The 50,254-nt window shown below is 68.9% G+C and carries 46 protein-coding genes and 1 pseudogene; 24 read left to right on the top strand and 23 right to left on the bottom strand.

Annotated elements, in window-relative coordinates; genetic code table 11:
- Positions 1-33: 33 nt before the first annotated feature.
- Both ACXC9Q_RS20935 and ACXC9Q_RS20930 read right to left on the bottom strand, forming a co-directional pair.
- Entirely contained in the window at positions 34-1,716 is a 1,683-nt protein-coding gene (locus tag ACXC9Q_RS20935) for an ABC transporter substrate-binding protein (RefSeq protein WP_457058290.1), read from the bottom strand.
- A gap of 209 nt (positions 1,717-1,925) precedes the next feature.
- Complete coding sequence (locus ACXC9Q_RS20930) at positions 1,926-2,957, bottom strand: LacI family DNA-binding transcriptional regulator (RefSeq protein WP_457058289.1); 1,032 nt, start codon at positions 2,955-2,957, stop codon at positions 1,926-1,928.
- 229 nt (positions 2,958-3,186) lie between these two features.
- On the opposite strand from ACXC9Q_RS20930, the gene ACXC9Q_RS20925 reads away from it, so the two are divergent.
- A complete protein-coding gene (locus ACXC9Q_RS20925; protein ID WP_457058288.1) occupies positions 3,187-4,386 on the top strand; it encodes an ROK family transcriptional regulator in 1,200 nt (399 codons plus the stop codon).
- Positions 4,387-4,441: 55 nt separating this feature from the next.
- On the opposite strand, the gene ACXC9Q_RS20920 is transcribed toward ACXC9Q_RS20925, so the two are convergent.
- Complete coding sequence (locus tag ACXC9Q_RS20920) at positions 4,442-5,665, bottom strand: ricin-type beta-trefoil lectin domain protein (RefSeq protein WP_457058287.1); 1,224 nt, start codon at positions 5,663-5,665, stop codon at positions 4,442-4,444.
- A gap of 234 nt (positions 5,666-5,899) precedes the next feature.
- Here ACXC9Q_RS20920 and ACXC9Q_RS20915 point away from each other — a divergent pair, with 234 nt between their 5' ends.
- The 5 genes from ACXC9Q_RS20915 (at position 5,900) to ACXC9Q_RS20895 (ending at position 10,830) form a co-directional block, all read left to right on the top strand.
- Positions 5,900-7,765: a ricin-type beta-trefoil lectin domain protein gene (locus tag ACXC9Q_RS20915; protein ID WP_457058286.1), complete on the top strand. Its 1,866-nt coding sequence runs from the start codon at positions 5,900-5,902 to the stop codon at positions 7,763-7,765.
- Complete coding sequence (locus ACXC9Q_RS20910; RefSeq protein WP_457058285.1) at positions 7,765-8,835, top strand: ricin-type beta-trefoil lectin domain protein; 1,071 nt, start codon at positions 7,765-7,767, stop codon at positions 8,833-8,835. Before ACXC9Q_RS20915 ends, ACXC9Q_RS20910 begins: the two co-directional genes overlap by 1 nt.
- 112 nt (positions 8,836-8,947) lie before the next feature.
- Entirely contained in the window at positions 8,948-9,763 is an 816-nt protein-coding gene (locus ACXC9Q_RS20905) for a MerR family transcriptional regulator (protein WP_457058284.1), read from the top strand.
- A 3-nt stretch (positions 9,764-9,766) separates the two neighbouring features.
- Positions 9,767-10,117, top strand: a complete 351-nt coding sequence (locus ACXC9Q_RS20900; protein ID WP_457058283.1) for a VOC family protein — start codon at positions 9,767-9,769, stop codon at positions 10,115-10,117.
- A gap of 92 nt (positions 10,118-10,209) precedes the next feature.
- Positions 10,210-10,830 (top strand): hypothetical protein, encoded by a 621-nt coding sequence (locus ACXC9Q_RS20895; RefSeq protein WP_457058282.1) that lies wholly within the window; start codon positions 10,210-10,212, stop codon positions 10,828-10,830.
- A gap of 93 nt (positions 10,831-10,923) precedes the next feature.
- Here ACXC9Q_RS20895 and ACXC9Q_RS20890 read toward each other — a convergent pair whose 3' ends face one another.
- Together ACXC9Q_RS20890 and ACXC9Q_RS20885 are read right to left on the bottom strand one after the other, a co-directional pair.
- A complete protein-coding gene (locus ACXC9Q_RS20890; protein WP_457058281.1) occupies positions 10,924-11,229 on the bottom strand; it encodes an ArsR/SmtB family transcription factor in 306 nt (101 codons plus the stop codon).
- Positions 11,230-11,266: 37 nt separating this feature from the next.
- Positions 11,267-11,842: a TetR/AcrR family transcriptional regulator gene (locus tag ACXC9Q_RS20885; protein ID WP_457058280.1), complete on the bottom strand. Its 576-nt coding sequence runs from the start codon at positions 11,840-11,842 to the stop codon at positions 11,267-11,269.
- Between the two features lie 33 nt (positions 11,843-11,875).
- Between ACXC9Q_RS20885 and ACXC9Q_RS20880 the strand changes: the two genes are divergently transcribed.
- The 3 genes from ACXC9Q_RS20880 (at position 11,876) to ACXC9Q_RS20870 (ending at position 14,078) form a co-directional block, all read left to right on the top strand.
- Complete coding sequence (locus ACXC9Q_RS20880; protein ID WP_457058279.1) at positions 11,876-12,625, top strand: SDR family oxidoreductase; 750 nt, start codon at positions 11,876-11,878, stop codon at positions 12,623-12,625.
- Between the two features lie 189 nt (positions 12,626-12,814).
- Positions 12,815-13,405 (top strand): DedA family protein, encoded by a 591-nt coding sequence (locus ACXC9Q_RS20875; RefSeq protein ID WP_457058278.1) that lies wholly within the window; start codon positions 12,815-12,817, stop codon positions 13,403-13,405.
- A gap of 58 nt (positions 13,406-13,463) precedes the next feature.
- On the top strand, positions 13,464-14,078 hold the full coding sequence (locus ACXC9Q_RS20870) for an NADPH-dependent FMN reductase (RefSeq protein WP_457058277.1): 615 nt from the start codon (positions 13,464-13,466) through the stop codon (positions 14,076-14,078).
- Between the two features lie 154 nt (positions 14,079-14,232).
- Here the strand turns inward: ACXC9Q_RS20870 and ACXC9Q_RS20865 are convergent, their stop codons facing one another.
- The 3 genes from ACXC9Q_RS20865 to ACXC9Q_RS20855 form a co-directional block, all read right to left on the bottom strand.
- Positions 14,233-16,698, bottom strand: coding sequence for an FtsX-like permease family protein (locus ACXC9Q_RS20865; RefSeq protein ID WP_457058276.1), 2,466 nt, complete (start codon positions 16,696-16,698; stop codon positions 14,233-14,235).
- Positions 16,695-17,492 carry an ABC transporter ATP-binding protein gene (locus ACXC9Q_RS20860; RefSeq protein WP_457058275.1) on the bottom strand — a complete coding sequence of 266 codons (798 nt, stop codon included), beginning with the start codon at positions 17,490-17,492 and terminating at the stop codon, positions 16,695-16,697. Before ACXC9Q_RS20860 ends, ACXC9Q_RS20865 begins: the two co-directional genes overlap by 4 nt.
- A gap of 74 nt (positions 17,493-17,566) precedes the next feature.
- Positions 17,567-18,163 (bottom strand): TetR/AcrR family transcriptional regulator, encoded by a 597-nt coding sequence (locus tag ACXC9Q_RS20855; protein ID WP_457058274.1) that lies wholly within the window; start codon positions 18,161-18,163, stop codon positions 17,567-17,569.
- Positions 18,164-18,266: 103 nt separating this feature from the next.
- Here ACXC9Q_RS20855 and ACXC9Q_RS20850 point away from each other — a divergent pair, with 103 nt between their 5' ends.
- From ACXC9Q_RS20850 to ACXC9Q_RS20835, 4 genes are all read left to right on the top strand, one after another.
- Positions 18,267-19,265, top strand: coding sequence for a hypothetical protein (locus ACXC9Q_RS20850; protein ID WP_457058273.1), 999 nt, complete (start codon positions 18,267-18,269; stop codon positions 19,263-19,265).
- 182 nt (positions 19,266-19,447) lie between these two features.
- Positions 19,448-20,833, top strand: a complete 1,386-nt coding sequence (locus tag ACXC9Q_RS20845; protein WP_457058272.1) for an extracellular solute-binding protein — start codon at positions 19,448-19,450, stop codon at positions 20,831-20,833.
- Between the two features lie 28 nt (positions 20,834-20,861).
- Positions 20,862-21,803 carry a carbohydrate ABC transporter permease gene (locus ACXC9Q_RS20840; protein ID WP_457058271.1) on the top strand — a complete coding sequence of 314 codons (942 nt, stop codon included), beginning with the start codon at positions 20,862-20,864 and terminating at the stop codon, positions 21,801-21,803.
- Positions 21,800-22,627 (top strand): carbohydrate ABC transporter permease, encoded by an 828-nt coding sequence (locus tag ACXC9Q_RS20835; RefSeq protein ID WP_329480783.1) that lies wholly within the window; start codon positions 21,800-21,802, stop codon positions 22,625-22,627. Before ACXC9Q_RS20840 ends, ACXC9Q_RS20835 begins: the two co-directional genes overlap by 4 nt.
- Before the next feature lie 365 nt (positions 22,628-22,992).
- On the opposite strand, the gene ACXC9Q_RS20830 is transcribed toward ACXC9Q_RS20835, so the two are convergent.
- The 3 genes from ACXC9Q_RS20830 to ACXC9Q_RS20820 form a co-directional block, all read right to left on the bottom strand.
- Positions 22,993-23,970 carry a hypothetical protein gene (locus ACXC9Q_RS20830; RefSeq protein WP_457058270.1) on the bottom strand — a complete coding sequence of 326 codons (978 nt, stop codon included), beginning with the start codon at positions 23,968-23,970 and terminating at the stop codon, positions 22,993-22,995.
- Positions 23,971-23,987: 17 nt separating this feature from the next.
- Positions 23,988-25,196, bottom strand: a complete 1,209-nt coding sequence (locus tag ACXC9Q_RS20825) for an MFS transporter (protein ID WP_457058269.1) — start codon at positions 25,194-25,196, stop codon at positions 23,988-23,990.
- 104 nt (positions 25,197-25,300) lie between these two features.
- On the bottom strand, positions 25,301-25,813 hold the full coding sequence (locus tag ACXC9Q_RS20820) for a GyrI-like domain-containing protein (protein WP_457058268.1): 513 nt from the start codon (positions 25,811-25,813) through the stop codon (positions 25,301-25,303).
- Between the two features lie 135 nt (positions 25,814-25,948).
- On the opposite strand from ACXC9Q_RS20820, the gene ACXC9Q_RS20815 reads away from it, so the two are divergent.
- Positions 25,949-26,674 (top strand): class I SAM-dependent methyltransferase, encoded by a 726-nt coding sequence (locus ACXC9Q_RS20815; RefSeq protein ID WP_457058267.1) that lies wholly within the window; start codon positions 25,949-25,951, stop codon positions 26,672-26,674.
- Positions 26,675-26,850: 176 nt separating this feature from the next.
- Complete coding sequence (locus tag ACXC9Q_RS20810; protein ID WP_457058266.1) at positions 26,851-27,276, top strand: CBS domain-containing protein; 426 nt, start codon at positions 26,851-26,853, stop codon at positions 27,274-27,276.
- A 10-nt stretch (positions 27,277-27,286) separates the two neighbouring features.
- Here the strand turns inward: ACXC9Q_RS20810 and ACXC9Q_RS20805 are convergent, their stop codons facing one another.
- From ACXC9Q_RS20805 to ACXC9Q_RS20795, 3 genes are read right to left on the bottom strand one after another with little or no spacing between them, the layout of a single operon-like run.
- On the bottom strand, positions 27,287-27,637 hold the full coding sequence (locus tag ACXC9Q_RS20805) for a DUF4190 domain-containing protein (protein WP_457058265.1): 351 nt from the start codon (positions 27,635-27,637) through the stop codon (positions 27,287-27,289).
- A 9-nt stretch (positions 27,638-27,646) separates the two neighbouring features.
- Positions 27,647-29,008 carry a M16 family metallopeptidase gene (locus ACXC9Q_RS20800; protein WP_457058264.1) on the bottom strand — a complete coding sequence of 454 codons (1,362 nt, stop codon included), beginning with the start codon at positions 29,006-29,008 and terminating at the stop codon, positions 27,647-27,649.
- Positions 29,005-30,327, bottom strand: coding sequence for a M16 family metallopeptidase (locus ACXC9Q_RS20795; RefSeq protein ID WP_457058263.1), 1,323 nt, complete (start codon positions 30,325-30,327; stop codon positions 29,005-29,007). Before ACXC9Q_RS20795 ends, ACXC9Q_RS20800 begins: the two co-directional genes overlap by 4 nt.
- 116 nt (positions 30,328-30,443) lie before the next feature.
- Here ACXC9Q_RS20795 and ACXC9Q_RS20790 point away from each other — a divergent pair, with 116 nt between their 5' ends.
- Both ACXC9Q_RS20790 and ACXC9Q_RS20785 read left to right on the top strand, forming a co-directional pair.
- Positions 30,444-30,800: a YciI family protein gene (locus ACXC9Q_RS20790; RefSeq protein WP_457058262.1), complete on the top strand. Its 357-nt coding sequence runs from the start codon at positions 30,444-30,446 to the stop codon at positions 30,798-30,800.
- Positions 30,793-32,040, top strand: a complete 1,248-nt coding sequence (locus tag ACXC9Q_RS20785; protein ID WP_457058261.1) for an RNA polymerase sigma factor — start codon at positions 30,793-30,795, stop codon at positions 32,038-32,040. The genes ACXC9Q_RS20790 and ACXC9Q_RS20785 overlap by 8 nt, the downstream gene beginning before the upstream one ends.
- Here ACXC9Q_RS20785 and hisN read toward each other — a convergent pair.
- Positions 32,024-32,803 (bottom strand): histidinol-phosphatase, encoded by a 780-nt coding sequence (hisN, locus tag ACXC9Q_RS20780; RefSeq protein WP_457058260.1) that lies wholly within the window; start codon positions 32,801-32,803, stop codon positions 32,024-32,026. The genes ACXC9Q_RS20785 and hisN overlap by 17 nt on opposite strands.
- Positions 32,804-32,948: 145 nt before the next feature.
- Between hisN and ACXC9Q_RS20775 the strand changes: the two genes are divergently transcribed.
- The gene (locus tag ACXC9Q_RS20775; RefSeq protein ID WP_457058259.1) at positions 32,949-33,440 is read left to right on the top strand and encodes a DUF2231 domain-containing protein; all 492 of its coding nucleotides are present in this window, start codon (positions 32,949-32,951) and stop codon (positions 33,438-33,440) included.
- Between the two features lie 4 nt (positions 33,441-33,444).
- On the opposite strand, the gene rsgA is transcribed toward ACXC9Q_RS20775, so the two are convergent.
- The 4 genes and pseudogenes from rsgA to ACXC9Q_RS20755 form a co-directional block, all read right to left on the bottom strand.
- A complete protein-coding gene (gene rsgA / locus ACXC9Q_RS20770; RefSeq protein WP_457058258.1) occupies positions 33,445-34,455 on the bottom strand; it encodes a ribosome small subunit-dependent GTPase A in 1,011 nt (336 codons plus the stop codon).
- Entirely contained in the window at positions 34,455-35,726 is a 1,272-nt protein-coding gene (gene aroA, locus ACXC9Q_RS20765; RefSeq protein WP_457058257.1) for a 3-phosphoshikimate 1-carboxyvinyltransferase, read from the bottom strand. Before aroA ends, rsgA begins: the two co-directional genes overlap by 1 nt.
- Before the next feature lie 67 nt (positions 35,727-35,793).
- The gene (locus tag ACXC9Q_RS20760; protein ID WP_457058256.1) at positions 35,794-36,405 is read right to left on the bottom strand and encodes a DoxX family protein; all 612 of its coding nucleotides are present in this window, start codon (positions 36,403-36,405) and stop codon (positions 35,794-35,796) included.
- Positions 36,406-36,465: 60 nt separating this feature from the next.
- Positions 36,466-37,191: pseudogene (locus ACXC9Q_RS20755) on the bottom strand (DsbA family oxidoreductase).
- Between the two features lie 97 nt (positions 37,192-37,288).
- On the opposite strand from ACXC9Q_RS20755, the gene ACXC9Q_RS20750 reads away from it, so the two are divergent.
- The 5 genes from ACXC9Q_RS20750 to ACXC9Q_RS20730 all read left to right on the top strand — a co-directional run bounded on the left by ACXC9Q_RS20750 (position 37,289) and on the right by ACXC9Q_RS20730 (position 43,166).
- Positions 37,289-38,104 (top strand): aminoglycoside phosphotransferase family protein, encoded by an 816-nt coding sequence (locus ACXC9Q_RS20750; RefSeq protein WP_457058255.1) that lies wholly within the window; start codon positions 37,289-37,291, stop codon positions 38,102-38,104.
- Positions 38,105-38,169: 65 nt separating this feature from the next.
- Positions 38,170-40,491: an ATP-binding protein gene (locus ACXC9Q_RS20745; RefSeq protein WP_457058253.1), complete on the top strand. Its 2,322-nt coding sequence runs from the start codon at positions 38,170-38,172 to the stop codon at positions 40,489-40,491.
- A 95-nt stretch (positions 40,492-40,586) separates the two neighbouring features.
- The gene (locus tag ACXC9Q_RS20740) at positions 40,587-41,066 is read left to right on the top strand and encodes a hypothetical protein (RefSeq protein WP_457058252.1); all 480 of its coding nucleotides are present in this window, start codon (positions 40,587-40,589) and stop codon (positions 41,064-41,066) included.
- 124 nt (positions 41,067-41,190) lie between these two features.
- On the top strand, positions 41,191-41,859 hold the full coding sequence (locus tag ACXC9Q_RS20735; RefSeq protein ID WP_457058251.1) for a DUF4097 family beta strand repeat-containing protein: 669 nt from the start codon (positions 41,191-41,193) through the stop codon (positions 41,857-41,859).
- Between the two features lie 74 nt (positions 41,860-41,933).
- Positions 41,934-43,166: a serine hydrolase domain-containing protein gene (locus ACXC9Q_RS20730; RefSeq protein ID WP_457058250.1), complete on the top strand. Its 1,233-nt coding sequence runs from the start codon at positions 41,934-41,936 to the stop codon at positions 43,164-43,166.
- Here the strand turns inward: ACXC9Q_RS20730 and ACXC9Q_RS20725 are convergent.
- The 4 genes from ACXC9Q_RS20725 to ACXC9Q_RS20710 all read right to left on the bottom strand — a co-directional run bounded on the left by ACXC9Q_RS20725 (position 43,152) and on the right by ACXC9Q_RS20710 (position 49,087).
- Positions 43,152-44,393 (bottom strand): M20/M25/M40 family metallo-hydrolase, encoded by a 1,242-nt coding sequence (locus ACXC9Q_RS20725; RefSeq protein WP_457058249.1) that lies wholly within the window; start codon positions 44,391-44,393, stop codon positions 43,152-43,154. The two genes, ACXC9Q_RS20730 and ACXC9Q_RS20725, sit on opposite strands and share 15 nt — an antisense overlap.
- 23 nt (positions 44,394-44,416) lie before the next feature.
- Positions 44,417-45,286, bottom strand: coding sequence for a phosphotransferase family protein (locus ACXC9Q_RS20720; RefSeq protein ID WP_457058248.1), 870 nt, complete (start codon positions 45,284-45,286; stop codon positions 44,417-44,419).
- Complete coding sequence (gene aspS / locus ACXC9Q_RS20715) at positions 45,286-46,575, bottom strand: aspartate--tRNA(Asn) ligase (RefSeq protein WP_457058247.1); 1,290 nt, start codon at positions 46,573-46,575, stop codon at positions 45,286-45,288. The genes ACXC9Q_RS20720 and aspS overlap by 1 nt, the downstream gene beginning before the upstream one ends.
- Before the next feature lie 256 nt (positions 46,576-46,831).
- Positions 46,832-49,087 (bottom strand): sigma-70 family RNA polymerase sigma factor, encoded by a 2,256-nt coding sequence (locus tag ACXC9Q_RS20710; RefSeq protein ID WP_457058246.1) that lies wholly within the window; start codon positions 49,085-49,087, stop codon positions 46,832-46,834.
- Positions 49,088-49,358: 271 nt separating this feature from the next.
- On the opposite strand from ACXC9Q_RS20710, the gene ACXC9Q_RS20705 reads away from it, so the two are divergent.
- On the top strand, positions 49,359-50,174 hold the full coding sequence (locus ACXC9Q_RS20705; protein ID WP_457058244.1) for a hypothetical protein: 816 nt from the start codon (positions 49,359-49,361) through the stop codon (positions 50,172-50,174).
- The last annotated feature ends 80 nt before the right edge of the window (positions 50,175-50,254 follow it).

Below are 50,254 nucleotides of genomic sequence, written 5' to 3'. Positions count from 1 at the left end.
GGGAGCGTGAACTCCCGGCGCCGCGGTCCGGCCTCACTGGCTGCCGGCGGGCTTCAGGTTCAGGACGATCTGCAGCGCGTTCTGCTGGGTCGGCTGGGCCGGCCCGTACTGGTTCTGCTCGTCCGGCCAGCCGACCCAGTTCTTGGTGCTGTAGAGACCGCCGACGTTGGACGCCGAGGTGGGGATCATCGGCATCTGCTCGACCATGATCTTCTGCAGGGTGTTCAGCGCCGTGCTCCGGGTCGCGTCGTCGGCGGCGTTGGCGTACTCGTCCAGCGCCTTGGTCGCCTCCGGGCTGTTGAACCGGCCGTAGTTGCCGCTCACGCCACCCTTGCCGACCGGCTTCAGGATCTTGCCGTCCATGATGTTCTGGTAGATGTCGAACGGCGTCGCGCCGCCGTTGGTCCAGTGCATCGCGGCGTCGAAGTTGCCCTCGTCGACGTTCTTGAACCACGCGTCCTGGTTGGCCTTGTCGACGGTGGCCTTGATCCCGATCGTGGACAGGTTGTCCTTGATGATCTCCAGGTCGGTGATGTAGTCGGACCAGCCGGCCGGGTCGGTCAGCGTGATCGTCACCGGCTTGCCGGTCGGGTCCTTCAGCACGTTGCCCTCGAGCTTGAAGCCGGCGTCGGTCAGGTCCTTCTTCGCGCCGTCGACGTCGACCGCGTGCGACTTGTCCTTGTAGTCCGGCGCGATGAACGACTCACCGGCCGGGGTCGGGATGCCCGTGACGGACTCGACCTTCGGGTAGAAGTAGCCGGCCTCACCCTGCTGGAAGATGTCGTCGCGGTTGATCACCTTGTCCATCGCCCGCCGCAGCGCCGGGTTGTCGAAGGGCTTGCGGGTGGTGTTGATCCACAGACCGTGGATGCCGAGGTTCGCCGGGAACCAGAGCTTGTGGTTCTTCGGGTCCTTGTCCTGGTAGACGGCCTTCACGTTCGGGACGAAGACGAAGCTCCACTCCGAGGCGCCGTTGGCCAGCGCGGTGGTCTGCGCGTTGTTGTCGTTGTACGACGTGTACCGCAGCTCCTTCACCTTCGGCAGGTCCTGCCAGTACGAGTCCCGAAGCGTCAGCGTGGTGGTCTGCGGGGTGAACGACTTCACTGTGTACGGACCGGTGCCGATCGGGTTCTTCAGCGTGTCCTGGGTCGGGTCCTTCAGGGTCGACCACTGGTGCTTCGGGACCACGAACACGGTCAGGATCTTGTTCTGGTTGGTGAACTGGGACCGGGTGAAGGTCAGGTCGACCTTGTTGCCGGACGCGGTGATGGTGCCGTACGGGATCGCGTCCTGGTTCAGGCCCTCGTGGTCCTTGCGGAGCTGGAACGAGTAGGCGACGTCGTCGGCCGTCATCGGCTGGCCGTCGGACCACTTCACCCCGTCGCGGATCGTGAACGACAGCTTGGTGAAGTTCGCGTCCCACTTCCACTCGGTGGCCAGCCACGGCTTGCCCGGCTCGGTCGGCTTGATGCCGTTGATCATCACCAGCGGCTCGAAGATCATCCAGCGGTAGCCCAGCGAGGCGCCCGAGGAGGAGCCGAGGAACGGGTTGTGGTTCTCGGTCTGCGGGCCGTTCGGCATGCCGACGTTCAGCACGGTGGCCGCGCTGCTCGACGTGTTGGCGGCATTGTTCCCGTCCCCGTTACTGCAGGCAGCCAGTGCGGCTGCCGCGAGCAAGCCCGTCAGGGCCAGCGCGACAGTACGTCGTGCTCGCATCGGTTCCTCCTGTGTATCTGTTGGCGGATGCTCACGCCTGAGCCGCGTGAGCAGGTGCATCGTGGCGTGAGAACGCTCTCATGGGAAGAGCGGACGCCTTAACGGATCGATCTCGAAGGGGTTCTCGCCGGCGGCGGGACAGGGGCAGCTGCCCCGCCGCCGGAGTCTTCAGTCGACCGTTGCGTCCGAAGATCTGTGGGTCATGGCCCTCACTTCTTCGGACGTAAGCGGTGCGGGGCGGGTTTTGGGGCGGTGGAGCTGCGGACGATGAGGGTCGTGGGCAGCACTTGGGGTTGCTCCGGCAGCGGGGTGCCGCCGAAGTAGCCCATCAGCATCCGGGCGGCGGCCTGACCCATCTGACGCATCGGCTGATGCACCGTGGTCAGGGGCGGCTCGGTGTGTTCGGCGTACGGAATGTCGTCGAAGCCGACCACCGACACGTCGTTCGGCACGTTCCGCCCGGTCTCCCGGACGGCCTGGATGGCGCCGCCGGCCGACAGATCGTTGTGGGCGAAGATCGCGTCGAACTCGAGTCGCTGGTCGAGTGCGTACTGGACGCCGCGGCGTCCGCTCGCATGGGTGAAATCGCCTTCGAACACGAGTCTCGGGTCGAGCTCGAAGCCGGCCTCGGCGTAGGTGTCGCGGAAGCCGTCCAGGCGTTCGTGGGTGCAGCCGAACCGTTCGACGCCGGTGATCACCAGTGGCCGGCGGCGGCCGAGTTCGAGCAGGTGCCGGGCGGCGCACTCGCCCCCGGCCCGGTTGGTGGTGGCGACGGACGGGAACTGTGGGCGCCGGGCCCGGTCGTCGATCAGGACGACCGGAAGGCCGCGCGCGTGGAGTTGCTCGATGTAGGTGAGCGTGCCTTCCGGCTCGATCACCAGCAGGCCGTCGAACGACTGGGCCGAGACCTGCGAGGCGAACTGGTGCATCGACTCCTCACCCCGGTTGAAGGTGAACAGCAGCAGTCCGTAGCCCTCGCTCTCGACCACGTCGACGGCGCCCTGCAGCACCTCGCCCATCCAGGGCCAGGTGAGCGACGGGACCAGCATGCCGACGATCCGGGTCCGGCCGCGGGCCAGGCCGACCGCACGGGCGCTCGGTACGTAGCCGAGCTCGTCGATCACCTGACGGACCCGCTCGGCGGTGCGCAGGTCGAGCTCACCCTTGCCGTTGAGCACGCGCGACACGGTCGTCTTGCTGACACCGGCACGCGCCGCGACATCGGCGATGGTGATCGACACTGCTCTGCTCCCCTCGGGCGGGTGCGGTTCCGGCTGGCGCCGGAACCGGTTTCGGAAGCGGTTCCGTAGAGTGAAGCCGAGTAAGCAAGGGGTCGTCAATCACGGGGTGGTAACGAATCGCGGCTTAATTCATGATCTGGACGAAGGTGCCCCTTCCGGCTTGTCGGTACGACGTGATGGACTCTGGGCGAGCGGCCTGCCGGGGGCCGGACAGGCAGGGGCAGAGGGCATGGACGTTCGGCGGACCACTGTGCGCGACATGCGGCGGTCCAACCGGTCCGTGCTCCTCACCGGCATCTACCGCGACGGTCCGCTCAGTCGCCAGGAGCTGAGTGTCCGGACGTCGCTGAGCGCCGCGAGCGTCAGCAACCTGGTCGGCGAACTGATCGCCGAAGGCGTGGTCGAGGAGGCCGGCTCGGTCGAGTCCGAGGGCGGCCGGCCGCGCGTCCTGCTCCGGGTGTCACCGACCTTCCGGTACGTCGTCGGCGCCGAGGTCGGCGAGACCCGGATCCGCGTCGAACTGTTCGACCTGGCCATGACCGTGCTCGCCACCTGGGATCACCCGATCAACGAGCCGCAGCCCGCGGCGGTCGTGCGACATGTGCTGGCCGGCCTGGCGACGGTGATCGCGTCGGCCGGAGTGCGGTCCGACCTGATCCTCGGCCTGGGCGTCGCCGTCTCCGGAGTGGTCGAGGGGAACGCCGTCGTGGACGCGCAGACGCTCGGTTGGGACGCGGTGCCGCTGGGGGAGATGCTTGCTGAGGGCATCGATATCCCGATCCACGTGGACAACGGCGCGAACATGCTCGGCCAGGCGGAGATGTGGTTCGGCGCCGGTCGCGGCGCGACGGACGCGGTCGTCGCGCTGGTGGGCTCCGGCGTCGGGTCCGCACTGGTTGCCGGTGGCTCCAGCTACCGCGGGACCCGCAGCAGCGCAGGCGAATGGGGTCACATGACGATCGCGTACGGCGGCCGCCGGTGCCGGTGCGGCGCGGACGGATGCCTTGAGGCGTACGTCGGCGCGGAGGGCGTGCTCGAGCGCTACCGCGAGGCCGGTGGGACATTGGTCGCAGTCGACGAAGAGGCGGCGTTCGTCGAGTTACTCGACTCCGCGCGTACGTCGGAGCTCGCGGCAACGATCGTGGACGAGACGATCGGCTACCTGGCCGCCGGTTTCGCCAACCTGGTCAACCTGGTGAATCCGGAGCGCATCGTGCTCGGCGGATGGGCCGGACTGATGCTGGGCGAGCGCTACCTGCCGCAGTTGCGCGAGGTGGCCGGCCGGCACGCGTTGCGGCTTCCGTACTCCCAGGTCTCCATCGAACTCTGCGAGCTCGGCCGAGACGCCGTGGCGTTGGGTGCCGCGACCCTCCCGGTCCTGCGGTTGCTCCGCGACGGTGGCGTCGTACCGCTGCGGAGCAACCGCTAGAGCGGTGGGGAAAGAAACGTGCGCTGGGTGACGAGAAGTTTCCCCGCCGGGCCGGTCAGACGGTCCACTTCTGGTTGGCGGCGCCGGTGCAGGTCCAGGTCTGGACCGGGGTCGCGTTGGCGGAGTTGTTGCCGGTGACATCGAGGCACTTGTTGGCCTGTGGATTCACCAGGTCATGGCCGGCCGAGTACGTCCATTGCTGAGCGCCGGACCCGTTGCAGGTCCAGAGCTGGACTTTCGCACCGTCGGCAAGGGATCCCGCGTTCACGTCGAGGCACTTGCCCAGGGCACGGATCGTGCCGTCGCCAGGGCGGGTCCACTGCTGGGCGCCGGTGCCGTTGCAGTCGTAGAGCTGAACCGGCGTACCGTCCGCGGAGTTGGCGGCGGCGACATCCAGGCACTTGCCGGCCAGGCCGGTGATCTGGGTTCCGCCGGAGCTGCTGCCGAGGCTGGAGACGCGGACGTAGTCGACCGTCATCGTCTGCGGCATCACCGTCGAGCCGTCGGGGTAGCCCGGCCAGTAGCCGCCGACCGCGACGTTCATGATCAGGAAGAACGGGTGGTTGTAGACCCAGGTGTTGCCGTTCAGGTCGGCCGGCGTACGGCGCTGGTACTGGACGCCGTCGACGAACCAGGTGATCGCGTTCGGCTCCCAGTCGACCCGGTACGTGTGGAACCCGTTGCGGAACGGCTGTCCGTCCGGAGAGTTGTACGCCGCGCCGATGCCGCCGGCGCCGGAGTAGCCGGGACCGTGGATCGTGCCGTGCACGGTGTTCGGCTCGCGGCCGATGTTCTCCATGATGTCGATCTCGCCGTCGTTCGGCCAGTTGCCGCCACCAAGCATCCAGAACGCGGGCCAAACCCCTTGTGTGCCGGGAATCTTGATCCGGGCCTCGAATCGGCCGTAGGTCTGGGTGAACGTCTGCGCGGTGAGCAACCGGGCCGAGGTGTACTGGCAGGGGCCGTAGTGGCACTGGAAGCCACCGTTCTCCTGGCGGGCGGTGATCACCAGGTTGCCTTGCCCGTCGAGCGCGGAGTTGCGGGTGCTGTTGGTGTAGTACTCGCGCTCGTCGTTGCCCCAGCCGGAGCCGCCGATGTCGTACCGCCACTTGGCGGGATCAGGGGCCTGGCCGGCCGGGCCGTCGAAGGTGTCCTCCCAGATCGTCGCGGTCGCCGCGGCGGGCGCCTGCTGACGAGCCTGGGCGGGGGCTTGGAGGAGGGTGGTGCCGACGAGTGCGGCACCGATCGCGACGAGCGCCGCGACACGGGAACGCTTCATGGATGCCTCATTTCTCACGGGGGCGTCGGGAGACAGGGCTCGGCCGCAGCTTGCTGTGAGAACGCTTTCACGTCAAGGTCGTGACTAAATAGAAGACCTGAAAAAAGTCAGGCCTGCCGTTGACAGGGCTGTACACGGATGGTTACCTCGTGCTGACCACCTGTTGCGGCGCGGGCAGACGCCGACAACCCCTGTGATGTCCCAGAACCCTTTAGTACAAGGGAGAACCGCCCCATGCCCGCGAAACGTATCCTGCCGGTTGCGGTCGCCGCCTTGTGCGTGGCCGCCGCCGGACTCGGTTTCGGCACCGCCCCACCCGCCCAGGCCGCCGGTGAGCAGGTCAACATCTGGCTGACCACCACGAACGACTCGGCCGGCCAGAACGTCACCCGCGGCCTGCAGCAGCAGACGCCGGTCACCTTCGGCCCGGCCGGCGGCTCGGCCAACCAGACGATCACGGTCAACGAGAACACGACGTACCAATCCTTCGAGGGCGGTGGCGCGTCGTTCGCCGACAGTTCCGCCTGGCTGCTGAACAGCAGCAACACGATCTCCGCGGCCACCCGCGACCAGGTGATGAAGGACCTGTTCGACCCGGTCAACGGGATCGGCCTGGCCTTCATCCGCAACCCGATGGGCGCCTCCGACCTGGCCCGGTTCAACTACTCCTTCGACGACACCTGCTGCGACCTGAACGACTTCAGCATCTCCCACGACCTCGCCGACGTGGTTCCGCTGACCAAGCAGGCCCGGCAGCTCAACCCGGCGGTCAAGGTGATGGGCTCGCCGTGGAGCGCGCCGGCCTGGATGAAGGACAACAACGACTTCGTCCACCGTGGCTGGCTGAAGGCCGAGTACTACCCGATGTACGCGCAGTACTTCGTCAAGTACATCCAGCAGAACGAGGCCCAGGGCAACCACATCGACTACGTCTCGGTGCAGAACGAGCCGACCTGCTGCGGCACTGACAGTACCGGCTACGCCTCGATGAACTGGAACGGGTCCGGGCTGCTCGAGTTCACCAAGAACAACCTGATGCCCGCGCTGCACGCCGCCGGGCTGAGCACCAAGGTGCTGATCCTCGACTACAACTGGGGCAACTACAACGACCTCGGTTCGGTCCCGCTGGCGGATGCCGCGTTACGCAACGACCCGAACTTCGGTGGCATCGCCTGGCACGGGTACGGCGGCGACGTGAACCTGCAGACCCAGATCCACAACCAGTACCCGAACGTGAACGCGTACATGACCGAGCACTCGGGCGGCACGTGGATCCCGAACCAGCAGGTCGAGGACATGAACAACCTGATCGACTACACCCGCAACTGGGACAAGTCGTGGGTGAAGTGGGGCATCGCGCTGGACGAGGCCCACCTGCCGTACGTCGGTGCCGGCTGCAACGTCTGCACCGGACTGGTCACCGTGCACCGCAACGACGGCCAGCGTGGTCAGGTCACCAAGACGGTCGAGTACTACACCATGGGCCACCTGACCAAGTTCGTGAAGCCGGGCGCGCTGCGGATCGACTCGACCGCGAACGCCTCGGTGAAGAACGTGGCCTGGAAGAACCCGGACGGCTCGAAGGCGCTGATCGCGTTCAACACCTCCGGCAGCTCGCAGTCGGTGCGGGTGAACTGGGGTTCGCAGTCCTTCGTCTACACGCTGCCTACCAAGACGTCCGCGACCTTCACCTGGTCCGGCACGCAGGGCGGCGGCGGTGGCGGCGGCTCCCAGATCACCGGCCTGGCCGGCAAGTGCATCGATGTCGCCGGAGCCAACAGCGCGGACGGGACCGGGGTGCAGCTCTACGACTGCAACGGTACGGCGGCGCAGCAGTGGAGCCGGCCGGGTGACGGCACGATCCGTGCCCTCGGCAAGTGTCTCGACGTGAACGCCGGATCGGTCGCCGACGGTGCTCGCGTGCAGCTGTACTCGTGCAACGGCAGTGCGGCGCAACAGTGGACTTACACGAGTGGGAGAGATCTGGTGAATCCGCAGGCGAACAAGTGTCTTGATGTCACCGGCAACAACTCCGCGAACGCGACCCCGTTGCAGCTCTGGACCTGCACGGGTGCCGCGAACCAGAAGTGGACCGTCTGATGCGCCGGGTGGCGGCGGTCGCCGCGGCTCTGGTGCTCGGTGCGGGACTGCTCATGACGGCTGCACCCGCGCAGGCGGCGACGGGGACGATCACGGGGTTGGCCGGGAAGTGCGCCGACGTTGCCGCGGCCAACAGTGCCGACGGGACCGTCGTACAGCTGTATGACTGCAACGGGACGGGCGCGCAGAACTGGACCCGCAGCTCGAACGGCACGTTGACGGCGCTGGGCAAGTGCCTGGATGTCAGCGCCGGCTCGGTGGCGAACGGTGCCCGCATCCAGCTGTGGACCTGCAACGGCAGCGCCGCGCAGCAGTGGACCTATACGGCCGGCCGGGATCTGGTGAACCCGCAGGCGAACAAGTGTCTCGATGTCACCGGCAACAACTCCGCGAACGGTACGCCGTTGCAGCTGTGGACCTGCGCTGGTACGGCGAACCAGAAATGGAACGTCCCGGCTGCCGATGACGGACCGCCGCCGACCGGTGGCGCGCCGATGGCGGCAGCGCCGTACCTGTACCAGGGCTGGGGCAGCCCGCCCAACCCGGCGACCGTGATGAACGCGTCCGGCGTGAAGTGGTTCACGATGGCGTTCATCCTGTCCAACGGGTACTGCAACCCGATGTGGGACGGCGGCCGGCCGCTGACGGGCGGCGTCGATCAGCAGGCGCTGAACACGATCCGCTCCAACGGTGGTGACGCAGTGGTCTCGATCGGCGGCTGGTCCGGCAACAAGCTCGGGCAGAGCTGTGGGTCGGCAAGTGAACTGGCCGGCGCGTACCAGAAGGTGATCAACGCGCTGTCGCTGAAGGCGATCGACATCGACATCGAGGACCAGGAGTTCGCTCAGTCGGCCGTTCGGCAGAAGGTCACCGATGTAGCCGGCGAGCGGGTCAACCTCTCCGACTTCGAGTCGATGCTGTCGTACGCGTCGGAGCACCACCTGGCGCGCTTCACGTTCTGGTCGGTCAACCGTGACCGCCCGTGCACCGGCGGGCCGGCGGACTCCTGCGGTGGCGTCTCCCAGCAGCCCTGGGACTACACCAAGGTCATCGGCCGCTACCGCGGCTGAGCCCGATCGGTCGTTACCGCGGCCTCTTCTCTTCTCCTCCTGCCGCGACGCGAAGCGTCGCGGCAGGAGTTCTGTTTGACCCTCCGGTTACCGGAGGGTGGAAGCTTGTCGCATGACGGCAACGGTGACAGTCGGCGAGTTCTCCCGTCTCACGCATCTGAGCGTGAAGACGTTGCACCACTACCACGAGATCGGGCTGCTCGCGCCCGCGTCCGTCGACCCGTCGTCCGGCTACCGCCGCTACGGCACCACTCAGGTGGAGACCGCGCTGCTGATCCGGCGGCTCCGCGAACTGCGGATGCCGCTGCCCGAGGTCCGGGATCTGGTCGAGTCGACCGACGGTGTCAAGCGTGAGGAGACACTGCGGACGCATCTCGAGCGGATGGAGAAGGAGCTCGCACACACCCGCGAGGTCGTCACATCCCTCCGTGAACTGCTGACGCCGGGGCAGCCCGTGCTGGATGTCGAATACCGGTTCATTCCGCCGTTCCGGGCGTACGGCGTCCAGGGTCGAGTGGACCGCGACGACATCGGCCCGTGGTGCGAATACGCCTTCGGCAAGCTCGACGCGGTCGCCGGTGACATCGCGGCCAGGGCGGGAGCGACGTACAGCGACGAGTTCTTCACCGAGGAGGCCGGTCAGGTGCTCGCGTTCCTGCCGGTCGCGCCGGACCAGGCGCCGGCCGACGGGGTCGAGCTCGTCGACCTGCCCGGTGGGTTCTTCGCAATCGCCGTCCACAGCGGGCCACTGACCGACTTCGACCGCAGCTACGGCGCGCTCGGCTCGCACGTCGCGGAGCACTGCGAGGTCGCGCCGGGCCCGATCCGCGAGCTGTACGTCGTCGGGCCGGGGGACGACCCCGATCCCACTACCTATCGAACCGAGATCTGCTGGCCGATCCAGCGGATCCCCGCACTGAAAGGCTGATCCATGTCCATCACCCTCGAGAACGTCGTCTTCGACTGCGCCGACGCGGGCGCGCTTGCGACCTTCTGGGCCGACGTGTTCGTTACCCAGGTCGATGCTGACAGCAACCAGTTCTTCGCCACCGTGAACAGGTCCGCCGACGGGCCCACGCTGATGTTCGTCCAGGTCCCCGAGCCGCGCACCGGCAAGAACCGCCTGCACGTCGACCTCGCCAGCGCCGACTGGTCGGCCGAACTCGACCGCCTGATCGGCCTCGGTGCCAAGCGCCTCGACGAACACGACGAGTACGGCACCCACTGGATCACCCTCGCCGACCCCGAAGGCAACGTCTTCGACCTGGCCGAGATCCGCTAGCGACTCACTTGCGCCGGTGCGGCCGCGGGAGGAGGGTGGGCATAGACCGGCGGCGCCGGCGGGGTGCTGCCTTGAGGGTAAGGGGGTGGGTCGTGTACGCGCGTTCCACCACGATCCACGCCGCACCGGGATCGCTCGACGCCGGCATCGCGCAGGTGCGCGACGAGGTGATGCCCAGGCTGCTGGAGCTGGACGGCTGTATCGGCATGTCGATGATGGCCGACCGGGAGTCGGGCCGGTGCATCACCACCAGCGCCTGGCGGTCGGCGGACGCGATGCGGGCCACCGACGAAGAGCTCCGGCCGGTCCGGGACCGGCTCGCGGCGACGATCGGTGGCAGTCCGAAGGTGCAGGAGTGGGAGATCGCCGTACTGCACCGTGATCACCGTTCGGCGGCCGGCGCTTGCGTCCGGGCGACCTGGGTGACCGTTGACCTCGCGAACCTCGAGCGGGCGATCGACGTTTACAAGCTGGCGTCGCTGCCGCGTCTCGAGGACCTGGCGGGCTTCTGCAGCGCCAGTCTGCTGGTCGACCGCACCACCGGCCGGGGGGTGTCGTCGGTGACGTACGACAGCCAGGAGGCGATGGACGCGAACCGTGAGGCGGCCGCGTCGATGCGGTCGGCGACCACGAAGGACGCCGGGTCCCAGGTGCTCGACGTCGGCGAGTTCGAGCTGGTCCTCGCGCACCTCCGCGTCCCCGAGCGCACCTGATCGCGTCCGACCCGACCAGCGCGGCCCGGACCCAACTCCGGGCCGTTGCTCGGCCGCCGCTCGCTCAGCCCTCGGTTGCTGAGTTGCTGTTGCTCAGTCCATCGTGTCGAGGTGGGCTTCCAAGGCGTCCAGGCGGTTGCGCCACAGGTCTCGGTAGGGCTCGAGCCAGGCGTCGATCTCGGCGAGCGGCGCTGGCCGGAGACGGTACCAGCGGCGCTGCGCGTCGCGGCGGACCTCGACCAGGCCGGCGTCGCGCAACACCTTGAGGTGCTTCGACACCGCGGGCTGACTCAGATGGAGCTCGTCGACCAGCTCGCCGACCGGCCGCTCACCGGCGCGCAGCAGGTCCAGGATCTCCCGCCGCCGTCCCTCCGCCAGCACCTCGAACGCACTTTCCATATCAGGAATATACGCCGTCCGGCCCGTCCGCGACGGCTCAGACAGCGTGGCCGAACGTTGCCGTGAAGGCGTCGCGGAAGAGGTCGAGGAGGCTGGTCTCGCCGTCCTCGGAGGCCCAGCGGAGTAAGGCGATGTGGGCGACGCCGAGGCAGGCGCTGGCGGCGGCGCGGGCCTGGAACTCCAGCGCCGCGTCGGTGGAGCCGGCACGAATCGCGGTCACGAAGGCCTCCTGCAGCCGGTACTGGCTGTCGAGGTGGCGGGCCTGGAGGGCTGGTGTCGAGATCATCAGCCGCAGCCGGGTGAGCAGGAAGTCCCGATCGTGGGCGATCGCCAGATCGAACGTCGCCAGCATCGTGCGCGCGATCCGGTCCGCCAGTGGTCCGGTCGCGGGGAGTTCGGTGAGCGTCGCCGCGGCCACCTGATCGAAGTCGTCGTACAGGACGAGGTCTTCCTTGGTGGGGAAGTTCCGGTACACGGTCATCGCGGCGACGCCGGCCGCGGCCGCCACCTCGTTGACAGTGGTGGCGTCGTACCCCTGCTCGGCGAATAGCCGGATCGCCTGCCGCTGGATCCGTTGCTTCGTCTCCGCGCGCTGGCGCTGCCTCAGGCTCACGTGGTAGATACTAACATCATGAGAGTATCTAACATGAGCGACAAGGTTGCCTTGGTGACGGGCGCCTCGCGCGGGATCGGGCGAGCGATCGCGGAGCGGCTCGCCGCGGGCGGGGCCGAGGTCGCGGTGCATTACAACAGCGACAAGGCCGGAGCCGACGAGACGCTGGAACGCATCGGTGGGCGTGGCTTCCTGATCGGCGCCGAGCTCGGAGTCCCGGGTGACGTGGATGAGGTGGCCGGGCAGTTGTCGGAAGGACTGCTCGGTCGGCCGCTGGACATCCTGGTCAACAACGCCGCGGCGGCTCCGGCCGGCCCGATCGAGACCGACACCGTGATGGCGTTCGATCGGCTGTTCGCGGTCAATGTGCGAGCGCCGTACTTCCTGACCCAGCGATTGCTGCCGATGATGCGCGACGGTGGCCGGATCATCTCGCTCTCGTCGGCTGCGACCCGTTTCGCGAACCCGATCCAGACCTCGTTCGCGATGACCAAGGCCGCGGTGGAGACGATGAGCCTCACGCTCGCCCAGGAGTTGGGCCCGCGGGACATCACCGTCAACGCCGTCGCTCCGGGCGCGACCCGGACCGAGGCGAACGGCGCGTTCTTCGAGACGCCGGGGCTGGTTGACTTCGTCACTCACCACACCGCACTGGGCCGGCTCGGTCGTGGCGAGGACGTGGCCGACATCGTCGCCTTCCTCGCCTCGGAGGACGCGCGCTGGATCACCGGCCAGGTCGTGGACGCCACCGGCGGGCTGTTCCTCGGACCCCGGATCGCCTGAGCACGTGGGGTTTTCCCCCAGTCGATACGGTGGATGGCCCGACCCGGAGACGGCGGTTGGCCTCAGTGTGCGGGTGGTGTGCGCGGGCCTAGCGTCGTCGCCATGTTCACGACGAATCAGGTGATGATGACCACGCTGCACGCGACACAGGAGCCGACCGGAGGAGTGGCAGGCTGAGCCATCGACCTGATGGAGCGTATGGGCGCGCCGGGTGCGGGGCTCGCGGTCGCGCTGGAGAATCTGTTCCCGCCACTGCCCAGTGAGGTCATCCGGCCGCTGGCCGGGTTCGCGGCCAGTCGTGGTGATCTGGGGCTGGTCAGCGCGATCGTCTTCACCACGCTCGGTTCGATCGTCGGCGCACTCGCCTTGTACGGCGTGGGCGCGGGGCTGGGCCGGGATCGCACCAGGGCGATGGCCGGGAAGCTGCCGCTGGTGAAGGTGCGGGACGTCGACAAGGCTGAGGACTGGTTCAACCGGCATGAGCCGAAGGTCGTCCTGATCGGCCGCCTGGTGCCGGTCGTGCGCAGTCTGATCTCGGTCCCGGCCGGCGTCGAGCGGATGTCGGTGGCGCTGTTCCTGCCGCTGACCGCGATCGGCAGCCTGGTCTGGAACTCGTTGCTGATCGTCGCCGGCTATCAACTCGGCGAGCGGTGGCACGTGGTGGAGTCCTCGGTGGGCGTCTTCCAGAAGCTCGTGCTCGCGGGTGCGGTGGCGGCCGTGGTCTGGTTCGTGGCGGTGAAGATCCGGGCCCGGCGTTCGGATCCTGAGAAAGTCAAGTAGCCAGCTCGACTTTGACTACGCTCGATCCATCACTTGCCGAGCTCAGGAGATGGGTCAGATGCCCTCAGTCGCTTTCGAACCGCAGGTTGTGCCGGATCCGCCGGTGTGGCCGCAGTCTGTCGTCACTGTGGTCGGCAACCCGAGGCCGGGATCGCGGACCGCGGCCGCCGCGGCGTCCGTTGCGGAGTTGCTCGCCTCCGAGCTCGGTACGCCGTACCGGATCGATGAACTCGTCGACTTGGTGACCTTCGCGCCGGCGATCTTCCAGGGGGAGCGGGCCGCGGACGAGGAGCGGGCGTCGCTGGAGAGTGCGGTCGATCTGGTGTCGTCGGCGTCGGTGATCGTGGTCGCGACGCCTGTGTACAAGGGCAGCTACACCGGTTTGCTGAAGAGCTTCCTGGATGTCTTGCGGCCGCAGGCGCTGGCGGGCGCGGTCGTGGTGCCGGTCACGGTCTCCGCGGCGCCGAGTCACAAGCTGCTGGCGGATCAGCATCTGCGGCCGGTGCTGGCCGAGCTCGGTGCGAGTGTGCCGGTCCCCGGGGTGATCCTCGAGGAACGGGATCTCGAGGATCTGCATGTGGTCCTGTCCGGCTGGATCCGCGACAACGCCGGCATCGTCCAGGCCACCACCATCGCCCTCCAACCAGTCGCCGAACCCACTCCGGCTCGCTGACCCCACTCCGGCTCGCTGACCCCAGTCCGGGCCGGCCTCTGCCCGCGCACGCGCCCGCGCGGGGCGAACCCTCCATTTCAGTGGGCGCCCACGGAGCTGGAGGGTTGCCCCCTGAAAATCTGAGGGGGCAACCCCCCAGCTCAACGGGCCGGCTTCAGTCCGTGTGGGTTGGTTGGGTGGGGGAGTGGCGGAGGGTCGTGGTGGCCGGGAGGAGGGTTGAGCCGAAGGTGAGGACGGCCGCGGCTCCGACGATGACGCCATAGATCCACAGTGGGCCGGTGGGGATGGCGCTGGTGGAGACCTTGGCCGAGAAGGGGATGAGGCAGGCCAGGGCTACCAGGGTCCCGAGGGTGATGCCGGCCAGGGTGACCAGCATGCTCTCGGTGGTCAGCATCCGCAGGACCTGCATGCGGGTCGACCCGGTCAGGCGCTGCAAGGCGAACTCGCGGCGGCGACGCAGCGTCGAGGAGACGAGAGTGTTGACGACCGAGACGGCGGTGTACGCGATCAGCATGCCGACGAGCATGTAGTTGACCCACGCCTGTGTCTGCAGGTCTTCCGCGTTGGCGGCGACGAGAGAGTCGCGGTCGGCGACCTGGACGCCGGGATGCGCGGCGGCGAGTTTGGCAAGGGCCGGTCCGACGTCGGCACCGGGCGTGGTGCGGACCAGGAGCTGCTTGGTCAGTCCGTCCGTGGTGTGCGGGGCGAGCAGCGACGCGGGCAGGATGATGTTCTCGTACCCGCGTTCGGCGGCGAAGGTCGCGACCACCCGCAGCGTCACCGGGGTCCCGTCGCCCAGCGTCATGTCGATCGTCGAGCCAACCCCACGGTGGATTTTCCCGGCCACGTACTCCGGCAAGGCCACGGTCGACCCGGTCAGGCCGGCCAGCGATCCACTCGTCAGCCGCACCGGCGCCGTACCGTCCGCGCCTTGCGCGTCCACGCCGAGCAACGGAGCGCCGTCCTCGTCGAAGGGTGCGTTGCGCGGCTCGTCGATGGTTCCCGTACTGCGGACGAACGCGGAGGCACTCGCCACACCCGGCACGGCCCGGACCTGTTCCGCGATCGCGGGGGACAGGCCGGCATCCGAGACCAGTACGGCGTCCGCCCGCAAGTCTCGCGTGAACGCCGCGGAGGCCGCGTGTACCTGGGTCGTCTGCATGTAGAGGTTGGCGGTCGAGATGCCGACGGCAAGCATCACCGGCATCACCGCGGCCGACATCGCCACCGAGCGAGCCGTGACATTGCGGATCGCGAGCCGGCCGTTGACCCGGGTCAGCGCCTGCACCGGCCAGCGCCACACCGCGAGGACCAACTTGGTCCAGAACGGGCCGAGCAGTGCGACACCGATCGCCCAGCAGAGGATCGACGGACCAGCGGTCGCGCCGGCGAGCGGACCGGTCATCACCGTCGCGGTGACGATCAGCAGCGCGAGTCCACCACCGAGGAACGCCAGGCCGAAGAGCAGGCGCACCCAGCTGAACCACTTCCGTTGCAGCGAGGCTTCCATCAGCGCTTCGACCGGCCGGATCTTCGCCGACTTGCGGGCCGCGATCAGTGCGGCGCCGATGGCCGCGAGTACGGCGGCACCCGCACCGGCCGCGAACGGGATCAGGCCTTGCGAGAACTCGACGACCGGCGACGCGACGCCATGCGAACCGAGCTGGTCGAACAGGAAGCGGCCGAGGAAGATCCCGGGCACGGCACCCAGGGCGACCGCCGGGAGCGAGACGAGCAGTGCTTCGCCGAGGATCATCCGGCGGACCTGACCAGGCGTCGTACCGATGCCACGGAGCAGGGCGAACTCGCGCTCGCGGTGCTGTGCGGACAACGCGAGCGTGGACGCGACCACGAACATCATCGTCATCGCCGCGATCCCGCCGAAGGAGCCGGCGACCGAGATCAACGCGGTCCGGTGCGACTCGGCGTCCGGGTGCTCGGCCAGGCCACGGTCGATCCCGGCGCGGACGGTGATGTTGCCGTCCAGCGCCTTGATCCGGTCTCGCACGCCGTCGATATTGGTGCCGGGGGCAACCAGTACGCCGATGTCCGCGAACCGCGCCGGGCTGCCGGCCAGGCGGGCCGCTTCCCGGTCGGCGAAGAATGCGTGCCCGGCGGGGCCGGTGGCCGAGCCGCTGACGGTGAAGGTCTTCGGCTCGCCGTCGATCACGAAGGTGACCTGGCTACCGACCTTGGCGCCTGGCATGACGACCTGGCCGGAGCGTGGGGCGTGACCGGATGTCAACTTGTACGGCGCCAGTACCGCCGATGACCAGTTGTGGCCTTCGGCAACCGCCGCGCCGACCGCCGGGAAGGTGAGGTCGCCGATCGCGTCCGAAACGCCTTGCACAGAACGGATCTTGGCGACCAGATCGGCCGGTACGCCGACACGTTCGGGAAGCGGGGTCGCGTCCTCGGCGCCCGGGCGGAGGTGCGACTGCTTGCCGGTGACAACAAGTGAGCTGGCGGCGAGCCGCTGAGGTTCGACGTTGGAGCGGATGCCCGTCTCCATCAGGCCGCCGCAGGCCATCACGATCCCGGTGCCGAAGACGACCGCGACGAAGGTGGCGATGAAGCCGCTCTTGCGGTGCCGCAAGGTGCGGACGGCCAGGCGCATCATCGTGGCACCGCCTGCAAACCTCGCTGCGAACGCGCGCCGAGGTGGGTCATCCGGTCGGCGACCTGCTCGGCCGTCGGAGCGGCGAGGCTGCCGGCCAGTACGCCGTCGGCGAGGAACACGACCTGGTCGGCGTACGACGCGGCGACCGGGTCGTGGGTGACCATGACGACGGTCTGGCCCTGGGTGTGGACCGGCTCGCGGAGCAGTTCGAGGACGTCGGCGGCGGTCTGGGTGTCGAGGGCGCCGGTCGGTTCGTCGGCGAAGATCACCGCCGGCCGTGCGACCAGGGCGCGGGCGATGGCGACGCGCTGCTGCTGGCCGCCGGACAGTTCGCCGGGGCGGTTCTTGCGCTTGTCGGCGAGCCCGACGCGGTCCAGGACCTGACGGACCGCGGCGCGGTTCACCCGGCGGCCGTCGAGTTCCTGCGGCAGGGTCACGTTCTGCCAGACGGTCAGCGCGGGCAACAGGTTGAAGGACTGGAACACGAACCCGATCCGCTCGCGGCGGAGCTCGGTCAGTCTCCGCTCGCTCAGACCGGCCAGCGCCTGGCCGTCGATGAACACGCTGCCGGACGTGGGCCGGTCGAGGCCGGCGGCGCAGTGCAGGAACGTGCTCTTGCCCGACCCGGACGGACCCATCACCGCGGTGAAGGTGCCGGGGGCGAAGTTGATGCTGATGCCGTTGAGGGCGGTGACGGCGTTGGTGCCGCGGCCGTAGACCCGTCGTACGTCGTGCAGGACGACCGAGTACTCGGTCCCGCCGACTTCTTCCTGCAACCGTCGCGTCTTCTTCATGCGCTTGACGCTACGGAGCGCGGACCCGCCTCCCCAGGGTGCTGGACCACCGTACGGGGTGGGTAAAACCCCACCTACGACCGGAGCAACGCGCGCAGTCCGGCCGTGTAGGAGGCGGGGGTGACGTCGCCGATCAGCAGGCGCTGGAGGACGAAGCCGGGGACCATGCCGAACATGACCTGGGCGATGTCCCGCGGGTCGGCGTCGGGGTCGACCGTGCCGTCGGCCTGCGCGCGACGGGCGACCTCGAGGAAGTGGTCGCGCAGCTGGCAGTACTTGCCGCGCGCGGTCTGCAGGATCGCGTCGTTGCGGAGCGCCTCGCTCCAGGCCTGGACCGCGACCCGGGTGACGTCGCCGCCGGGTGCCTCGGCGACCTTGACCACGTGCGTGATCGTCGCTTCGAGGGCCGCCAGCGGGGACAGCGGCCGATCGTCGGCGAGGATCCCCTCGAACAGCTCGTCGATCGTGCTCAGCGCGTCCTCGGCGATGGCGGAGACGATCTCCTCCTTGCTCTTGAAGTAGCCGTAGACCGCGCCCGCGGACAGGCCGGACTCCCGGATCACGTCGGCCATCGTCGTCTTGTGGAAGCCCTCCTCGATCACGCAGCGGCGGGCCGCGGCGACGATCTGCGCGCGGCGGGCCAAGCGGTGCTCCTCGGTGACCTTGGGCATACCTGGAACATAAAACGAATGTCCGTTCTTGACAAGTCGCCGAGGATGTTCCAGGCTCGGAACTGATAAAGAACGGTCATTCGGTTTTATAAGGAGTCTCCTCATGTCCGCTGAGGTGCACGCGGCCGAACGCCGCCGCCCGCCGCTGGTCGCAGTCATCACGCTGCTGACCGCCCTGCTCACCGTGCTCCTGATCGCCTTCGCCTGGCCGGCCGCGCGCTCCGAACCGCGGGACGTGCCGCTCGCCGTCGCGGGTCCCGGCCCGGCCGTCGCGCAGGTCGAGGCGGGACTCGATCAGGCGATGCCCGGTGGCTTCGACGTCACCGCCGTACCCGATCGGGCCGGGGCGGTTCAGCTGATCCAGGACCGGGACGCGTACGGCGCGATCGTGCTCGACTCGGCGCAGCCCGAGGTGCTGACCGCGTCGGCCGGTGGTCCCGTCGTCGCGCAGTTGCTGACGCAGTTGTCGACCCGGCTCTCCCCGCAGAGCCCGGCGAAGGTCACGGATATCGTGCCGCTGCCCAAGGATGATCCGCGCGGTGCCGGTCTGGCCGCCGGCGCGCTGCCGCTGGTGCTGGGTGGCATCATCGCCGCCGGCGCGCTGACGCAACTGGTCCGGTCCGGTTCGAGGCGGATGATCGGCGCCGTCGCGTTCGCGATCACGGGCGGGCTCGCGTTGGCCGCCGTACTGCAGTACTGGCTGGGTTCGTTCGAAGGCAGCTACTTGGGCAACGCGGGCGTGATCGCGATGTCGATCGCGGCGATCAGCCTGACGCTGCTCGGTCTGGAGTGGTTGCTCGGTACGGCGGGTCTGGCGCTGGGTGGCGCGGTGATGATGCTGCTGGGCAACCCGCTGTCCGGGATGACGAGTGCGCCCGAGATGCTGCCGAGCGGCTGGGGTGCGCTGGGTCAACTGCTGCCGCCGGGAGCCGCGGGTACGGCGCTTCGTTCGGTGAGCTTCTTCGATGGTGCGGGAGCCGCCCGGCCACTCGTCGTACTGACGTGCTGGCTGGTCGCCGGCTTCGCCCTTTGTGCACTCGGAGCGATGAAGTCACAGCGCGCCGTACAGCCCCGTCACGAGGCAAAGCCCGTTACCGTCTGAATGTCATGACAACGCGGTGACCGGATTGTTACCTCCCGGTCACCGCGTGACCGCGTGGAAGCGGGGACAACGTTGTCTGTCAAGCATTGACTTCGGTCGCTTTGGACTCCTACGGTCGCGGAAAGCCCGCTGGGTTTGGGCCGTGGTACCGGGATGACAACGATTGCCCGAAGGTGGACGTGATGACTAGGAAACGTTTCAAAGTAGCCGCCGCTGTGAGTGCGGTCCTGCTGGCGGTGACGGCCTGCAGCCAGGGCTCGACGACCAAGCAGCCGGAGGCTGGAAGCTCGCAGAGCGCCGGCCCGGCGAACATCAAGATCGCCTACCAGCAATGGGGCCCGGGCACGGTGATGAAGACCTTCCTCACCGGGGTGAAGACCGAGTACGAGTCGGCCCACCCGGGTTCGAAGGTCGAGATCGTGCCGATCGTGGCGAGCGAGAACGACTACTACACCAAGCTGCAGCTGATGATGCGGTCGCCGAACACCGCGCCGGACATCGTCTACGAGGACACCTTCCTGATCAACTCCGACATCACCGCGGGGTACCTGAAGCCGCTGGACGACTACATCAAGGGCTGGTCGGACTGGGGTCAGTTCGAGGAGACCGCCAAGGGCGCCGCGAAGGGCCAGGACGGCAAGACGTACGGCATTCCGGACGGCACCGACACCCGGGCGCTCTGGTACAACAAGCAGATCTTCCAGAAGGCCGGCCTGCCCGCCGAGTGGGCGCCGAAGAGCTGGGACGACGTCCTGAACACCGCGCGCACCATCAAGCAGAAGGTGCCCGGCGTCACCCCGCTGAACGTGTACTCCGGCAAGCCGATGGGTGAAGCCTCGGCCATGCAGGGCTTCGAGATGCTGCTCTACGGCACCAAGGACACGCTCTACAACTACGACCAGCAGAAGTGGGTCGTCGGCAGCCAGGGCTTCAAGGACGCGCTGAACTTCGTCAAGACCGTCTACACCGAGGGCATCGGCCCGTCGCCGAAGGAAGCGCTCGACCCGAACATGGGCTCGCGCGTCGGCAGCGAACTGCTGCCGGGCGGCAAGCTGGCCATCGCGCTGGACGGTTCGTGGCTCTACAACAACTGGCAGACCACCGGCCCGAAGCCGTGGCCGCAGTGGAGTGAGGTGCTCGGCCAGACCGCGATGCCGACGCAGGACGGTGGCGGCAAGGGCAAGGTCAGCCTCTCCGGTGGCTGGACCTGGGCGATCCCGGCGAAGTCGAAGTCGCCCGACGCGGCCTGGGACTTCATCAAGACCCTGCAGACGCAGCAGAACGCGGCCAAGTACGCCACCAACGGCGCGCAGATCGCGGTCCGCAAGGACGTTGCCTCGGACGCCGGCTACAAGGAGTCCTCGAAGAGCACGCAGTTCTTCACCGACCTGGTCTCGGTCACCGTGTACCGGCCGGCGCTGCCGGAGTACCCGAAGGTCTCGAACGAGATCATCACCGCGATGGAGTCGGTGATGACCGGGCAGTCCACGCCGGACAAGGCGGCGAAGAACTACGACGAAGCGGTCGAAGGGATCGTCGGCAAGGACAAGACGACCACAAGTCAGTAACCCTCGTCCCACGAAGGAATCCTCCCCTGTGACGACGACAATTGCTCCAACGGCGGCGGCCCCCGCTCCTTCCGGTAAGTCCTCCGGAAAGAGCGGGAAGCCGCGGGCCGCCAAGCTGGTCCGGATGCTGCCGCTGAGCCCGGCGATCGGGCTGATGCTGGTCTTCCTGGCCGGCCCGATCCTCTACTGCCTGTACGCCGCGTTCACCAACATGGCGCTCACCGGCACCGGCGCGGCGAACGTGAAGTTCGTCGGGCTGGACAACTTCCGCAAGGCCTTCGGCAGCGGCGCGTTCACCAACTCGATCTGGCTGACGCTGGTGTTCACGCTGATCTCCGCGATCATCGGGCAGAACACCCTCGGGCTCGGCCTGTCGCTGCTGATGCGCAGGTCCACCAGGGTGGTCCGCAACTTCGTCGGTGCGGCGGTCATCGGTGCGTGGGTGCTGCCGGAGGTGGTAGCGGCGTACCTGCTGAGCGCGTTCTTCAACGACGACGGCACGCTGAACGTGATGCTGCACGCCGTCGGTCTGCCCGGCCAGGACTGGTTGTACGCGGCACCGATCATCGCGGTGTCACTGGCCAACATCTGGCGCGGTACGGCGTTCTCGATGCTGGTGTACTCCGCCGCGCTGAGCGAAGTACCGAAGGAGATCGAGGAGTCGGCCGAGATGGACGGCGCCTCCGGTCTGCGGCGGCTGCTGTTCGTCACGCTGCCGATGATCAGCCGGGCGATCATGACCAACCTGATGCTGATCACGCTGCAGACGCTGAGCGTGTTCGGCCTGATCTACGCGATGACCCGTGGCGGCCCGGGGACCAAGAGTCAGACGTTGCCGCTGTACATGTACGAGCAGGCGTTCAGCTTCTCCCAGATCGGTTACGGTACGGCGATCGCCCTGGTGATGCTGGCGATCGGTGCGATCTTCTCGCTGATCTACCTGCGTGGACTCAACTCGGAGGCAGCGTGATTGCCCGCGACCGGATCAGCAAACTGACCGCCAACCTTGTTCTGCTGGCGATCGGGGTGCTGTTCGTGCTGCCGCTGCTCTGGGTGCTGTTCGCATCGATCAACCGGACCGCCGGTCTGCGGGTCGAGTTCCCGACGCACCCGACGCTCGGGAACTTCAAGGCGGTGCTGAACACCGACACGACGTACCGGCCGGTGTTCAACGGCATCGTGCTGTGTGGTGGGGCTGCGCTGCTGACGATGGTCTGTGCGGTGCTGGCGGCGTACCCGCTGTCGCGCTTCAGGTCGAAGTTCAACCGGCCGTTCCTGCTGACGGTGCTGTTCTGCACCGGGCTGCCGATCACTGCGGTGATGGTGCCGGTCTACGGGCTGTTCGTGCAGCTGAACCTGATCGACACCCTCGGCGGCACGATCATGTTCATGGCGACAGCCTCGCTGCCGTTCGCGATCTGGCTGACCAAGACGTTCATGGACGGCGTACCGATCTCGCTCGAGGAAGCCGCCTGGGTGGACGGTGCCGGCAACATGCAGGCGCTGCGCCGGATCGTCCTGCCGCTGATGTGGCCGGGGATCGCAGTGGTGCTGATCTTCACCTTCATCGGCATGTGGGGGAACTTCTTCGTCCCGTTCATGCTGCTGCTGTCCCCCGAACGCCTGCCGGCCTCGGTCAGCATCTTCACCTTCTTCAGCCAGTACGGCGAACCGAACTACGGCCAGCTGGCGGCGTACTCCCTGATCTACACGATGCCCGTCCTCCTCCTCTACCTCCTCCTCAGCAAGAAGCTCGGCGGCGCGTTCGCCCTGGGCGGCGCAATCAAGGGCTGAATGGCACCCCTCCGCGGCGGCTGTCCGGTCGGCCGCCTCCGGCGGCGTGCGCGGCCTGGAACACGCGCCGACGTAGTTGGCGCCGTGTGCCGTAATGGCTTGTGATGTGGCTACTTACCCTCGCGGCGCGCTACGAACGCTCGTGTCGGCGCGTGCGACGCAGGCCGATCCGCCCCTACGTGTGCGGGCTGTCGCCGCGTGCCGCGAGCTGTGGCCGGAGGTTCGTGGTTGCTGACGTTCGCCGACTCGTGGCGTGTGGTTCGTGTCGTGTGACGCGAGTCGTGGGATTCGGTCGTAGAGAAGCGGCGTTCGCCAACCATCTCTCACGACTCGAGTGTGGAATCTTGGACGACCGCGGTGAGGGTTCAGCGGGGTGGAGGCGAGGACTTCAGGCGGTCGTGGAGGGGGTGGAGGGAGTCGTCGCGGATTGCGTCGGGGAGGTCGTCGAGGGCTTGCCAGTACTCGAGTTTTTCGGTGGCGGGGCGGTCTAGTTGGAAGCAGGCGACCCAGGCGCGGGCGGAGCGGACGAGGAGGCGGAAGGCGGCGGCCGTGTCGTTGGTCGGCTTGGCTTCGGTCAGGGACTCGAGTAGGTCCTTGTGGGTTTGGGCTGCGAGGGTGGCCGGCTCGTGTTCGTGCCAGGCGTCCGCGAGCGCCGCAGTCTTGCGTTCGAGGGCGAACGCGGCGAGCGCGCCGACCGCCGGCGGGATCAGAGTGTCCAGGTGCTCGTCGTCGGTGGCCAGTTGGGACGCCGACTGTGAGTCGACGGCGGTGCCGAGGGCGAGTACGAGTCTCACGATGAAGCGGGTCAGTGGCGTGAGGCGAGTGTGATCCATCGTGACTTCGACCTGTTGCAGCTGAATGCGGAGCTGCTTGATGGCACGCTGCGCCGTACGACGGTCAGCGCGGGACCGGCGGATCGGACGGCCGGCGTCGTCGATCGCCCCGTCGAGCTCGTCGGCCGGTATGCCGAGCAGATCCGCCACCTCGTCGAACGAGACCTCGACCGTCGGTGGAGAGGCCTTCCGGGTCTGACGCCCGGAACGGCCTGGCTCTGTGTCCTGGATGCGGTCGGCGGCCAGGTCGAGGAGGTCGTCCAGCCCGCGGACGAGGTCGACCAGAGCCGCGTCGGCGGCCTTCCAGCGGTATCCGGCGAGAGCGCTCGTACGGCGGAAGTCGTCCTGCACCACCTTCTGCAACGCCGGCGGCCACCCGGCGAACTCCACCACCGGCGGCTCCTCGACCGGTGCCGGCGTGGTGGATTCGGGAATCAACGGTTTGGCGCCGGCGCGCGTGCCGATGACCTCTTCGTTCTTCTTCCCCTGCCCCGGCACGATGAAGCTCACACCACAACCTTACGTGGCTACTCGGTTCGCCTCAGGTGCCAGACGGACGGGACGATGAGGGTTGCCGCGGTGATGGCGACGTACAGGCCGGCGCCGTACAGCTCGACCGCGGTGATGCCGGCGGCGGCTGCGACGGCACCGACCGACAACTGGCCGATGGGTACCGCGATGATCGAGCCGAGCATGTCGTACGACGAGACCCGGGAGAGCTTGTCGATCGGGATGTGCTGGCCGAGCGCGGTCTCCCAGCCGATGCCGAAGATCTCGTAGCTGACGCCGACCAGGAACGACATCGCCGCGACCATGGCGGTGTTCGGGGACAGCGCCAGGACGACCATGATCGGTGCGCCGAGCAGGATGCCGAACATGCCGATCCGCAGCGGGTAGCGGGGTTTGACCCGGATCATCAGTACGCCGCCCACGATGAGTCCGACTCCGAAGCAGGCGCTGGCGATACCCCAGCCGGTCCGGCCGAAGGTGTTGTCGGCGATCACCGGGCCGAGGGTGCGGTAGCAGGCCACGAAGATCACGTTCAGCAGGCAGAAGCCCAGCACGACCGTCCAGACCCACTGCCGCGAGACGAACTCGGCCCAGCCGACCCGCAGATCGGTCAGTACCGAGCTCGCCGACCGAGCGATTCTCGGGATCGACAGGCGGGCGAGCAGGTACGCCCCGAGCAGGAATGTGACCGCATCGACCGCCAGGCCCACGCCCGGGCCGGTGAAGCCGACGATCACGCCGGCCACCGCGCCGCCCCCGATCATCGCGACCGAGCGGGCGAAACCGGACACGGCGTTCGCCTGAGGGAGTTCCGCGCGGTCCACGATCGACGGCAGGATGCCGGTCAGTGCCGGCATCACGAACGCGGCGGCGGCGCCGTTCAGCGCCTCGATCGCGGCCAGTTGCCAGATCTTCGCGTGACCGGACAGCACCAGTGCGGCGGCGAGGCCCTGGGTGAGTCCGCTGACCGTGTTCGCGACGACCAGCACCAGGTTGCGGGGGAGCCGGTCCGAGATCACGCCACCGGCGAGCAGGAAGACGATGTTCGGGATGCTGCGCGCGGCGAGCACCGTGCCGACGGCGCCGGCCTTGTCGGACACGTCCAGTACGGCGAACACCAACGCGATCGGCGCGATCGCCGAGCCGAGCAACGACACGAACCGGGCCGACACGAAGATCCGCACGTCCCGATGCCGCAGTACCGCGAGATCCTGCCGCCAGCTCACCCGAACCCCTCTCCCGAACCCGCCGATCCTATGAGGTGCCGGGGCCGAAGGGCCTGGTGTTTTTCGCAGGGCAGAGCCAGGAGCCGCGGTGCGGGTGTGGTGCGTCAGTCCCCGGTGCCGGGCGGTTCGGCGAGGCGGATGTTGAGTTCGACCTCCCACTTCGTCTTGCGAGGCTCTTTGCGGGGATCCGTGCGGAACAACTCGTACCGGCAGCCGAACAGGTCGCCTTCGGCGACGTCGCGACGGTCGAGCGTGAGGTCCTCTGCGCCGGCAAAGTCGAGGAGGGCACGGTTCGCGCGGAGGGAGTGGTTGCGGTAGGTCAGCGTCACGTAACGGCCCGCGGGCAGTACGGCGGGCCGCACTCGAGCATCGCCGGCCACCGGGCCGGGGGTGACCATGCCGACCTCCAAGTCCATCGGGCCGTTCATGTCGATCACATGCAGCCGAAGGAAGAACAGTCCGGCGTCGTCCACGCCCTCCCGAACCAGCCAGTCACTGAGCTCGTCGATCAGCTCGTTCCGCACGCTCAACATGCCCCGGAACGGCGTGACCACCCGAATGCCGAGATAGTCCGTCTCCGGCCGCTCGACAACCCGAGGCGGTTCGAGCAAATCCATGTGGGCCTCCTCAGTCTCGCTCCCCAGCATCGGGCCTGCCCCAGGGGCAGCCTCAAGTTAGTCCAGAGACGGCGTGGTGCGGTTGGCTCTTAGCAGAAAAGGAACGTCGGCACGACGGCTGCCGTTGGTAGGCACATGACGAACTTGACGAGTGCCTACGAAGAGCTGGCCGATGTCTACCACGCGACCGTCGATCCCGACGGCGCCGGCCTGGACGATCCGACGTTCGACGAACTGGTGGGTGACGTGCGCGGTCAGCGGGTGGCCGCGGTCGCCTGCGGACAGGGCCGCGACGCGCGACGTCTGGCCGATCTCGGCGCCGAGGTGGTCGGCATCGATGCCTCGGAGTCGCTCCTGGCCCACGCGCGGAGGCTCGAGCAGCAGACACCGCGCGGCATCGAGTACGTCCATGGCGACGCGCAGGATCTCGGCCGGATCCCCGGCGCCTCGTTCGACGCGGTGGTGTGCCACATGGCGCTGATGGACATCCCCGAACTCGAGCCGGCGGTGCGGTCGATCGCGCGGATCCTCAAGCCTGGCGGCTGGTTCGCGGCGTCGATCGTGCACCCGTGCTACAAGACGCCCGCCGCCGGTGAGCTGATCGATCACGTCGATGGCTCGACCCGGCGCGTCACCGGTCGCTACTTCGAGGAGGGCCCCTTCAACAGCGCCACGCGGTGGAAGGTCCTGCCGCGCGTCGCGTACCACCGGATGCTGTCGACGTACGTCAACACCTTGGCGACGGCCGGCCTGCCCGTCGTCCGGATGATCGAGCCGATCGGCGATCGCCCGGTCTGGCAGTCGGTCCCCGGCCTCCTCTACTTCCGCTGCGACAAGATCCTCGCGCCCCACGGTGGGTGAACCAGGGGCGATTGGGAAAGAACCTTCATTTTGTGGGGGTTGGTGGGTGATTGGTGCCGTGGGCAACAGGTTGAGAGGTTGTCTTTCGTTGTCACGGATGGGGACATGCGGGGGCTGCCGGTTTGGGGTGGATTTCGCTACCTTGGGGTATTGGTCCTCGAACTGCAGGAGGCTCCGTGAAGATCAAGGACGTACTGCGCGGCAAGGGCAACCAGGTCGTCACCATCTCCCCAGAAGCCACTGTCACCGAACTGCTCGCACTGCTGGCCGAACACAACATCGGCGCGGTGGTGGTCAGCGCGGACGGGTCGTCGGTGGACGGCATCGTGTCCGAGCGCGACATCGTCCGGCTCTGGAACCGTACGCCGGAGGCCGGCGAGGTCCGGGTGAGCGCGATCATGACCGCCGAGGTCCGGACCGCCACCCCGGACGACCTGATCGACAACCTGATGCGGCTGATGACCGAGCACCGGATCCGGCACGTGCCGGTGGTGGTCGACGGCAGCCTGGCCGGGCTGGTCAGCATCGGTGACGTGGTCAAGTCCCGGATCGGCGAGCTCGAGTTCGAACGCGAACAACTCTCCAACTACATCAGCAGCTAGGCATCAGCAGCTAGGCGGACGCGAAGAGCAGCACGATCAGCAGCAGGAACAACAGGCCGGCTCCGAGCAGGGCTGTGCCGATCAGGCCACAGATCTGCCCGGCCTGAGCCATGCCCCGGTTGTTGTAGACGCCGGGCGTGGCGTCGATCTCCGCGACCGCCTGGGCGCCGAGCCACCAGGCGACCGGAGACACGAACAGCAGTCCGGTGCACAGCGCGATCACGCCCAGGACCAGAGCGACCGTGGCCTGGGAGTGGTCGCGCAGGACGCCGTACGCCGGTTGGTCCGGGAAGCCGGGCTGGAGCGGGTAGAACGTGTGAGTCCGGTCCGTGGCATCCGTAGGCCGTCCGACGAACGACATCCTGTGCTCCTAGGGCGTGAGATCGACCAGTTCGCCCACGACGTCTGCGCCCAGCTCCGCGAGCTGGGGGCGGACGTCCTTGGCTTCCCCTACGACGACGACCAGTAGGCCGTTGGTTCCCACGTACCGGCGGTAGGCGTCGGTGGCCTCGGCGGCGGTGGTGGCGGCGATCTGGGCCAGGTAGGTGTCGGCGAAGTCGATCGGTACGCCGTTCGCGATGTTGCTGCCGACCTGCTGGGCGACCGAGTCGGCCTGCTCGTAGCGCAGCGGCGCGGTCCGGATCAGGCTGTCCTTCGCCTCCTGGACCTCCTGCTCGGTCAGCCCGTCGCGGGCCTCCCGCAGGATCCGCAGCGCGTCGCCGATCGCGGCGCCGGTCACCTCGGTGCGTACGGCGCCGCCCAGGCTGAAGGTGCCGCCCCTGCGCGGCGCGGCGAAGCTGGTCCGCGTGCCGTACGTGTAGCCCTTCTCCTCGCGCAGCACCGTGTCCACCCGCGAGGTGATGGTCCCGCCGACCACATGGTTCGCGACCGCGGCGGCACCCCAGGCCGGGTCCCGCCGGTCCGGGCCGGCGCAGCCGATCAGCAGCTGGCTCTGCACCGAGCCCGGCCGGTCGACCAGTACGACGCGGTTGCCCGGGAGGTACAGCGGTTCCGGCGTCTCGAGCGCCGAACCGGCGGTGGAGGTCCAGCCGCCGAAGGCCTCGTCGATGATCCCGGCGACGTCCACCCCGGTCGCGTCGCCCGCGAACAGGATCTCCGCCCGCTCGGGGCCGATGTTGTTCCGGTAGAAGTCGGCGACCTGCACGTTCGTCAGCGGGCGGATCGTGTCCGGCGTCCCCGCGGTCGGCCGGGACCGTCGCGTCGACGGGTCGAACAGATGGGCCGCGAACGCCTCCCGCGCCCGGTAGCCCGCGTTCGCCCGCTCCTGGTTGATCTCACCGAGGCGGATCGTCACGTGCCGGCCGACGTCGGCCTGGTTGAACGCGGGCCGCGTGATCGCCTCCGCAAGCAGCTGCACGGCCGGCGCCAGATGCGACACCGGCACGGAGATCTCGACGTGCAGTGCGTCCGAGCTGACGTCGACGCCGTACGCCGCTCCGTGCCGCTCCAGGGCCGCCGCGAACTCGTTGGCCGAGTGCAGCTCGGTGCCCTCGTCAAGGGTGCGGGACATGATCGTGGCGACGCCCTCGATGTCTCGCGGTTCGGCGATCAGCGGCATCGCGATCGTGACCCGGACGGTGGCGACGTACTGACCCGGGCGGTCGAAGACGTGCACCGGGGCGCCGACGCTGGTGATCGTGGTCGTCGCGGCCGGGAACTTCCACGGGCGAGGAGCGCCGACGGCCGGTGGGGTGGTCAGCACCTGGTTCATTCCTGCTCTCCCAAGGTTTCAGCAGCTGTTTCGGCAGCAGTCTCAGCAGCTGTCTCGGCCCGGCGGTAGGTCACCTGGACGCGCCCGTCGGCACGGATCCACTGCGCCGCGGCCGCCTGCACCTGCTCGACGGTCACCGCGCGGACCTGGTCGATCCGGGTGTTGATCCGGTTCGGGTCGCCGAACAGCAGGGCGTGGTGGGAGATCTCGTCGGCGCGGCCGGCGCACGTCGCCAGCTGCTCCAGCCAGTCCCGCTCGGCCTGCGCCTGCACGGTGGCCAGCTCGTCCTCGGTGACGCCGCTCTCGGCCAGCTTCTCGATCTCCTCGAGCAGCGCGTCCTCGACCTTCTGCAGGTCGATACCGTCCGACGCGATCCCGGTCAGCGTGCCGAACGAGACCCCGCCGATCAGCGGCAGCGCGCCGCCGGACACCGACTGCGCGATCTGCTCGTCGCGGACCAGCCGGCGATTCAATCGGCCGCTCTGGCCGGCGGCCAGGATGTCCAGGGCGAGACCGGCCGCGTCCAGTTCCGGCGTCCCGTCCACGGGCAGCCGGAACATCATCGTGATCAGGTCGGACGGTACGTCGGACACCACGTCGTCGCGCTGTACGCCGGTCAGCGGGCCGATCGTGCCGTCCGGGGCGGCCGGCGGCTGCGGGATCGCGGGCAGGTGGCCGAAGTACCGCTTGGCGGCGTCGAACGCGTCCGCCACGCTGACGTCCCCGACGATCGTGAGGACGGCGTTGTTCGGGCCGTAGTACGTGCGGAAGAACGCGTGCACGTCCTCCACGGACGCCGCGTCGAGGTCGGCCATCGAGCCGATCGTCATGTGCGCGTACGGGTGGTCCGCGGGGAAGGCGAGCTTGACCAGCCGCTCGTACGAGTCGCCGTACGGGCGGTTGTCGTAGCTCTGCCGCTTCTCCTCCTTGACCACGTCGCGCTGGTTGTCGAGGTTCTCCTGGTTGACCGCGTCGAGCAGGTAGCCCATCCGGTCCGCCTCGAGCCAGAGCGCGAGGTCGAGGCCGCCGCTGGGCAGTGACTCGAAGTAGTTCGTGCGGTCGAAGAAGGTGCTCGCGTTCAGGCTGGCGCCGGCGTTCTCGAGCAGGCTGAAGTGCTGACCGGAGGCGACGTTGCGCGATCCCTGGAACATCAAGTGCTCGAACAGGTGCGCGAACCCGGTCAGCCCGTCGGGCTCGTGGCGCGATCCGACGTCGTACCAGAGGTTCACGGAGACGATCGGGACGGCGCGGTCGGAGCTGACGACGACCCGCAGGCCGTTGTCGAGCGTCTGCTCCGCGATGGGGTACGTCAAGGGCATGCCTGCCACCCTACGTGGTCCGGAAATTGTTCGGGTGAGATGTCGATCTCGCTGCAGGTCGCGCATCGGAGTGGTGGATGCTGGAACCGGCCATGCATCAGACATGGACAGGAGAGGTGACATCAGTGGGCAAGTACCTGGTGATGATCTACGACGACGAAGCCAAGTGGGACGCGGCCGATCCGTCGGTGATGGAGCAGAACCACAAGAACCACCAGGCCTTCGCGGACGCGAACGGCCCCGCCCTGCGCGGCGGCGGGCAGTTGGACGGGAGCACCACCGCCACGTCGATCCGGTCCGACGGCGACGGCGGGTTCGTGGTCACCGACGGGACGTTCGCGGAGACCAAGGAGGTGATGGGCGGGTACTACATCATCGAGGCGGCCGACCTGGACGAGGCACTCGCGATCGCCAAGCAGGTCCCGTCGCCGATGGGCGGCGTCGAGGTGCGGCCCCTCATCAACGGTGGCTGACACCGTCGCCGAAGCGGTGGCGGAGGCCCACTCGACCGAGTGGGCCTTCGTCCTGGCCGCCACGGCACGGGTCGCGGCCGATCTCGACCTGGCCGAGGACTGTGTGCAGGACGCGTATGCCAAGGCGCTGGTGCACTGGCGTGAGCAGGGCGTGCCGCGTCGGCCCGGCGCGTGGTTGACGACAGTCGCCACCCGGCGGGCGCTCGAGCATCGGCGGCGGGCCGGGGTGGCGGCGCGGAAGCTGCCGTTGCTGATGCCGGATCCGGTCGACGACGAGGATCTTGCGGCCGGGGTGTTCCCGGACGACCGGCTGCGGTTGGTGTTCACCTGCTGCCATCCGGCGCTCGCGCAGGAGGCTCAGATCGCGCTGACGCTGCGGCTCGTCTGCGGGCTGTCGTCGACGGAGATCGCGAAGGCGTTCCTGGTGAAGGAAGCCACCATGCAGGCGCGGATCACCCGGGCCAAGCACAAGATCTCACGGTCCGGGATCGCCTACCGGATCCCGCGGCTGGAGGATCTGCCGGAGCGCATCGACGCGGTGCTGGACGTCGTACACCTGGTCTATACGGCGGGACACACGGCGGTGGACGGGGACGGACTGACCCGGCCGGATCTGGCCCGGCGAGGGATCGAGCTGGCCCGGATGGTGCGGATGCTCTTGCCGGACAGCGGGGAGGCGGCTGGTCTGCTCGCACTGTTGTTGCTGACGCAGGCGCGGCAGGCTGCGCGCGTCGACGACGCCGGTCAGTTGGTGCTGATGGAAGACCAGGACCGGGCGTTGTGGGACCGGGGGCAGATCGCCGAGGGGCTGGAGCTGGTGCACGAAGCGCTGGCCGGGCAACCAACGGCCCCAGGGGGGAGCGTCGGGCGGTTCGGCGTGATGGCGGCCATTGCCGCCGTCCATGCCGAGGCGGAGCGATGGGAGGATACGGATTGGGCAGAGATCCTCGGCCTCTACGATCTTCTCCTGGCGCGCTGGCCGTCACCGGTGGTCGCCTTGAACCGGGTGGTCGCCCTCAGCTATGTCTCCGGGCCCGAGGTGGCGCTGACCGAACTCCAGGAGTTGGCCGGCGATCCGGCTCTCGCCACCTATCCGTACCTCGCGTCCACGCGCGCCGAACTGCTTCGGCGTACTGGCCGAGACGCTGAGGCGAAGGCGGCGTACGAGGAGGCGCTGGCGTTCACCAGCAACGCGGTCGAGGCGGACTTCCTGGTCCGGCGGCTCACTCGAGGCGCTTGAGCACCTCGTCGTGCAGGCGGCCGTTGGTGGCGACACCGTTCGGACCGTTCGGGCCGGGAGCCCCCTCGACGGAGGTGAACTTGCCGCCGGCCTCGTCGACGATGATCGCCAGCGCGGCCATGTCGTAGAGGTTGAGCTCGGGCTCGGCGGCGATGTCGACCGCGCCCTCGGCGACCAGCATGTAGGACCAGAAGTCGCCGTACGCGCGGGTGCGCCAGACCGAATCCATCAGGTCGGCCCACTGGTTCTTCTTGCCGATCTTCTCCCAGCCCTTGAGCGACGCGTACGACAGCGAGGCGTCCTCGATCCTGCTCACGTCGCTGACCCGGCACGGCTGCGACGAGTGCAGGGCGCGGCCGGTCCAGGCGCCGTCGCCGTACGACGCCCACCAGCGCTTGCCGAGGGCCGGGGCGGAGACCACGCCGACGACCACCTGGTCCTCGATCATCAGGCTGATCAGCGTGGCCCAGACCGGGACGCCACGGATGTAGTTCTTGGTGCCGTCGATCGGGTCGACGACCCAGCGGCGAACGCCCCAGCCGCTGGTGCCGTCCTCTTCGCCGACGAAGGCGTCCCGGGGCCGGGCCCGGGACAGCGTCTTGCGCATCACGTCCTCGACCTTTTTGTCCGATTCACTCACCGGCGTCAGGTCCGGCTTGGTGGCCACGTGCAGGTCGAGCGCCTTGTAGCGGTCCATCGTGGTCGAGTCCGCGTCATCGGCCAGGATGTGGGCGAGCCGCAGGTCATCCGTGTGCGAAGGCATGCCGGAAGGCTAACCTGAACCCCTGCTCAGCGCGCCACGCGGCGGCAAACGTTGTGGATCGGTTGCGGCGCGGATTGAACCGAATACGGTCGTTGAACGTGCAGTCTAGTGTCTGACCACGTCTATGAGCGCCATGGAGGCGTCAATGTTCGAGCGCTTCGGGGACCTGCCGCTGCACGTGCTGGTGATCCACCTCGCGGTGGTGGTGCTGCCGGTGGCCGCGCTCACCGCGATCGCGTTCGCCGTGCTACCGAAGTGGCGCTGGCTGCTGCGCTGGCCGGCGCTGGTGCTCGGGCTGGGTGCGCTGGTGTGTGCCTTCGTGGCGAAGAAGAGCGGGGACGCGTTCGTGGCCGCGGTCCCGCAACTGGACAAGCTGGTCGCCCTGCACCGGTCGCGGGGGAATCTGCTGCTGTGGTTCGTCCTGGCGTTCGCCGTGCTGGTCGTCATCGCCTTCCTGGTCCTGAGCGGGCCGACGGCGCTGGCGAGCGGAAAGGGTGCGAAGGCAACCAACAGCCGCCCGCTCGAGTTGGTCGTCACCGCGGCTGTCGTGGTGGTGGGAGTCGTCGTGATCTACCAGACGATCCGCACCGGCGACGCCGGCGCCAGAGCCGTCTGGACCGGCATCCTGCCTAAGTGACGTCCTACTCCGGTACGGCGTCCTGGCGGGTGTCGCGGCCTTCGCGGCTGGCGAGGAGGCGGCGGAAGGAGGCGACGCGGTCGGCGTCGGCGCGGCCTTCGGCAACCGCCTCGTCCAGGGCGCAGTCGGGAGCGGTCTCGGTGTGGGTGCAACCGCGGGGGCAGGTCTCGGCGATCTCGGCCAGGTCAGGGAAGGCGTGGATCAACTGGTCGGGCTGGACGTGAGCCAGGCCGAAGGTGCGGATGCCGGGGGTGTCGATGAGCCACCCGCCGGCGGGCAGGCGCAGTACCAGGGTGTTGGTCGACGTATGACGCCCTCGGCCGGTCACCTCGTTGACCACGCCGATCGCGCGATCCGCGCCGGGGATCAATCCGTTCACCAGCGTTGACTTGCCGACACCGGAGTGGCCGACGAGGACGCTCGTACGGTCGTCGAGTTGCTCGCGCAGCCCGCTCAGGTCGCCACCTTGGTACGTCGCGACGGACTCGACCCCGAGCGGGCGGTAGATCGACAGCAGCGGATCCGGGTCGGCCAGGTCGGTCTTCGTCAGGCAGAGCAGCGGCCGCATCCCGGCGTCGTACGCCGCCACCAGGAAGCGGTCGATCAGTCCGGTCCGCGGCTCCGGGTTCGCGACCGCGACGACGATGACGAGCTGATCCGCGTTTGCGACCAGCGGTCGCTCGACCGGGTCGTCGTCATCGGCCGACCGGCGCAGCAGCGTCGTCCGCGGAAGAACCTCGACGATCCGGGCCAGCGTGCCCTCGTCGCCGGTCGCGTCGCCGTCGAGCTTGACCCGATCGCCGACGATCACACTCGTGCGGCCGAGCTGGCGCGCCTTCATCGCGGTGACCTCGTAGCCTCCGTGGGAGTCCTCGACCCAGCACGCGTAGCGCCCGCGGTCGCGGGTGAAGACGAAACCGATGGTGGCGTCGTCGTACGACGGGCGGTCCTTGGTCCGCGGCCGGGTCCGGCGCTTCGGACGGTCGTACCGGGCCTCCTCGTCGTACCGCGACATCAGCCCGCGAGCCCCGACCAGAGCTCGGGGAACTCCGGCAGCGTCTTCGCCGTGGTCCCGATGTTCTCGATCTCCAACCCGTCCACGAGCAGCCCGAGTACGGCGGCGGCGTGCGCCATCCGGTGGTCGTGGTAGGTCCCGAAAAGCCCACCACGCAAGGGCTTCGGCCGGATCTCCAGCCCGTCGGCCGTCTGCGTCACGTCCCCGCCGAGCGCGTTGAACTCGGTCTCGAGCGCCGCCAGCCGATCCGTCTCGTGATTGCGCAGATGCGCGATCCCCCGCAGGTATGACGGTCCGTCCGCAAACGCGGCCACCGCGAGGAGAACCGGCGAGAGCTCGCCGACCTCACTCAGGTCGAGGTCCACACCCTGCACACGACCGGTGCCACGGACCGTCAGGCCGTCGTCGGTGCGGGAGACCTCCGCGCCGAAGCGAGTGAAGATGTCGCGCAACTGGTCGCCGGGCTGCGTGGTCTGCGAAGGCCAGCCGGTCACGGTGACCTCGCCACCGGTGATCACGGCCGCGGCCAGGAACGGCGCGGCGTTGGACAGGTCCGGCTCGATCGCGGTGTCCAGCGCGCGAATGGGGCCGGGGGTAACGACCCAACGGTTCGGCTCGCCGTCGTCGACGGACACGCCGCGTTCGCGCAGCATCGCCACCGACATGTCCAGGTGCGGCTGGGACGGCACCGGCTTCCCGTCGTGCCGGAGGTCGACGCCCTCGTCGTACCGGGCTCCGGCCAGCAGCAGCGCGGACACGAACTGGCTCGAACCGGACGCGTCCAGGGTCACCTTCCCGCCGCGGACCGAGCCCGTGCCGGAGACCGTGTACGGCATCCGGCCGGTGCCGGCGTCGTCGATCTGTACGCCGAGGGTCCGCAGGGCGCCGAGGATGACACCCATCGGGCGCTCCCGGGCGTAGGGATCGCCGTCGAACGCGACCACACCGTCGGCCAGCGCGGCGACCGGTGGGACGAAGCGCATCACGGTGCCGGCCAGGCCGCAGTCGACGTTGGCCGGGCCCTTCAACGAACCCGGGGTCACGGTCACCGTCGTACCGCTCTCACTGATGCCGACGCCGAGGGAGACCAGCGCGGACCGCATCAGAGCGGTGTCGCGGGCGGCGAGCAGGCCGGTCAGGTGGGACGGGCCATCGGCGAGCGCGGCCAGGATGAGTGCGCGGTTACTGATCGACTTCGATCCGGGCACCGTGATCCGGCCGGTGACCGGTCCTCCCGCCCGCGGCGCCGCCAAGCCCTGCTCCGTGCTCATCCCACTCCTTCGGCTCGTCGTTTCCGACTCTGAGCCTAGGGCATGGGCGCTACTGGGCCCCTCCGTCTCAGCCGAGGTGGAGCTCGGCCTTCTTGAGTTTCGCGGCCTGCTTCGCCTCGCGGGCCAGCCGCTTCGCCTGGCGCTTGGCGGTCTCGGCGCTCCGCTTGGTCTCACGCTTCGCGGCCTTGGCGCCGCGCTTGGTCTCGCGCTTCGCGGCCTTGGCGCCGTGCGAGGCGCGCCAGGCGACACCCGGCTTGCCCTCGGTGTCGACCGCCGCGAGCAGCAATCCGCCGAGCAGGCTGAGGTTCTTCATGAACTGGATCCGCTGGGTGTTCCGGACCGTCTTGTCCTTCTCCAGCCAGAACGGGTGGCCCGCGATCGTCGTCGGCACCAGCGACGCCGCGAGAACACTCGCGGCCAGCCGCCGGCCCTTGCCGCTGGCCAGCGCGAGCCCGCCGACCACGTGGACCGCGCCGTTCAGCCGGACGAGGTTGACCGTGGTGTCGGGGATGCGGTCGCCGACCTGCGCCGGTGCCACCCGCTTCACCAGCGGCACCAGCCGGTCGGTCACCGGTTGCGCCTTCGGCACGAGCGGCTCGGGGTTGCGAATCGCGTTCGCGCCCTGCACGACGAAAATGACGGACAGCAGCGGCCTGGCCAGTGCGCGCACGACAGTCATGCCTCCTTCATACACCACGTCTTGTCAGACTTCCGGTACCCACGGCTCAACCGCTCAGGCTCAGATGGGGCAGCCGTCCGGGCCGCAGGTGGGGTCGTCGGTCGCGCCGGGGCCGGTGATGAGCGTGACCGGCTTGCGGTCCGCGTTCGCCCGGCGCAGCGCTTCCTGGAACACCTCGATCGGTTGGGCGCCGCTGACGCCGTACTTCTCGTCGATGACGAAGAACGGCACACCGTTCGCGCCGTACGCGAGGGCCTGTGCCTGATCCGCGGCGACCTCTTCGGCGTACGCCGTACTCGCGAGGACCTCGTGGACACGGTCGGACGGGAGGCCGGCCTCCGTCGCCAGCTCGGTCAGCGTGGCGTGATCGCCCACGGGGAGGCCGTCGGTGAAGTACGCCTTGAGGAGGCGCTCCTTGAGGCGGTCCTGAGTGTCGGCAGGCACCTGCCCGGCTTCGACGAGCTCGCGGGCCAGGTGCAGCAGGCGGTGGGCGTCGACGGTGTTGGCCGACTTCGCCTGCTCGAGGTTGTACTCGAGGCCCAGCTCGGCCGCGATCTCGGTCACGTGAGCGTTGGCCTGCCGACCCCACTCCCGGCCGCGATCTTACTTCTCACCCAGCCGGGTCGCCAGGTCCCGCTGGTCGTCGTTGGTGGACGACGGATCCAGCTGGAAGCTGTGCCAGACGATCGTCGCGGTGTCACCGCTGCCGGCCAGAGCCTCTTCGAGCCGACGCTTCCCGATGTAGCACCACGGGCAGACAACGTCGGACCACACATCAATGCGCATAGTTGTTGCCAACTCGGGTTGTTCCAGCACTATTCCGAACCCGATCCGGTTGTGACGCGTCTGACGCTCCGTGGACGACGAACTGATACGCGCCCTCTTGCAAGAGCAGCATCCGGATCTGGCAGAGCTGGAGCTGAAGGAGGTCGTGGGTGGCTGGGGCAATCAGATGTGGCGTCTCGGTTCGGACCTGGCGGTCCGGATGCCCCGGACCGAAGGGGCCCCGGAGCTGCTGCTCAAGGAGCACCGCCTGGTCCCTGATATCGCCGCCCGGGTTCCGCTGCCCGTCCAGACCCCTGTCCGCCTCGGCAAACCGTCGGATTGGTTCCCGCGGACCTGGTTGGTGACCACCTGGGTAGCCGGCGAACCAGCTGACCACGCACCGATCACAGACCCTGCGGCAGCGGACGTGCTGGCCGACTTCCTGCTGGCCCTGCACACCGAGGCCCCGGCCGACGCACCGGTCAGCGACCGAACCGGTCTGCCGCGGAGCCTAGGGTTCAGCGAGGTGCACGAATACATCGGCCGTGGTGAGGAGATGCGTGCGGTGTGGGCGGACGCGATCGCCGCACCGGCGTGGGACCGGCCGCCGGTCTGGCTGCACGGTGACCTGCACCCGGCGAACGTGGTCGTTGCCGACGGCACGCTTGCCGGTGTCATCGATTTCGGCGAGGTGTGCGCAGGCGATCCGGCGACCGACCTCGCGGCCGCCTGGATCCTGCTACCGGCCGGCGCCGCCGACCGGTTCTTCGAGCACTACCCGGCGGACGACGCCACGGTACGGCGAGCTCGCGGCTGGGCCGTGCAGCGGGCGCTGTTCCTGATCGCGATGGGGATCAACGGCGACAAGGGCCTGCCCGGCGGCAAGCCGCACTGGGGACCGATCGGGCTGGAGGCCCTCGAGCGCCTGCTCTGATCGCAGGCCCCGTTCGGCGGGCCATCTAGACTCGGCGCGCTGAAACCGGAGGAGGGCTGGCAAGGGTGCGCGATGAGTTGGCGGGGCAGTTGTCGCAACTGCGTGATCTGACCGGCCGGAGCCTGCGTGAGCTCGCCCGTGACATCAACGCCAGCAGCTCCTCGCTGTCGCGGTACTTCTCCGGCCAGGCCGTTCCACCCTGGCCGACCGTGGTGGCGCTCTGCAAGGCAGCCGGTCGCGACCCGAGGCCGCTGCGTGAGGTGTGGGAGGGGGCCAAGGACCGGCCGCAGGCGAGCCCGGCTGCGGCTCCGCCAGTACGCAATGATCTGCCGCACGACATCACTGCGTTCACCGGTCGCCGGGCAGAGCTGGACGCCCTCCTCGACGCCGCGCGGACCACGTCGGTGGTGGCGATCGACGGCATGGGCGGGGTGGGGAAGTCGGCGCTGGCCGTGCACGCCGCGCATCTACTGACCGCCGGCTTCCCCGATGGGCAGCTCTACCTGGACCTGCATGGGTTCACTCCGGGCCGGGAGCTGCTCGAGCCTGGAGAGGCGCTGCGCGTCCTGCTGTGCGCGCTCGGCCTGCCACCCGGCAGGATTCCCGACGGGCTCGCCGAGCGGGCCGCGCTGTGGCGGTCGGAGCTGGCGACGCGACGTGCGATCGTACTGCTGGACAACGCCGCCGATGCCGAGCACGTGCGTGACCTGCTGCCCGGCGCCGGCCAGACCTTCGTCGTGATCACCAGCCGCCGGCGGATGGTGGAGCTGGACGCCCAGCCCGTCTCGCTGGACGTCCTGCCAAGTGACGAGGCGGCACAGCTGTTCGTCGAGTCCGCGGGTGGCGTGCGGCCTGGCGACGTCGACGCGGTACTGCGCCGCTGCGGCAACCTGCCGCTGGCCATCCGGGTGGCCGCCGCCCGGCTCCGGCACCGACCGGCGTGGACGCTCGACACGTTGGTGGAACGGCTGCGCGATGGCGAACTGGTGGCCTCGGACGTGTTCGAGATGTCACTGCGGCAGCTCGACCCCGCGCAGCGGCGGATGTTCCGGCTGCTCGGGCTGGTGCCGGGCGAGGACATCGACGCGTACGGCGCAGCCGCGCTGGCCGGGATCCCACTGGCCAACGCCCGCGCTCTCCTGGAGGACCTGGTGGACGTCCATCTGGTCCAGGAGCCCGCAGCCGGCCGCTACCGGATGCATGACTTACTCCGGCAGGCCGCCCGCGCCGACGACCCCGCAGCTGATCCGGTGCCGGCGATCGCCCGCTTGGCCGACTACTACCTGAGCGGCCTACTGGCCGTGAAGAAGCTGATCCTGATCCTGATCCCACTCCCGGTCACCGTGTCACAGCCACCGTCGGCCCTTCCCGACCTGTCCGACCACGACAGCGCTGTCAGCTGGATGGACACCGAGTGGGGCAACCTCACGGCGACGTTTGCGCTCACTGTGCAGCTGCGCATCGACCTGGCGGCGGTGGGGCTCGGACAGCTCGCCACGATCGCCCATGCGCGACGCGGTGGTTCAGCGCAGCTGCGCGATGGTCTCGAGGTCACCCTGCCCGCCGCCGAAAGGCTCGGTGACGGCCGCGTGCTCGCCTCGCACCGCTACCTGCTGGGCGTCCTGCTGTTGCGCATGGGCCGGCTGGACGACGCGCTGCCGGAGCTCGAGGAGGCCGCCGTGCTGATGGCTGCGGAGGGGGACATCGTCGGCGAGGCCATGGCGCTCTTCCAACTGGGGGAGCTCCGAGAGCAAGTCGCCGACGCCGAAGGCGCCGTCGAGATCCTGGAGCGGGCAGCCGCTCTGCTACCACCGCACGAGGCCTCGGTGGGAGCCCGGGTACGCAGCAGTCTCAGTCATGCCCTGGTGAGCCTGGGGAAGTATGCCGCGGCCTGTGAGATCGCCACGGACGTGATCGAGACGACCCGAGAGTCGGACCGCCAGACGGTGCGGATGTGCCTGGACGTGCTCGGCCGAGCCGCGCTGGGCCTCGGGGATCTGCAAGCCGCGCTCGACTACGCCGAACAGGCCGTTGCCGTCAGCCAGGCGACCCATCACGCGATCTTCGAGGCGATCAGCCTCAACGACGTAGCCGTCGCACTACTCCACCTCGGTCGCCCGGAGGAGTCGGCAGCCACGCAGGCCGAGGCCATCGGAATTCTCGAACGGGCCGATGAGCCAGATCAGCTGGCGCGCGTCCACCTCCACTACGCCGAGGCGTGCTTGGACACTGGCGATCGGGACGCCGCGGCGCGGCACTTCCAGGCCGCAGTGGAACTCGCCACTGCTCACGGTTTCGGCTACCTGGTGCCGGCGGCGCGTTCGGGGCTGGCCCGCCTGTCCCGTCCCGTCCCGGGACACGTTCCCACCAGCTGTCCGCGAGGGTGACTGCGCAGGTCAGCCCGAGATCGGTGGGTCGTCCCGTGTCCCGGAGGGCTCGGCATGGGTTGTGTCGGACAGGCCGCGACACTGAGGCTTCGGTCATGCACACAACCCCTTCGCTGCTGACCGGACTGGATGCGCTGCCCGCCCGGTGGGAAGTGCACGGGACGGTCGCCGCGCCGGTCGAAGCGGTCGCCGGGCTGCTGCTCGCCGTCGCCGAGGGCCGGGTCGGCGATGACAACCTGCTGGTCCTGGCCAGGGCTTCGGCGGCACGCCAGGGCGCGATGACTGTCGTGGCCGGGTCCGGGGCGGCCGGCACCTACCGCGCAGAGCTGGCCGGACAGGTCGAGCCGGTGGAGATCCAGGTAGACGGTTCCAGACTCGCAGTACAGAGCTGGTACGCCGGCGTGCACGCCGTCAGCGGTTGTCCCGAAGGGACCCGGGTGACTCACCGCGTCCACCGCGTCCTCCCTGACCACCCCGGGTTCGCGCCCGGGATCGCCGACCTCGGTCTGCGTGCCCGGATGGCACGTGATCTGCAGCAGGTGCTGGGTCTGATCGCCGACCGCCTCGGCTGCTGACAACCGCTCTTCCATGGCGACGTGTCAGAGGACATGTCAGCACGGCGGCTGTCCGGTGTCAGGGCGGTCTTCGATCGTGGTTTCAGTCACCAAGTTCGTCACTAGCGAATCAGGAAGGTACGACATGCCGACTTTCAACACCCCAGAGCCGATTTCCGCAGTTCTGGACATCCCCGCAGGACGCATCCAGTTCGTCGCCGCCGACCGGGCCGACACCGCCGTCGAGATCCTGCCCGCGGATCCCTCGAAGGGCCGCGACGTGACGGTGGCGGAGGAGGCCAAGGTCGCGTACGGCGATGGCGTCCTGCGGATCGAGGTCCTGGCGAAGAACCAGTACTTCGGGCCGTCCGGAGCCGTCGCGGTCACAGTGCAGTTGCCGGCCGGCTCCGCGGTCGAGGTGAACGCGGCCAGTGCCGAACTGCGGGCCGCCGGACGGCTCGGCGACGTCGCCATCAAGAGCGACCACGGCTCGATCGATCTCGAGGACGTCGCGGGCGCCCGCGTCACCACTGCCGCCGGTGACGTCTCTGTCGGCCGCCTCAACGGGCCGGCGGAGATTCGCACCAGCAAGGGCGACATCCGGATCGCCGAGGCCGTGCGCGGCGCGGTCGTACTGCGCACCGACGCCGGCGAGATCGAGGTCGGCGCCGCTGCCGGAGTCTCGGCCACCCTGGATGCCGGCACCCTCAGCGGCCGGATCCAGAACGCGCTCAACAACACCGAAGGCGCCGCCGCCCCGCTCACCATCCGCGCGACCACCAGCGTCGGCGACATCGTCGCCCGCTCGCTCTGAGCAGCACCATCCGGTGGCCTACCTCACCGGCGCCTGACCACCATTCGCCCGTTCAATCGAAGGAGTGCAACACGATGTCCACCACTGCTACCGGCTTCTCCGCGGCAGGGTTGCGCAGGCTGCACGACGTACTGTCCCGGCACGTCGACTCCGGGAAGATTCCCGGGCTGGTCGCCCTGGTCAGCCGGGGCGACGGTGAGCCGCACGTCGAGACGATCGGGACGATGCGTCACGACGGTGGGCCGGCGATGCGCCGGGACACGATCTTCCGGATGGCCTCGACGTCCAAGCCGGTCTCGGTCTCGGCGGCGATGGTGCTGCTCGACGAGTGCCGGCTGCGACTGGACGACCCGGTGGAGCCCTGGCTGCCCGAGCTCGCCGACCGCCAGGTGCTGAAGCGCATCGACAGCCAACTGGACGACACCGTGCCCGCCCGGCGGCCGATCACCGTCCGGGACGTGCTCACGTCCACGTTCGGGCTCGGCATGGACATGACGGTCCTCGGCACGCCGATCATGGCCGCGGTCTTCGAGCAGGGCATCACGCCGAACCTGCCGGTGCCGATGCCCGAGCAGGACGAGTGGATGCGCCGCCTCGGCACGCTTCCGTTGATGTACCAGCCCGGAGAGCGCTGGCAGTACCAGATCAGCAGCGACCTGCTCGGCGTGCTCGTCTCCAGGGTCTCGGGACAGTCGTACGACGCGTTCCTCCGTGAACGCGTCTTCGGGCCGCTGGGCATGAAGGACACCGGCTTCTCCGTACCCGCCGACCAGATCGACCGGCTGCCTCCGCTGTACGCGCCCGATCCGCAGACCGGGGAGTTCCACGTGTGGGACGAGGCAGAGGGCGGCCGGCACAGCAGTCCGCCGGCGTTTCAGGGCGGTGGCGGTGGGCTGAACTCCACCGCCGACGACTACCACGCATACCTCCGGATGCTGCTGAATCACGGAACGCATCAGGGCGAGCGGATCCTGTCCCGACCGGCCGTGGAGCTGATGACCACCAACCGCCTGACGGCCGAGCAGCTGGCGGCCCGGGAGGCCTTGGCCCGCGACAACGTCCACATCTCGTTCGGCCAGGGACAGCACGGTGGCTGGGGCTTCGGGATGGCCGTGCGCACCTATCGCGGTGACTACGCGCCCATCGGGCAGTTCGGTTGGGACGGCGGAGCCGGTACGTCGACCTACGCCGACCCGAGCAACCAGCTCGTCGGAATCCTGCTCACCCAGGTCGGCACCTCCGCGCCGTACTCGGTACAGCTCATGCACGACTTCTGGACCACCGTCTACCAGTCAATGGACGACTGATGCACAGCGGCGGACGACGAGGAGGGCGTAAGCGCGGGCTGCTTGCAGAACCTCCGCGAGGATCACGTGTTCGTCCGCCGCATGGGCGTACCTGACGTCACCAGGTCCGTACTGCAGGGTCGGGATGCCTGCTGCCGCGTACTGACGGAGATCGGAGCCGTACGGCGCGCCTCTGACTTCTGGAGGCGGGCTGCCGGCGTCGGTCACCGCCTGGCGGGTGTCGGCGAGGAGGGGGTCGTCGTCCCGGAGGAGGCCGGACGCGAACTCGCCGCCGGGCCAGCTGACCTTGACCGGATGGTCGCGGAGCCAGTCGTCCTTCAGACACGTCTCCGCGATCGCCGTCTCGAAGGCGGCCCGGGCGTCCGCGAGCGGTTCACCGAGGCGTACGCCGTACCTGCCCTCCGCGACCAGGTGGTCGGGCACGGTGCTCGCCCAGTCTCCGGCCGCGATCGTGCCGACGGACAGGGGGTTGGCGAGGTCGAGGTGCGCAAGGAGCGGATGTGGGTCCCGGTTGCGCGCGGCCTCGAGGTCCTGCAGCGCGGTCTGGATCACGGTGAACTTCTCGATCGCGCTCACCCCGCGGCTGCGGGTCGACCCGTGTGTGGCCAGGCCCGGGACCTCCAGCCGGAAGGTCAACGAGCCGGCGTTGGCCGGGATCACGGATCCGGCGGTCGGCTCCGCGATCAGGCAGGCCTCGCCGCGATGACCGCGGCGCAGGGTTGCGAACGCGCCGACGCCGCCGTCTTCCTCGCCGATCACCGTATGGACCGCCAGTGGCCTCCGCAAAGTGATGCCGGCGGCAACAACCGCCGCCGTCGCGCCGAGGATCGCCGCGACGCCGCCCTTCATGTCGCAGGTGCCGCGACCCCACATCACGCCGTCCTCGATCCGCGCGTCGAAGGCGTCGCCCGGCACCACATCCACATGCCCGTTGAGGATCAGCCCCGGCGTCCCGTCCCCGCCGAGTACGCCGACACATCCCCACGCCTCGCCCCGCTCGACCTCCATGCCCGGGAATTCCGGATCGGCGGTCAACGTAGGCATGTCGATCGGCCATTTGTCGACAATCAGACCAAGCGCCGCCAACCGCTCCGCACACCACGCCTGTACGTCGCTCTCGGCCGGAGTCCCGTCGACACTCGGGATCCGCACCAGGTCACGCAGATCCTCGATCACCCGCGCGTCGTCGACCGCGGCCAGCACCCGCCGCTCCACCTCACTCAGCATGCGCACATCATGCACCGCGCGGGTCAGGCCTCGAGCAGTTCGAGCACCCGCTGTGCGCCCTGCTGGATCAGATCCTGCGAGAACTTCGAGCGTTCGTGAACGAATTCGGCGATCGTCACGTACGCCGACGCCGCGCACACCGCGACCGCCGCGCGTCCACCGGCCCGCAACGCCGCCTCCAGGAACAGTTCGTCGACTCCGGCCGGCGCACCGTCGCGTGCCGCCGACGTCGCCAGCGAGACCAGGTCATAGGCCCGTGACCCACCGCCTGCCGCCTCGATATCGATGATCCCGACGATCCGCCCATTGTCGACAATCAAGTTGCCGACATTGAGATCCCCGTGCACGAGATCGTCGTCGGGCAGTAGCTCGCCACGGTACGGCCGGCACAACTCGGTGTAGCGGTCGAGCAGGTCGGTGACCTCACCGCCGTACTCGTGCACCCGGCCCCACGCACCGTCCCAGTCGTCGAAGACGACGCCGCTCGACCACCCCGACCAGCTCACACCGTCTTCGGGGACGAGGTCCCGCTGCAGTTCACAGATCGCGATCAGCTCCTGGGCGAGCCGGGTGTCCAGCACCGACGCGTCGCGAAGCGGCTCGCCGGTGACGAACTCCTGCAGCTGGTACGGCGAGCCGGCCACGGTCTCGCCCATGGTCAGCCATGCCGGTGTCGGGTAGCCGACCGTGCGCGCCCGGCGGACCAGCTCGTGCGCCCGCCGGACCCGCGGCGCCCAGCCCGGATCGGCCGTCCACTTCAGGACGACCGCGGTTTCGCCGTCGGTGAGCTCGTACGCGCCGGACTGCAGCCCACCGGCCAGTTGCCGGACGAGCCGATAATCGGTGCCCAGGGCAACGTTCAGCTCGGCGACAACCGACTCGGTGGTCTCCATCAGGGGGTGAGGCGGTGCAGGTCGCGGGGGAACAGCGTGACCTCGCGGACGTTCTCCACCCCGGTCAACCGGGCCACGAAGCGCTCGAGCCCGATCGCGAACCCGCCGTGCGGCGGCATCCCGTGCTTGAACGCCTGCAGGTACGAGCGGTACGCCGGCGACTCCGCCGACTCACCCTGCGCCTCCAGCGCCGCGACGTAGTCGCTGTACCGGTGCAGCCGTTGCCCGCCGGTGACCAGCTCCATCCCGCGGAACAGCAGGTCGAATGAGTTCGACCAGCGCGGGTCCGACGGCTGCGGATGCGTGTAGAACGGCCGCTTCACCATCGGATAGCCCTCGACCGCCACGAAGTCGCTGCCGTGTTCCCGCAGCGCCCACTCACCCAGGGCCCGCTCGTCGGCCGGCGCGAGGTCCGGTTCGTCCGGGTCCGCACCGGCGATCTTCAGCGCCTCGCTGAAGTGCACGATCGGTACGTCGACCGGGATCTCGGGCAACTCCGCGCCGAGCCGCTCCAGCGCCCCGCCGGCCCGCTCGCCGACCGCGGCCAGCATCCCGGCGACGGTCGACCGCAGGACGGCGAGCACGTCGCGATGGTCCTGGATGAACCCGAACTCCGCGTCCAGTGAGACGTACTCGGCCAGGTGCCGGACCGTGTCGTGCGGCTCGGCCCGGAACACCGGCCCGACCTCGAAGACCCGCTCGAACACCCCGACCATCGTCTGTTTGTAGAACTGCGGCGACTGCGCCAGGTACGCCGGGCCGCCGAAGTAGTCCAGTGCGAAGACGTTGGCACCGGACTCCGTCGCCGTACCGACGATCTTGGGCGTCTGGATCTCGGTGAAGCCCTGACCGTCCAGAGCCGACCGGAACCCGTGCAAGGCCGCCGCGGCGATCTCCCACCCGGCCCGCACGACCGGGTGCCGCAAGGCGACCGGCGCGTTGTCCAGTACGACGGGCAGCCCGGCGCCCACCGTCGGTCGCCAGAGCTCGATCGGCGGCGTCGCAGCCGGCTCGGTCAGCGGCTCGATCACCGGGTCGACGATCTCGGCGCCGCCCGGCGCCTGTGGGTTGGCGGCGACCGTGCCGGTCACCTGGACCACGGTCTCCTCACCGAGTTCGTCCAGCTGTGCTTGGGTTTCCGGCGCCTTCACGACGATCTGGCTCAGACCGGATCGGTCGCGCAGGATCAGGAAACTGACGGCGGCGAGCCGTCGTCTTCGGTGCACCCAGCCGGCCACCGTGACGGTCTGGCCTACTGCTGAGGGGATCTCATGGCTGAGAATGCGCATCGCTGTTTTCACCTCCAGGTCGTTTCTCGTACCCCGGAGGTGTGGGCGAAGGGGATCTCGCGGTGCCACCACACCTTCACCGGATCGACGACCCGGCCTCTTGCCTTGCAGTCGCTCGGGAGTGTCTTCGCCACCGCTCCACGTATCGCCTTCACAGCTACCGGCGACTCTCTCGGACGTGGCGTACGGCGCTACTCGGTTCCGTCAGCGCGAACACCACCAGCGTAGCGACCCAGGTCACCGACCACCAACTGGGTTACCGCCGCGACGATGACGGCGGGATCTGCACGGTGTCGGTGTCCTCGCGGCCGCCGACCCGGGCGTGCACGGTGAGCAGGTTGTTCGTGCCGGTGCCCGGCAACCACGCGGTCCACTCGGAGTTGAACGGCTTGCGGTAGTTGTCGGTCCAGCAGGTGGCGCGGTGGATGTCGCTCGACCGCGAGCAGGTCCAGCCCGGCTCCTGGGAGTTCAGGAACGCCAGGTTGCGGCCCCACGAGATGTCCAGCGTCACACGCTGGTTGCCGACCCCGTTGACCTTCAGGAACCGGTTGTAGACGAACGGGTTCGGGTCGGTCTGCGGCGTCGGCGTGACGATCTGCAGCAGCGACTCGTCCGCCTGGATCCCCGGCAGCACCTCGGAATCGGTGTCGCTCACCAGGCCCGCCGTCGCGGCCACGGTGAACGTCCGCGCCGCCGCGGACCCGTCCTGGGGTACGTCGAAGTCCGCCGGGAGCGGAGCCGGTCGCGCCGGGGTGAGCGCCGTACACGTCTTGGTCGTGGCCGAGCACTTCCAGCCGGCCGGGTTCGCTGCGATCGGCCACTCCAGCGATGAGCCGTAGCTGAGCTTCAGCGTCACACTGCTCCGGTCTGTGCCGGAGGCAACGGTCAGGATCCGGTGGTGGACGTCGGGGTCGGCCTTGCCGTCGAGGATCTTCAGCAGGTTCTCGTCGGTCCGCGGGGGAGTGGGCGCCTGCAGCGTCGCCGAGTCGTCGTCGTACAACCGGCCGGTCTTGGCCGAGACGGTGAAGGTGCGATCGACTGCCGATCCTCGGGCCGGGGCGGTGAACGTCACCGGCATCGACGCGGGGGTGGCCCGGTTGAGCGCCGTACAGGTGCCTGCCGCCTTGTTGCAGGTCCAGCCGGCCGGGTTGCCGGCGAGCGGCCAGTCCAGGGCACCGCCGCGCTTGAGGCCGATCATCACCGGATCGGTGTTGTTCGCCGGGGCTTTGATCGTGATGACGAACCGCACGCCGGCCTGGGCCTGCGTGCCGCCGGCCCGGTCAGCGGGACCGCCGCCTCCGCTCGGCATGCTGATCGTCAGCAGGCCCTCATCCAGGATCGGTGTCGTCGGCAACGGTGGGGTCGGACTCGTCGTCGCGGTCGGGGACGTCGGCGCGGGGGTCGGCGTCGTCGCGGGCTGGGTCGGCTGGGTTGTCGGCGCGGTGGTGGGCGCTGTGGTCGGTGCGGTGGTCGGCTGCGTCGACGTCGGCTTGACCGTCGGTGGCTTGACCGGGGGCACGGTCGGCGGATTCCCCGGCGGCTGGATCGGTTGCTGTGCCGGCGGCTTGCTGATCGCGGCCGGTGGAGTGTCGTTGCCGGTCAGCGCCATCGCCGCGAGTACGGCGGCAACCGCGACGACCACGACCGCACCGGCGCCGACCGCCGTACGGGTGCTGTTCTCCGTGGCCTTCTTCCAGCCGGTGACGACGAAGCCGACCAGGCCGACCTTCGCGCCGGAGGCGGCGGCCAGGTAGCCGAGACCCGCGGTGCCCAGCAGGGCCGGGGCGAGCAGCGCCGGTAGCGCGCTGTTGACCTCGACCAGCTCGAGGTAGACCGCGGCGCACTTCGCGCAGCCGTCCAGATGCTCGCGGACGTTGCGGTTCTCCCGCTTGGTCAGGCCGCCCCGGACATACGCGCCGAGTCGCTCGGTCGTCCAGCGGCAGCGATCCCCGGCGACGTCGGCCAGGTGCTGCTGCAGGTAGGCCTGCCGCAGACCCTCGCGAGCGCGGTAGGCGAGCGCGGACACGCCGTTCGCGGTCAGGCCGAGCAGGGGAGCGATCGCGGCCGGCTTCTCGCCCTCGACCTCGGTGTGCCAGAGGACGGCCTGCCACCGCTCGGGCAGGCTCGCGAAGGCCTTGGCCGCCGCACCGCTCTCGAACCCGGTCACGGTCGGGTCGTCGAAGGTCTCCGGCTCCCGCTCGTACGCCGCGATGTCGTCGGTGGCCGTCACCTTCCGGCCGGACCGGATCCGGTCGACGTGCACCCGCCGTACCGTCGTCAGCAGGTACGCGCGGAAGGAGATGTCCGGGCCGCCGCCGGAGCGCAGCGCTTCCAGCACCTTGGCGAACGCGTCACTGGCCAGGTCGTCGGCGTCGTTGGCCGGGACCAGCTGGCGCGCCATCCGCTCGGCCGCGTGGTGGTGGCGGCCGAAGAGCTCGCCGTACGCCTCGAGATCGCCGGTGCGGACGCGCGCGATCAGTTCGGCGTCGCTCGGTCCTTCCGGCGTCTCCATCCAGCTCCCCGTGGGTGTGTCACGACTGTCCGTACGGCGATGTAACGGTCCGTCACATAGTTGCCGGGAACAAGGTTCCCACGTGAGACGGATCCGTGCACGTTTCCTGACGCGGAATCGTGCACCTTTCCTGACGAGAGCACCAGCCCGGAAGTTACGCGAAAAAAGTTCTGCGAATCCGCGTCATGATCTCCGCCGCCGCCTGTCTCACCTCCGAACGACGCTTCCGGCCGCCCGGTCGGGAGACTGACGGGATTTCTTGAGGAGGGCCATGTCGCTGTTCGCGGACATCCGCAAGCGGTTCGACCTGCGCCCGCACAAGTCCCTGAACCTGGCGGGGTCGCCCGCCCGGAACCGGCCGGAGGCGTCGTCCCCAACCGAACAACCGTGGGGTTGGAGGGAGCCACACGGCACAGACAGCACCGACCACAGCGCTTTTCTCGCGATCGCCGAGGCACTGCGGGACGGGGCCGATGTCGTGCCTGCATCGGACGAGGTCGGGCGCCAACTGGCGACCGGCGGAGTCTCGCTGGTGGAGGCACTTGATGGGCTGAGTGCGTTGTACCGCTCGATCGCCGGGGGCGAGCCGGCTTTCGACGCGGTACGCGCACTCAGTTCCAGCTGGGCCGAGGCCTCCCTCGTCTATCTGCACTCGCTGTCCTGCGAGGACCCGCTGACCGGGCTGTCCAGCCTGGCGCACCTGCGGTCCCGGCTCGGCGAGCTCTATCGAGAGGCTGAACTCCGTGGCACTTCCGTATCGCGATCCCACGCACTGGTGGTTGTCGAGCCGCTCAATCCCCCGGGGACGTCGCCGTTCGATCGCGAGCTCCGGCTGGTCGACGTGGCGGAGTGCCTGCGGATCGTCTTCTGCGGCGGTGACGTACTGGGCCGCGTCGGCTCACACCGCGCGGCGGCGCTCGTCGGCCGCGAGCCGAACCTGCCGGAGCAGGTCGCGACGGCTCGAGCCCTGATCACCCAGTGGCGGCTGGACACCGACGTACCCCAGCTCGCCCGGGTCTGGATCGAAGGACTGCCGAACACCGACGCCATGGCGGGGAGGGTTCTCGACGAACTCGCCAGACCTTAGGACCTGCGTCCGGACGCCAACAGGGGGGTGCCCGGACGCAAAGGCCGGCGGCGGATCGCCCGACACGGGGTGGGCGATCC

This window comes from Kribbella sp. CWNU-51, assembly GCF_054073265.1.
The sequence above is the reverse complement of the archived record's forward strand: the minus strand, read 5'-3'. Positions and strand labels throughout refer to the sequence as shown.

Bases quoted from the DNA above. Each gene is read 5' to 3' on its own strand.
- hisN (WP_457058260.1), bottom strand. From the start codon at position 32,803: ATGCCTTCGCACACGGATGACCTGCGGCTCGCCCACATCCTGGCCGAT.
- ACXC9Q_RS20860 (WP_457058275.1), bottom strand. From the start codon at position 17,492: ATGAAGAAGACGCGACGGTTGCAGGAAGAAGTCGGCGGGACCGAGTAC.
- ACXC9Q_RS20905 (WP_457058284.1), top strand. From the start codon at position 8,948: ATGACGGCAACGGTGACAGTCGGCGAGTTCTCCCGTCTCACGCATCTG.
- ACXC9Q_RS20845 (WP_457058272.1), top strand. From the start codon at position 19,448: ATGACTAGGAAACGTTTCAAAGTAGCCGCCGCTGTGAGTGCGGTCCTG.
- ACXC9Q_RS20730 (WP_457058250.1), top strand. From the start codon at position 41,934: ATGTCCACCACTGCTACCGGCTTCTCCGCGGCAGGGTTGCGCAGGCTG.
- ACXC9Q_RS20775 (WP_457058259.1), top strand. From the start codon at position 32,949: ATGTTCGAGCGCTTCGGGGACCTGCCGCTGCACGTGCTGGTGATCCAC.
- ACXC9Q_RS20815 (WP_457058267.1), top strand. From the start codon at position 25,949: ATGACGAACTTGACGAGTGCCTACGAAGAGCTGGCCGATGTCTACCAC.
- ACXC9Q_RS20850 (WP_457058273.1), top strand. From the start codon at position 18,267: ATGTCCGCTGAGGTGCACGCGGCCGAACGCCGCCGCCCGCCGCTGGTC.
- ACXC9Q_RS20880 (WP_457058279.1), top strand. From the start codon at position 11,876: ATGAGCGACAAGGTTGCCTTGGTGACGGGCGCCTCGCGCGGGATCGGG.
- ACXC9Q_RS20760 (WP_457058256.1), bottom strand. From the start codon at position 36,405: ATGACTGTCGTGCGCGCACTGGCCAGGCCGCTGCTGTCCGTCATTTTC.
- ACXC9Q_RS20920 (WP_457058287.1), bottom strand. From the start codon at position 5,665: ATGAAGCGTTCCCGTGTCGCGGCGCTCGTCGCGATCGGTGCCGCACTC.
- ACXC9Q_RS20795 (WP_457058263.1), bottom strand. From the start codon at position 30,327: ATGCCCTTGACGTACCCCATCGCGGAGCAGACGCTCGACAACGGCCTG.
- ACXC9Q_RS20820 (WP_457058268.1), bottom strand. From the start codon at position 25,813: ATGGATTTGCTCGAACCGCCTCGGGTTGTCGAGCGGCCGGAGACGGAC.
- ACXC9Q_RS20855 (WP_457058274.1), bottom strand. From the start codon at position 18,163: ATGCCCAAGGTCACCGAGGAGCACCGCTTGGCCCGCCGCGCGCAGATC.
- aspS (WP_457058247.1), bottom strand. From the start codon at position 46,575: ATGCGCATTCTCAGCCATGAGATCCCCTCAGCAGTAGGCCAGACCGTC.
- ACXC9Q_RS20725 (WP_457058249.1), bottom strand. From the start codon at position 44,393: ATGCTGAGTGAGGTGGAGCGGCGGGTGCTGGCCGCGGTCGACGACGCG.
- ACXC9Q_RS20710 (WP_457058246.1), bottom strand. From the start codon at position 49,087: ATGGAGACGCCGGAAGGACCGAGCGACGCCGAACTGATCGCGCGCGTC.
- ACXC9Q_RS20915 (WP_457058286.1), top strand. From the start codon at position 5,900: ATGCCCGCGAAACGTATCCTGCCGGTTGCGGTCGCCGCCTTGTGCGTG.
- ACXC9Q_RS20935 (WP_457058290.1), bottom strand. From the start codon at position 1,716: ATGCGAGCACGACGTACTGTCGCGCTGGCCCTGACGGGCTTGCTCGCG.
- ACXC9Q_RS20910 (WP_457058285.1), top strand. From the start codon at position 7,765: ATGCGCCGGGTGGCGGCGGTCGCCGCGGCTCTGGTGCTCGGTGCGGGA.
- ACXC9Q_RS20890 (WP_457058281.1), bottom strand. From the start codon at position 11,229: ATGGAAAGTGCGTTCGAGGTGCTGGCGGAGGGACGGCGGCGGGAGATC.
- ACXC9Q_RS20720 (WP_457058248.1), bottom strand. From the start codon at position 45,286: ATGGAGACCACCGAGTCGGTTGTCGCCGAGCTGAACGTTGCCCTGGGC.
- ACXC9Q_RS20705 (WP_457058244.1), top strand. From the start codon at position 49,359: ATGTCGCTGTTCGCGGACATCCGCAAGCGGTTCGACCTGCGCCCGCAC.
- aroA (WP_457058257.1), bottom strand. From the start codon at position 35,726: ATGAGCACGGAGCAGGGCTTGGCGGCGCCGCGGGCGGGAGGACCGGTC.
- ACXC9Q_RS20875 (WP_457058278.1), top strand. From the start codon at position 12,815: ATGGAGCGTATGGGCGCGCCGGGTGCGGGGCTCGCGGTCGCGCTGGAG.
- ACXC9Q_RS20800 (WP_457058264.1), bottom strand. From the start codon at position 29,008: ATGAACCAGGTGCTGACCACCCCACCGGCCGTCGGCGCTCCTCGCCCG.
- ACXC9Q_RS20740 (WP_457058252.1), top strand. From the start codon at position 40,587: ATGCACACAACCCCTTCGCTGCTGACCGGACTGGATGCGCTGCCCGCC.
- ACXC9Q_RS20925 (WP_457058288.1), top strand. From the start codon at position 3,187: ATGGACGTTCGGCGGACCACTGTGCGCGACATGCGGCGGTCCAACCGG.
- ACXC9Q_RS20870 (WP_457058277.1), top strand. From the start codon at position 13,464: ATGCCCTCAGTCGCTTTCGAACCGCAGGTTGTGCCGGATCCGCCGGTG.
- rsgA (WP_457058258.1), bottom strand. From the start codon at position 34,455: ATGTCGCGGTACGACGAGGAGGCCCGGTACGACCGTCCGAAGCGCCGG.
- ACXC9Q_RS20805 (WP_457058265.1), bottom strand. From the start codon at position 27,637: ATGTCGTTCGTCGGACGGCCTACGGATGCCACGGACCGGACTCACACG.
- ACXC9Q_RS20865 (WP_457058276.1), bottom strand. From the start codon at position 16,698: ATGATGCGCCTGGCCGTCCGCACCTTGCGGCACCGCAAGAGCGGCTTC.
- ACXC9Q_RS20900 (WP_457058283.1), top strand. From the start codon at position 9,767: ATGTCCATCACCCTCGAGAACGTCGTCTTCGACTGCGCCGACGCGGGC.
- ACXC9Q_RS20735 (WP_457058251.1), top strand. From the start codon at position 41,191: ATGCCGACTTTCAACACCCCAGAGCCGATTTCCGCAGTTCTGGACATC.